The organism is Roseibium sp. ROS1 (assembly GCF_054658215.1).
Window position 1 is genome coordinate 459,483 of record NZ_BAAGIG010000003.1, and the last position, 55,194, is coordinate 514,676.

Annotated in this window: 57 protein-coding genes, 1 tRNA gene and 1 riboswitch (2 of these 59 running past the window's edge); of the genes, 33 read left to right on the plus strand and 25 right to left on the minus strand. The window is 59.2% G+C overall.

Annotated features, from left to right (window positions below; all coding sequences use genetic code 11):
* The 8 genes from ACYQ6M_RS18235 to ACYQ6M_RS18270 form a co-directional block, all read left to right on the plus strand.
* On the plus strand, positions 1-1,425 hold the 3' portion of the coding sequence (locus ACYQ6M_RS18235; protein ID WP_460074854.1) for an acyl-CoA dehydrogenase C-terminal domain-containing protein. It extends 372 nt beyond the left edge of the window; the window shows 1,425 of its 1,797 coding nt (coding positions 373-1,797); the start codon falls outside the window, past its left edge; it ends in the stop codon at positions 1,423-1,425.
* Positions 1,426-1,529: 104 nt separating this feature from the next.
* Positions 1,530-2,168: a glutathione S-transferase family protein gene (locus tag ACYQ6M_RS18240; RefSeq protein ID WP_023001779.1), complete on the plus strand. Its 639-nt coding sequence runs from the start codon at positions 1,530-1,532 to the stop codon at positions 2,166-2,168.
* Between the two features lie 27 nt (positions 2,169-2,195).
* Positions 2,196-3,404 (plus strand): acetyl-CoA C-acetyltransferase, encoded by a 1,209-nt coding sequence (locus tag ACYQ6M_RS18245; protein WP_023001780.1) that lies wholly within the window; start codon positions 2,196-2,198, stop codon positions 3,402-3,404.
* A gap of 2 nt (positions 3,405-3,406) precedes the next feature.
* Positions 3,407-3,790, plus strand: a complete 384-nt coding sequence (locus tag ACYQ6M_RS18250; protein ID WP_460074857.1) for a cupin domain-containing protein — start codon at positions 3,407-3,409, stop codon at positions 3,788-3,790.
* Positions 3,791-3,808: 18 nt separating this feature from the next.
* Positions 3,809-6,019, plus strand: coding sequence for a 3-hydroxyacyl-CoA dehydrogenase NAD-binding domain-containing protein (locus tag ACYQ6M_RS18255; RefSeq protein WP_460074859.1), 2,211 nt, complete (start codon positions 3,809-3,811; stop codon positions 6,017-6,019).
* Between the two features lie 149 nt (positions 6,020-6,168).
* On the plus strand, positions 6,169-7,290 hold the full coding sequence (locus tag ACYQ6M_RS18260) for an AraC family transcriptional regulator (RefSeq protein WP_460074861.1): 1,122 nt from the start codon (positions 6,169-6,171) through the stop codon (positions 7,288-7,290).
* Between the two features lie 561 nt (positions 7,291-7,851).
* Complete coding sequence (locus ACYQ6M_RS18265) at positions 7,852-8,127, plus strand: DUF6460 domain-containing protein (protein WP_031269649.1); 276 nt, start codon at positions 7,852-7,854, stop codon at positions 8,125-8,127.
* Positions 8,128-8,250: 123 nt separating this feature from the next.
* Positions 8,251-9,297, plus strand: a complete 1,047-nt coding sequence (locus ACYQ6M_RS18270) for a hypothetical protein (RefSeq protein ID WP_460074863.1) — start codon at positions 8,251-8,253, stop codon at positions 9,295-9,297.
* Between the two features lie 11 nt (positions 9,298-9,308).
* Here the strand turns inward: ACYQ6M_RS18270 and ACYQ6M_RS18275 are convergent, their stop codons facing one another.
* Positions 9,309-10,256 (minus strand): histone deacetylase family protein, encoded by a 948-nt coding sequence (locus ACYQ6M_RS18275; protein ID WP_460074865.1) that lies wholly within the window; start codon positions 10,254-10,256, stop codon positions 9,309-9,311.
* Positions 10,257-10,438: 182 nt separating this feature from the next.
* Between ACYQ6M_RS18275 and ACYQ6M_RS18280 the strand changes: the two genes are divergently transcribed.
* Positions 10,439-11,791 (plus strand): MATE family efflux transporter, encoded by a 1,353-nt coding sequence (locus ACYQ6M_RS18280; RefSeq protein ID WP_460074867.1) that lies wholly within the window; start codon positions 10,439-10,441, stop codon positions 11,789-11,791.
* Between the two features lie 12 nt (positions 11,792-11,803).
* Here ACYQ6M_RS18280 and ACYQ6M_RS18285 read toward each other — a convergent pair whose 3' ends face one another.
* On the minus strand, positions 11,804-12,898 hold the full coding sequence (locus ACYQ6M_RS18285; RefSeq protein ID WP_460074869.1) for a quinone-dependent dihydroorotate dehydrogenase: 1,095 nt from the start codon (positions 12,896-12,898) through the stop codon (positions 11,804-11,806).
* The gene (locus tag ACYQ6M_RS18290) at positions 12,895-13,239 is read right to left on the minus strand and encodes a DUF952 domain-containing protein (protein ID WP_460074871.1); all 345 of its coding nucleotides are present in this window, start codon (positions 13,237-13,239) and stop codon (positions 12,895-12,897) included. The genes ACYQ6M_RS18285 and ACYQ6M_RS18290 overlap by 4 nt, the downstream gene beginning before the upstream one ends.
* Positions 13,240-13,391: 152 nt before the next feature.
* On the opposite strand from ACYQ6M_RS18290, the gene ACYQ6M_RS18295 reads away from it, so the two are divergent.
* The 4 genes from ACYQ6M_RS18295 to ACYQ6M_RS18310 all read left to right on the plus strand — a co-directional run bounded on the left by ACYQ6M_RS18295 (position 13,392) and on the right by ACYQ6M_RS18310 (position 18,216).
* Positions 13,392-14,075, plus strand: coding sequence for a S24 family peptidase (locus ACYQ6M_RS18295; protein ID WP_168691208.1), 684 nt, complete (start codon positions 13,392-13,394; stop codon positions 14,073-14,075).
* Positions 14,076-14,093: 18 nt separating this feature from the next.
* On the plus strand, positions 14,094-15,035 hold the full coding sequence (locus ACYQ6M_RS18300) for a thermonuclease family protein (protein ID WP_460074873.1): 942 nt from the start codon (positions 14,094-14,096) through the stop codon (positions 15,033-15,035).
* Positions 15,036-15,208: 173 nt separating this feature from the next.
* On the plus strand, positions 15,209-17,185 hold the full coding sequence (locus ACYQ6M_RS18305) for a methyl-accepting chemotaxis protein (protein WP_460074875.1): 1,977 nt from the start codon (positions 15,209-15,211) through the stop codon (positions 17,183-17,185).
* 227 nt (positions 17,186-17,412) lie between these two features.
* The gene (locus tag ACYQ6M_RS18310) at positions 17,413-18,216 is read left to right on the plus strand and encodes a pyrroline-5-carboxylate reductase family protein (protein WP_460074877.1); all 804 of its coding nucleotides are present in this window, start codon (positions 17,413-17,415) and stop codon (positions 18,214-18,216) included.
* Positions 18,217-18,297: 81 nt separating this feature from the next.
* Here ACYQ6M_RS18310 and ACYQ6M_RS18315 read toward each other — a convergent pair whose 3' ends face one another.
* On the minus strand, positions 18,298-19,956 hold the full coding sequence (locus tag ACYQ6M_RS18315) for a lysine--tRNA ligase (protein WP_075281420.1): 1,659 nt from the start codon (positions 19,954-19,956) through the stop codon (positions 18,298-18,300).
* A 322-nt stretch (positions 19,957-20,278) separates the two neighbouring features.
* On the opposite strand from ACYQ6M_RS18315, the gene ACYQ6M_RS18320 reads away from it, so the two are divergent.
* From ACYQ6M_RS18320 to ACYQ6M_RS18330, 3 genes are all read left to right on the plus strand, one after another.
* Positions 20,279-20,692, plus strand: coding sequence for a tellurite resistance TerB family protein (locus tag ACYQ6M_RS18320; protein ID WP_023001795.1), 414 nt, complete (start codon positions 20,279-20,281; stop codon positions 20,690-20,692).
* 18 nt (positions 20,693-20,710) lie between these two features.
* A complete protein-coding gene (locus ACYQ6M_RS18325) occupies positions 20,711-21,811 on the plus strand; it encodes an alpha/beta hydrolase family protein (RefSeq protein ID WP_460074879.1) in 1,101 nt (366 codons plus the stop codon).
* A gap of 109 nt (positions 21,812-21,920) precedes the next feature.
* Positions 21,921-22,325 carry a hypothetical protein gene (locus tag ACYQ6M_RS18330; RefSeq protein ID WP_023001797.1) on the plus strand — a complete coding sequence of 135 codons (405 nt, stop codon included), beginning with the start codon at positions 21,921-21,923 and terminating at the stop codon, positions 22,323-22,325.
* Positions 22,326-22,338: 13 nt separating this feature from the next.
* On the opposite strand, the gene apaG is transcribed toward ACYQ6M_RS18330, so the two are convergent.
* Positions 22,339-22,740, minus strand: a complete 402-nt coding sequence (gene apaG / locus ACYQ6M_RS18335) for a Co2+/Mg2+ efflux protein ApaG (protein ID WP_023001798.1) — start codon at positions 22,738-22,740, stop codon at positions 22,339-22,341.
* Between the two features lie 210 nt (positions 22,741-22,950).
* On the opposite strand from apaG, the gene ACYQ6M_RS18340 reads away from it, so the two are divergent.
* Positions 22,951-23,568: a CDP-alcohol phosphatidyltransferase family protein gene (locus ACYQ6M_RS18340; RefSeq protein WP_168691214.1), complete on the plus strand. Its 618-nt coding sequence runs from the start codon at positions 22,951-22,953 to the stop codon at positions 23,566-23,568.
* On the opposite strand, the gene ACYQ6M_RS18345 is transcribed toward ACYQ6M_RS18340, so the two are convergent.
* A complete protein-coding gene (locus tag ACYQ6M_RS18345; RefSeq protein ID WP_168691215.1) occupies positions 23,565-24,764 on the minus strand; it encodes an O-succinylhomoserine sulfhydrylase in 1,200 nt (399 codons plus the stop codon). The genes ACYQ6M_RS18340 and ACYQ6M_RS18345 overlap by 4 nt on opposite strands.
* 45 nt (positions 24,765-24,809) lie before the next feature.
* Positions 24,810-24,889: riboswitch (SAM riboswitch) on the minus strand.
* A gap of 138 nt (positions 24,890-25,027) precedes the next feature.
* On the opposite strand from ACYQ6M_RS18345, the gene ACYQ6M_RS18350 reads away from it, so the two are divergent.
* Positions 25,028-26,164, plus strand: coding sequence for a 2'-deoxycytidine 5'-triphosphate deaminase (locus ACYQ6M_RS18350; protein ID WP_051990224.1), 1,137 nt, complete (start codon positions 25,028-25,030; stop codon positions 26,162-26,164).
* Between the two features lie 6 nt (positions 26,165-26,170).
* Positions 26,171-26,719, plus strand: coding sequence for a YigZ family protein (locus ACYQ6M_RS18355; protein ID WP_460074883.1), 549 nt, complete (start codon positions 26,171-26,173; stop codon positions 26,717-26,719).
* Positions 26,720-26,950: 231 nt separating this feature from the next.
* On the opposite strand, the gene ACYQ6M_RS18360 is transcribed toward ACYQ6M_RS18355, so the two are convergent.
* Positions 26,951-27,751, minus strand: coding sequence for an ion transporter (locus ACYQ6M_RS18360; RefSeq protein ID WP_075281461.1), 801 nt, complete (start codon positions 27,749-27,751; stop codon positions 26,951-26,953).
* Positions 27,752-27,920: 169 nt separating this feature from the next.
* Here ACYQ6M_RS18360 and ACYQ6M_RS18365 point away from each other — a divergent pair.
* Positions 27,921-27,994, plus strand: a tRNA-Gly gene (locus ACYQ6M_RS18365).
* 40 nt (positions 27,995-28,034) lie between these two features.
* On the opposite strand, the gene ACYQ6M_RS18370 is transcribed toward ACYQ6M_RS18365, so the two are convergent.
* The gene (locus ACYQ6M_RS18370) at positions 28,035-28,241 is read right to left on the minus strand and encodes a DUF1127 domain-containing protein (protein ID WP_023001804.1); all 207 of its coding nucleotides are present in this window, start codon (positions 28,239-28,241) and stop codon (positions 28,035-28,037) included.
* A gap of 151 nt (positions 28,242-28,392) precedes the next feature.
* Between ACYQ6M_RS18370 and ACYQ6M_RS18375 the strand changes: the two genes are divergently transcribed.
* Both ACYQ6M_RS18375 and ACYQ6M_RS18380 read left to right on the plus strand, forming a co-directional pair.
* Positions 28,393-28,842, plus strand: a complete 450-nt coding sequence (locus ACYQ6M_RS18375) for an Lrp/AsnC family transcriptional regulator (protein WP_031269661.1) — start codon at positions 28,393-28,395, stop codon at positions 28,840-28,842.
* 180 nt (positions 28,843-29,022) lie between these two features.
* Entirely contained in the window at positions 29,023-29,904 is an 882-nt protein-coding gene (locus ACYQ6M_RS18380; RefSeq protein WP_208984441.1) for a transporter substrate-binding domain-containing protein, read from the plus strand.
* A 31-nt stretch (positions 29,905-29,935) separates the two neighbouring features.
* Here ACYQ6M_RS18380 and ACYQ6M_RS18385 read toward each other — a convergent pair whose 3' ends face one another.
* Complete coding sequence (locus tag ACYQ6M_RS18385) at positions 29,936-30,781, minus strand: sterol desaturase family protein (protein WP_460074886.1); 846 nt, start codon at positions 30,779-30,781, stop codon at positions 29,936-29,938.
* 115 nt (positions 30,782-30,896) lie between these two features.
* On the opposite strand from ACYQ6M_RS18385, the gene ACYQ6M_RS18390 reads away from it, so the two are divergent.
* On the plus strand, positions 30,897-31,544 hold the full coding sequence (locus ACYQ6M_RS18390; protein ID WP_228869516.1) for an alpha/beta family hydrolase: 648 nt from the start codon (positions 30,897-30,899) through the stop codon (positions 31,542-31,544).
* A 116-nt stretch (positions 31,545-31,660) separates the two neighbouring features.
* Here the strand turns inward: ACYQ6M_RS18390 and ACYQ6M_RS18395 are convergent, their stop codons facing one another.
* Genes ACYQ6M_RS18395 through ACYQ6M_RS18405 form a run of 3 tightly spaced genes read right to left on the minus strand, consistent with a single transcriptional unit; the run spans position 31,661 to position 34,783 of the window.
* Positions 31,661-32,647 (minus strand): Hsp33 family molecular chaperone, encoded by a 987-nt coding sequence (locus ACYQ6M_RS18395; protein WP_460074889.1) that lies wholly within the window; start codon positions 32,645-32,647, stop codon positions 31,661-31,663.
* A gap of 10 nt (positions 32,648-32,657) precedes the next feature.
* Positions 32,658-33,587 (minus strand): ornithine carbamoyltransferase, encoded by a 930-nt coding sequence (argF, locus tag ACYQ6M_RS18400; RefSeq protein ID WP_023001810.1) that lies wholly within the window; start codon positions 33,585-33,587, stop codon positions 32,658-32,660.
* Positions 33,587-34,783, minus strand: a complete 1,197-nt coding sequence (locus ACYQ6M_RS18405; protein WP_460074891.1) for an acetylornithine transaminase — start codon at positions 34,781-34,783, stop codon at positions 33,587-33,589. Before ACYQ6M_RS18405 ends, argF begins: the two co-directional genes overlap by 1 nt.
* Positions 34,784-35,223: 440 nt before the next feature.
* On the opposite strand from ACYQ6M_RS18405, the gene ACYQ6M_RS18410 reads away from it, so the two are divergent.
* Positions 35,224-35,760, plus strand: coding sequence for a GcrA family cell cycle regulator (locus ACYQ6M_RS18410; RefSeq protein ID WP_023001812.1), 537 nt, complete (start codon positions 35,224-35,226; stop codon positions 35,758-35,760).
* A 326-nt stretch (positions 35,761-36,086) separates the two neighbouring features.
* On the opposite strand, the gene phoB is transcribed toward ACYQ6M_RS18410, so the two are convergent.
* The 9 genes from phoB to ACYQ6M_RS18455 all read right to left on the minus strand — a co-directional run bounded on the left by phoB (position 36,087) and on the right by ACYQ6M_RS18455 (position 45,927).
* Positions 36,087-36,788 (minus strand): phosphate regulon transcriptional regulator PhoB, encoded by a 702-nt coding sequence (phoB, locus tag ACYQ6M_RS18415; RefSeq protein WP_023001813.1) that lies wholly within the window; start codon positions 36,786-36,788, stop codon positions 36,087-36,089.
* Positions 36,789-36,868: 80 nt separating this feature from the next.
* A complete protein-coding gene (gene phoU / locus ACYQ6M_RS18420) occupies positions 36,869-37,564 on the minus strand; it encodes a phosphate signaling complex protein PhoU (RefSeq protein WP_023001814.1) in 696 nt (231 codons plus the stop codon).
* Positions 37,565-37,595: 31 nt separating this feature from the next.
* Positions 37,596-38,357, minus strand: a complete 762-nt coding sequence (gene pstB / locus ACYQ6M_RS18425; protein ID WP_228869519.1) for a phosphate ABC transporter ATP-binding protein PstB — start codon at positions 38,355-38,357, stop codon at positions 37,596-37,598.
* Positions 38,358-38,404: 47 nt separating this feature from the next.
* On the minus strand, positions 38,405-39,757 hold the full coding sequence (gene pstA, locus ACYQ6M_RS18430) for a phosphate ABC transporter permease PstA (protein ID WP_023001816.1): 1,353 nt from the start codon (positions 39,755-39,757) through the stop codon (positions 38,405-38,407).
* On the minus strand, positions 39,757-41,226 hold the full coding sequence (gene pstC / locus ACYQ6M_RS18435; protein ID WP_023001817.1) for a phosphate ABC transporter permease subunit PstC: 1,470 nt from the start codon (positions 41,224-41,226) through the stop codon (positions 39,757-39,759). Before pstC ends, pstA begins: the two co-directional genes overlap by 1 nt.
* A gap of 65 nt (positions 41,227-41,291) precedes the next feature.
* On the minus strand, positions 41,292-42,332 hold the full coding sequence (locus ACYQ6M_RS18440) for a substrate-binding domain-containing protein (RefSeq protein WP_023001818.1): 1,041 nt from the start codon (positions 42,330-42,332) through the stop codon (positions 41,292-41,294).
* 354 nt (positions 42,333-42,686) lie between these two features.
* Positions 42,687-43,679, minus strand: a complete 993-nt coding sequence (locus tag ACYQ6M_RS18445) for a substrate-binding domain-containing protein (protein ID WP_075281431.1) — start codon at positions 43,677-43,679, stop codon at positions 42,687-42,689.
* A gap of 162 nt (positions 43,680-43,841) precedes the next feature.
* Positions 43,842-45,197 carry an ATP-binding protein gene (locus ACYQ6M_RS18450; protein WP_460074895.1) on the minus strand — a complete coding sequence of 452 codons (1,356 nt, stop codon included), beginning with the start codon at positions 45,195-45,197 and terminating at the stop codon, positions 43,842-43,844.
* Positions 45,198-45,441: 244 nt separating this feature from the next.
* Positions 45,442-45,927: an SRPBCC family protein gene (locus ACYQ6M_RS18455; RefSeq protein ID WP_075281433.1), complete on the minus strand. Its 486-nt coding sequence runs from the start codon at positions 45,925-45,927 to the stop codon at positions 45,442-45,444.
* 170 nt (positions 45,928-46,097) lie between these two features.
* On the opposite strand from ACYQ6M_RS18455, the gene ACYQ6M_RS18460 reads away from it, so the two are divergent.
* Positions 46,098-47,000, plus strand: a complete 903-nt coding sequence (locus tag ACYQ6M_RS18460; protein WP_460074897.1) for an MBL fold metallo-hydrolase — start codon at positions 46,098-46,100, stop codon at positions 46,998-47,000.
* Between the two features lie 12 nt (positions 47,001-47,012).
* Here the strand turns inward: ACYQ6M_RS18460 and ACYQ6M_RS18465 are convergent, their stop codons facing one another.
* Positions 47,013-48,011, minus strand: coding sequence for a DUF1499 domain-containing protein (locus ACYQ6M_RS18465; protein ID WP_023001823.1), 999 nt, complete (start codon positions 48,009-48,011; stop codon positions 47,013-47,015).
* A gap of 189 nt (positions 48,012-48,200) precedes the next feature.
* On the opposite strand from ACYQ6M_RS18465, the gene ACYQ6M_RS18470 reads away from it, so the two are divergent.
* The 3 genes from ACYQ6M_RS18470 (at position 48,201) to ACYQ6M_RS18480 (ending at position 50,320) form a co-directional block, all read left to right on the plus strand.
* Complete coding sequence (locus ACYQ6M_RS18470) at positions 48,201-48,638, plus strand: hypothetical protein (protein WP_460074899.1); 438 nt, start codon at positions 48,201-48,203, stop codon at positions 48,636-48,638.
* A 287-nt stretch (positions 48,639-48,925) separates the two neighbouring features.
* The gene (locus ACYQ6M_RS18475) at positions 48,926-49,069 is read left to right on the plus strand and encodes a hypothetical protein (RefSeq protein WP_023001827.1); all 144 of its coding nucleotides are present in this window, start codon (positions 48,926-48,928) and stop codon (positions 49,067-49,069) included.
* 276 nt (positions 49,070-49,345) lie between these two features.
* Complete coding sequence (locus tag ACYQ6M_RS18480) at positions 49,346-50,320, plus strand: magnesium transporter CorA family protein (protein ID WP_055658081.1); 975 nt, start codon at positions 49,346-49,348, stop codon at positions 50,318-50,320.
* A gap of 42 nt (positions 50,321-50,362) precedes the next feature.
* Here ACYQ6M_RS18480 and pdxH read toward each other — a convergent pair whose 3' ends face one another.
* Complete coding sequence (gene pdxH / locus ACYQ6M_RS18485) at positions 50,363-50,998, minus strand: pyridoxamine 5'-phosphate oxidase (protein WP_075281437.1); 636 nt, start codon at positions 50,996-50,998, stop codon at positions 50,363-50,365.
* Between the two features lie 134 nt (positions 50,999-51,132).
* On the opposite strand from pdxH, the gene ACYQ6M_RS18490 reads away from it, so the two are divergent.
* The 5 genes from ACYQ6M_RS18490 (at position 51,133) to ACYQ6M_RS18510 (ending at position 54,451) form a co-directional block, all read left to right on the plus strand.
* Positions 51,133-51,546, plus strand: coding sequence for an RT0821/Lpp0805 family surface protein (locus tag ACYQ6M_RS18490; protein WP_289807173.1), 414 nt, complete (start codon positions 51,133-51,135; stop codon positions 51,544-51,546).
* Positions 51,547-51,743: 197 nt separating this feature from the next.
* Positions 51,744-52,721, plus strand: coding sequence for a DnaJ C-terminal domain-containing protein (locus tag ACYQ6M_RS18495; protein WP_023001831.1), 978 nt, complete (start codon positions 51,744-51,746; stop codon positions 52,719-52,721).
* A gap of 173 nt (positions 52,722-52,894) precedes the next feature.
* On the plus strand, positions 52,895-53,425 hold the full coding sequence (locus ACYQ6M_RS18500) for a MarR family winged helix-turn-helix transcriptional regulator (protein WP_055658073.1): 531 nt from the start codon (positions 52,895-52,897) through the stop codon (positions 53,423-53,425).
* Positions 53,422-53,742 carry an antibiotic biosynthesis monooxygenase family protein gene (locus tag ACYQ6M_RS18505; RefSeq protein ID WP_075281439.1) on the plus strand — a complete coding sequence of 107 codons (321 nt, stop codon included), beginning with the start codon at positions 53,422-53,424 and terminating at the stop codon, positions 53,740-53,742. Before ACYQ6M_RS18500 ends, ACYQ6M_RS18505 begins: the two co-directional genes overlap by 4 nt.
* Positions 53,723-54,451 carry a GNAT family N-acetyltransferase gene (locus ACYQ6M_RS18510; protein ID WP_460074903.1) on the plus strand — a complete coding sequence of 243 codons (729 nt, stop codon included), beginning with the start codon at positions 53,723-53,725 and terminating at the stop codon, positions 54,449-54,451. The genes ACYQ6M_RS18505 and ACYQ6M_RS18510 overlap by 20 nt, the downstream gene beginning before the upstream one ends.
* Here ACYQ6M_RS18510 and ACYQ6M_RS18515 read toward each other — a convergent pair.
* Positions 54,433-54,978, minus strand: coding sequence for a ClbS/DfsB family four-helix bundle protein (locus tag ACYQ6M_RS18515; protein ID WP_460074905.1), 546 nt, complete (start codon positions 54,976-54,978; stop codon positions 54,433-54,435). The genes ACYQ6M_RS18510 and ACYQ6M_RS18515 overlap by 19 nt on opposite strands.
* Before the next feature lie 69 nt (positions 54,979-55,047).
* On the minus strand, positions 55,048-55,194 hold the final stretch of the coding sequence (locus ACYQ6M_RS18520; protein ID WP_460074907.1) for an N-acetyltransferase family protein. The gene runs 486 nt beyond the window's last position; only the last 147 of its 633 coding nucleotides appear in the window; its start codon lies off the right edge, out of view; the stop codon is at positions 55,048-55,050.

Genomic DNA, 55,194 nt, shown 5'->3' on the forward strand with positions numbered 1-55,194 from the left:
TCCATGTACCCGGGCCTGACTGCAGGGGCCGTTGCGGCCCTGACGATCCACGGCACGGATAATCAGAAGCAGACATACCTTCCCAACATGATCGCCGGAACCTGGACCGGCACCATGAACCTGACCGAACCGCACTGCGGAACGGATCTAGGCCTCATTCGCACCAAGGCGGTGCCGCAAGCCGACGGTTCCTACAAGATTACCGGTACCAAGATCTTTATCTCAGCCGGTCAGCACGACATGGCGGAAAACATCATCCACCTGGTGCTGGCCCGCATCGAGGGCGCCCCGGAAGGCACCAAGGGCATTTCGCTGTTTGTCGTGCCCCGCAACGCGATCGGCGACGATGGCTCGGTGGGAGACAACAATGGCGTTTCCTGCGGCTCGATCGAGCACAAGATGGGCATTCACGGCAACGCCACCTGCGTGATGAACTACGACGATGCCACCGGCTGGCTGGTCGGCGAAGAGAACAAGGGCCTGCGCGCCATGTTCACCATGATGAACGAGGCCCGCCTCGGCGTTGCGGTTCAGGGGCTCTCCCAGTCGGAGGTCGCCTATCAGAATGCCGTCATCTACGCCAAGGATCGCATCCAGGGCCGCGCCCTCACCGGACCGAAAAACCCGGACAAGCCCGCCGACCCGATCATCGTGCATCCGGACGTACGCCGCACCCTGATGCAAATCCGCTCGTTCAACGAAGCGGCCCGTGCTCTCGTCATCTGGACCGCGCTTCATGGCGATGTCTCGCACAGGTCCGACGACGAAAAGTCCAAGCAGTTCTCCGACGACATGATGGGGCTGATGACACCTGTGCTCAAAGGCGTTCTGACCGACACCGGATTTGCAAATGCGGTCAATGCCCAGCAGCTTTACGGTGGCCATGGCTACATCAGCGAGTGGGGCATGGAGCAGTTCGTTCGCGATGCCCGTATTGCCATGATCTACGAAGGTGCCAACGGCATCCAGGCACTGGACCTCGTCGGCCGCAAGCTGCCCGCGAACGGCGGTCGGGCTGTCATGAGCTTCTTCAACGAGGTCAATACATTCCTGAAGGAGAACAAGGACAACGAAGCCCTTGCCGCCTTCACCGGGCCATTGAAGAAAGGCATGGACGATCTTCAGGCCGCGACCATGTGGTTCATGAACAACGCCATGAAGAATCCGGACAACGCCGGCGCCGGCTCCGTCGACTACATGCATCTCTTCGGGCTTGTTGCCCTTGGCTACATGTGGGCGAAGATCGCAAAGGCCATTCAGGAAAAGGTCGCGGAAGGCGCAGGCGAAAAGGCCGAATGGCTGGAAACCAAGCTGACCTTCGGGCGTTTCTTCATGGAACGCACCTTGCCGGAAACGGGCGCGCATCTTGCCCGAATCTCGTCCGGGTCCGAAACCATGATGTCGGTTGCCGCGGACGCTTTTTAAAGCGTCCGGGGGCCAGCTCGCTGATGGCGGAAATTTGAGCCCGCAAATCGAAACCGGCGGCTATAGTCGCGTTCCAATTTGATTTGCGAGGGGAATTTCAAGTTATGGCTGAATACGTTCTTCACTGCATGGCCCAGTCGGGACACTCCTACAAGGTGGCCCTGATGCTGGAGCTGTGCGGCGCCGACTGGAAGCCGGAGTGGGTCGACTTCTTCAACGGGGCCACCCGAACCGAAGAATTCCGGGACACGCTGAACGAGATGGGTGAAGTACCGGTGCTTGTGCATGGTGACGACATCCTGACCCAGTCCGCCGTCATCATGGACGACCTGTCCGAGAAGTTCGGCGCCTTTGGCTGGGAAAACGATGAAGAGCGGCGGGAAATCCTGCGCTGGACGATTTTCGACAACCAGAAGGTTTCCGGCTTGCTCGGTCCGTTGCGCTTCCTGCGCACACTGATGAAGACCGGCGAGACGGACGTGGTCAAATGGCTCGACGGGCGGTCGAAATCCGCCCTTGCCATCCTGGACAAGCATTTCGCGAAGAATGACTTCGCCATCGGCAAGAAGCCGACAAGCGCGGATTTCTCGCTGTGCAGCTACCTCTTTTACGAAGGTGAGCTCGGGATCGATCTCGAGGCTTATCCGAATGTCACCAAGTGGCTGGGGCGGATCAAGGCTCTGCCCGGCTGGAAACATCCTTACGACCTCATGCCCGGCCATCCCTTGCCGGATAAGACCTGAGGCCAATCCGATCTAGAGGAGGATCTGATGCCCGAAGCCTATATCTACGACCACGTGCGCACGCCGCGCGGACGCGGCAAGAAGGACGGTTCGCTGCACGAAGTGCCCGCCGTCCGGCTTGCAGCCACCGCGCTGGAAGCGATCCGCGACCGGAACGGTCTCGACACGACCCGGGTGGACGACGTCGTCCTGGGCTGTGTCGACCCGGTCGGGGAAGCCGGAGGCGACATTGCCCGTGCGGCGGTGTTTGCGGCCGGTTACGACAAGTCGGTTCCGGGCATGCAGATCAATCGCTTCTGCGCCTCCGGTCTCGACGCGGTCAACATGGCTTCGGCCCAGGTCATGGCAGGCCAGCACAAGCTGGTAATCGCCGGCGGCGTGGAAAGCATGAGCCGTGTCGGCCTTGGCGCTTCCGGCGGTGCCTGGCCGATCGAGCCGCAGGTGGCCATCCCCTCCTATTTCATGCCCCAGGGCGTCTCGGCTGATCTGATTGCCACCAAATACGGTTTTTCGCGCGATGACTGCGATGCATATGCGGTGGAAAGCCAGAAGCGCGCCGGCAAGTCCTGGGAAGATGGCCGGTTCTCCGGATCCGTCGTGCCGGTGAAGGACGTCAACGGCATCACCATTCTTGACCGGGACGAGCACATGCGGCCGGAAACCGACATGCAGTCGCTCGCCTCGCTCAACCCCTCCTTCGAAATGATGGGCAACATGGGCGGTTTCGATGCGGTCGGCATCCAGGCGCATCCGGAAATCGAAAAGATCACCCATGTGCACCACGCCGGTAACTCCTCCGGCATTGTCGATGGAGCTGCCGCCGTTCTGATCGGTTCCAGCACCGCAGGCCGTTCCTCCGGCCTGAAGCCGCGTGCCCGCATCAAGGCTTTCGCCAATATCGGTTCCGAACCGGCCCTGATGTTGACCGGCCCGGTGGATGTTACCGAAAAGCTACTGAAAAACGCCAAGATGGACATCAAGGACATTGATCTCATCGAGATCAACGAAGCCTTTGCCTCCGTCGTCCTGCGTTACCAGCAAGCCTTCGATCTTGATCCGGCAACGGTCAACGTCAACGGCGGTGCGATTGCCATGGGCCATCCTCTCGGAGCCACCGGCGCCATGATCCTTGGCACCGTGCTCGACGAACTGGAACGCCGCGATCTCAACACCGCCCTCGTCACGCTGTGTATCGGCGCGGGCATGGGAACAGCGACCATCATCGAGCGGGTCTGATCATGATCAGCAACATCGACAGGGAATTCGCCCAGATCACTGACTACTGGTCGCCGCGTGTGGTGGCCGACGTCAACGACCAGAGCGTCAAGCTTGCGAAGCTGAAAGGCGAGTTCGCCTGGCACGACCACCAGGACGAGGACGAGCTCTTCTTCATCATCAAGGGCAGCCTCACCATCCGCTACCGCGACCGGGACGATGTCGTCCTGAACGCCGGCGACATGCACGTCGTGCCCAAGGGCGTCGAGCACAATCCGCTCGCAGAAGACGAATGCTGGGTGATGCTGTTCGAACCCGCAGAGACCAAACACACCGGCGACGTTGTCGTCGACGGCACGAAGACGGCTGCGCAACAGCGCGCCCATCTGCAGTCGACCGGCGCCTGACCCGAGGAGGACCATCAAATGAGCTACAAGAATTTCACCGTTGAAACCGATGAGGACGGTTTTGCCCTGATCACCTGGGACATGCCGGAAAAATCGATGAACGTCATCGATCTGTCGGTCATGGACGAGCTGGATGCGATTGTCGACCAGGTGGCAAGTGACAACGCCATCAAGGGGGCCGTGATCACGTCCGGCAAGTCCGCCTTTTCCGGTGGTGCCGACCTGACCATGCTGGAAGGGCTTCTGAAGGACTTCCACATCAAGCGCGGTAACGACGCGGAAGCTGCGGCCAAGGCTCTGTTCGAAGGATCGCGCAAGCTTTCTCAGGTCTACCGCAAGCTGGAAACCTGCGGCAAACCCTTCGTCGCCGCCGTTGCCGGCACCTGCATGGGCGGCGGTACCGAGCTGGCACTGGCCTGTCATGGCCGCGTCGTTGACGAAGGCCTGAAGATGGGTCTGCCGGAAGTCAAGGTAGGCCTCTTTCCGGGCGCCGGTGGCACCCAGCGTGTCATGCGCATGACGGACGGACAGCAGGGCATGCAGTTCCTGCTCCAGGGCCGCACCCTGCGGGCACCCCAGGCCAAACAGATGAAACTGGTGGATGAAGTCGCCCCGACCAAGAAACTGGTCGCCGCCGCCAAGAAGATGCTGAAGGCAGGCCTCGACCCGGTCAAGGACTGGGACAAGAAGGGTTACAAGCTGCCAAACGGCAAGGTCTATTCCCCTGCCGGTTTCCAGTTCTGGCCGGCCGCCAATGCGATCTACCGCCGCGAGACCTATGACAACTATCCGGGTGCCCGCTACCTGCTGCGCTCCGTCGTCGAAGGTCTGCAGCTGCCGATGGATCTCGCGCTTCAGGTGGAAAGCCGCTACTTCGCCAAGGTGCTGCAGGCCCCGGAAGCCGCCAACATGATCCGCTCGCTGTTCGTCTCCATGCAGGAGCTGAACAAGCTGGCCCGCCGCCCGGTGGATCAGCGTCCAAACAAGATCCGCAAGATCGGCATTCTCGGCGCAGGCTTCATGGGTGCAGGCATTGCCTATGTCACGGCACAGGCGGGCATCGACGTCGTGCTGATCGACCGCGACCAGGAAGCTGCCGACAAGGGCAAGGCTCATTCAGAAGAGCTGATCACCAAGGCGATCAAGCGTGGCCGGGCGAGCGAGGAGCAGAAGGAAAAGCTGCTGTCGAAGATCACCGCCACCGTCGATTATGAAGCCCTGGCAGATTGCGATCTGGTGATCGAAGCCGTCTTCGAAGATCGTGAGATCAAGAAGACGGTGACGGAGCGCGCCGAGGCGGTGATGAAGTCTCGTGCCATCTATGCTTCCAACACCTCGACCCTGCCGATCACCTCGCTGGCGCAGGCGTCCAAGCGACCAAAGAACTTCATCGGCATTCACTTCTTCTCGCCTGTCGACAAGATGATGCTGGTGGAAGTGATCCTCGGCAAACGCACCTCCGACCGCGCACTTGCCATGGCGCTCGACTATATCAAGGCCATCAAGAAGACCCCGATCGTCGTCAATGACAGCCGCGGCTTCTATACCTCGCGTGTCGTCATGACCTATATTCGCGAAGGTCTGATGATGCTTGCGGACGGCGTTCCGGCGGCCATGATCGAGAATGCGGGCAAGATGGCCGGCATGCCGGTCGGACCGCTGTCGCTTGGCGATGAAGTGGCGCTGGATCTTGCCTGGAAGATTGTTTCCGCCACCCGCAAGGACCTCGGCGTCAAATATGTCGAAGGCCCGCTCGACAACATCCTGGAAGAGATGGTGGTGAAGCAGGAGCGTTTCGGCCGCAAGAACGGCAAGGGCTTTTACGACTACAAGGGCAAGGACAAGAGCCTGTGGCCCGGCATTCCGGAAGTCACCGGTCAGCCGAAACCCGCAGAGAGCTTCAACATCGAAGAACTCAAGCAGCGTCTCCTGGTGATGCAGGCGCTCGAAACCGCCCGCATCTTCGAGGAAAAGTGCCTGACGGACGTGCGTGAAGCCGATGTCGGCTCCATCCTTGGCTTCGGCTTCGCGCCCTATACCGGCGGTACGCTCAGCTATATCGACATGATGGGCACGCCGACTTTTGTCGACTTGTGCAAGAAGTTCACCCGCAAGTGGGGACCGCGCTTCAAGCCGAACAAGCTGCTGAAGGACATGGCCAAGGAAAACGAGACGTTCTACGGCAAATTCCCGCCGAAAGCCGAAGCGAAGGTCAAGGACGCAGCCTGATCGACAACCGATGCCGCTTCCGAACGGGAGCGGCATCGCCCTATCGCATTCGCCAGCAATTGTTAGCATTTTACGACAAAACTTGATCCGGCGTGACTTGTCATGCACAGTTCTGCTTGGAATTAAGCATGGGCAGGCTGGAGATACGAATGCCGCTAGATGGCGAATGGGCGCGCTCGGATGTCTTCCGCGTTCTGCGCGACATCTGTTCGAACGCCAATCTGGACTGGCCTCAAATGGCCAGGGACTATGAATTCGATCTCGCCAGCCTGGACGACCCGCAAGGTACCGTGCCGATAGCCGCCTGGCATGCCGTTTTTGAACATATCGCCGATGTCCTGGGCGATGACGCCGTCATGTTCGATCTGTTCAACACGATCGACATCGGCTGCTTTTCAATCTTCGACTATCTGTTTGCCTGCGCTCCGTCACTTCGGGAGGCCTGTCAGGCCTGGGCGAAGTTCAGTCCGATCAGAACCAATGCCTATCGGGTGATTTTCGAGGAAGACGAGACCGGCGGCTTCGTGGAATGGCCTATCCTTGAAGGACGCGGTGAATGGCGACAGAACGTGTTCGGACGCATCGGCTGGGCGACCCAGCAGATTGAACATGCACTCGACATGAAAGCGCCGCCAATCCTTATCGAGCTCGCGACCTCACAACCAAATTGCACGTCCAATTTTCAGAAGAAATATCAGGGCCGGATCAAGTTCGGCGCGACCCGCAACAGGATTTCGTTTCCGAAAACGTTGCTCTCCCGCCCGCTCCGGCGCCACGACGCCCACCTTTACGAGATCATCCTGACGTCTGCGAATTCGGAACTGGAAAGGTTCGGCCAGTTTGAATCTCCGCTGTCGCGCATTGCCAATGAAGTTTCCGCCAGTCTGTCGACCGGGACATGCACCCTGCCGCTCATTTCAGCGAAACTTGGCATGTCGCAGAGGGCGGTGCAGAGGCTTCTGGAAAAGGAAGGCACCAGCTTCCGTCAGCTAAGCGAGGAAGTACGACGTTCCGCAGCCGAACGATATCTTCTGGGAACGGACCTTCCCATGAAGGAGATCGCCTATCTCCTCGGCTTTTCGGAACTGAGCACCTTTTCGCGCGCCGTGAAGACATGGTTTGGCGTCTCCCCCAAGAAGGTTCGGGATGCCCCCCGCTCCAGATCTCCTGCTGCTGCTAATTCCACGACGGGGCGCAAGCAACCGATGCAGCGCTCCAGGGTCACGGTGGCGACACCCTCCGCTGTTCGGCAATCCGCTGCCACAAAATGATTTCGTCTCCAGCCTCTGACAGGGCTTGGTCACCGCGAAGCTGTGATGGCTTGAGAATTGCGGCACGGCGGTTACGGGCTTGTCACCACCGTGCCAGAGATCATTCTTGTTGCCGGCGGTTCCGTCGAGAACACTCGACTGAACCCGCCAATACCGCTTTCGGCTGCTCTTTCATTTGCATGAAGAACAGGACGGGTCGATGGCGGCTGGCCCATCCTGCAGTGTGCGCGCCTTTTTTGCCGGTTCAGCACTTGTGCCGGTCCGGCGGCTGTCTTTCACCGCAGGTAGAGGAAGGCAGACCGTCGCGGTTGTGGGTGGCCGCAAACAATCTAGATGCACATTCCTGAAAGTTTAATACGCCAGCAGGGCCGCTGCGTCTTTGGCAGGAAGCGAACAGAACTTTACGAATTACGACACCAAACTTAATTAATAAGAAATTTTACAAACGGCCTTCGCACGAACTGGAGTTGCCGCCGTGCTTGCCAGGCCTCATTGTAATCGACACCGAATATTCCTAACTTCTGGCCAGGAATGGTAAGCAACGTCATGCAGGAGACACATATGTCCGACACCGGCCTGAGCCGTTTTCTGGGAGGTTCACCAGCCCAGGTGCTTTTGCGGCTTGTGTTCCTGTCCTTCGTTGTCGGCATTATCCTGTCCGCGCTGAACCTCGACCCGCTCGACCTGATCACCATGTCGATCGATTTTGTCGAACGCCTGTGGAACATGGGTTTCAACGCCCTTGGACGCCTGGGCAAGTATCTGGTTATCGGTGCAATGGTGGTTGTCCCGATCTGGCTGGTTACTCGCATTCTGGCCATGGGTCGAAACCGCTAGTCCCGGCAGAGGACTGCGTTTGTCACTTAAGGCAAGCACGCAACCCTTGCGGGAAATTAACCCTTTCTTAATCATAATTAACTGAAACTGGCGGAACCTCCCCGAGCCTTAAGGGGCCCTTGCATGTCCGCCATCGCAACATCGAAATTTGCCACCTCCTACCAGGCCTACGCCCGCGCGGGTTCTGGTGCGGGCAATCGCTCAGGTTCGCTTGCTGCCGCACAAACGCTCACCACGTTTCTGGGGGCCAACGGTTCGGCCGACGACGAGGACAAGGCAAAATCCCTCTTCGAAACCTACAAGGATTCTGTTGAGCTCAGCGACGGCCTCGCCCGCTCGGTAGAGAACAACAAGGATGCGATGCGCAGGCAAAAGATCGAGATGGTCCAGAAGCGCATCGAACGGCTCAAGGAAATGCTGCGGTTCGCAACGCCGGAGCAGGCCAAGCGTCTGCTCAAGGAGCTGAAACAGATCTCCAAGGAGTTCAAGTCCGCCTCCCAGGACCTCAAGTCGGCAGGTCAGGGCTTGAGCGGTGGAGGCGTCGGCACGGGTGTTCTTTCAGGTGCTTCAAACATCGCCGCCACAGCAGATATCATAACCGGTGCCGGGACGCAGGTTAATGCAACCTCCGCATTGGTCGAGACTGTGTCTGCGGCAGCGAGCAGTCCCGAGACACAAATTCCGGTATCCGGATCTGAAACGAGTGCTGCGACTTCGGGACCGGAGAGCCAGGCGACGGGTCAGGCTCAGACCGGAGTGGAGCAGGATGGTTCTTCCGCAGGCGCACAGGAACCGGACAGCTGGCGGGAAGACCTGAAAGCGGCTGTCCTGACCTACACAGAACAGCAACAGGAAACGAACAAGGCACTCGCCGCAAGCCGCAGGTCCGGGCTGCAGGGCGACAAGGAAGCCCTCGCCAAGATGGCTGAGGACATCAAATCTCTTGCCCAACAGATAGAACGCCTGCTCAAGCGCGATGAGCGCGACACAAAAAAAGATCTGAAAGACGTCCGTGCCGATCTCAAGGACGGCGTCAAGGCACTGAGGGCCTCAAATTTCAGCGCGCAGTCAGACCCAGCTTCCACCGCGAACCCTGCGGGTACGGACGGGGTTTCGACCGCAACCGGTTCGACATCGGTCTCCCTGCAGGTGTCCGATATCCTGGTGTGAACCGGCTGGCTTTAGCCGGCCACCTGTTCATTGGCGGCGACCATAGTGAAATCTTCAGCCATAACGGCCTTGGCTGTTCGATGCAGTGTCACATGGCGATCGGCCAATTCGTCGATATCCGTCGAATAGCCTCCACCCAGAACACCCGCCAGCGGCACGTCCGCCTTTCGCACCGTTTCGATGACATAGCGGTCACGCCTGCAAAGACCGTCGCGTGAAAGCGACAGTCTTCCGAGACGATCACCGGCATAGGGATCGACGCCGGCATTGAAGAAAACGATGTCCCAGGGCCCCTGGCGCAGCAGGTCAGGCAGAACCTCTTCCAGAACAGCAAGATAGACTTCGTCACTCGTCCCATCTGCAAGACCTATATCGAGATGGGAAGGGACCTTGCGCACGGGGTAGTTCTTTTCCGAATGAAGCGAGAAAGTGAAGATATCCGGGTCGCCCTGAAAGATGTCCGCGGTGCCGTCTCCCTGATGCACGTCCAGGTCGACCACCAGCGCCTTGCGGATGGCGCCGTCCGCCTGCAACACCTTGATGGCAACTGCGACGTCGTTGAAGACGCAGAACCCGGCTCCGTGTGCTCGCCGGGCATGATGACTGCCGCCGGCGGTGTTGCAGGCAATGCCGTGTTCCAGCGCCAGATATCCCGTCAACACAGTCCCGCCCGTTGCACAGCGCGCCCGCAGGGCGATGTCCTCGCGCATCGGAAAACCGATTTCCCGCGCCACCTTTTCCGGCACCCGGGCATTGAAGACCTGATCCACATAGGCAGGATCATGCGCGAGTGCGACCCACTCGAAGGGAGCGGGACGAGGCCTGAAAAAGGCGCTGTCGCCGAGAAGCCCTTCCTGCCGTATCAACTCGGCGACGGCACGGAACTTGTCCATCGGAAACCGGTGATTGGCGGGAAGGTCGGCGCAGTAGGCCGGATGGTGAACGATAGGCAGGGTCATCTGTGCGCAATATAAGGCGCGCCGGCGCCACGGGCACCCCTTTGAACGACACCGCAGATCCGAATTTTACGGCTCAGTGCAAATTCGGCAGCCATGTCCGTGAATACCCGGTATGTGCCGAAATGAATTGACGTGCCGAGGCAAGGCAGACATGAAGGTCTTCCTCTCGAAGCGAGCCATCGATGTCCCAACTTTCAGCAACCGGCGAGCGGCCGAAACTGGCGTTTGCGGTTACCCACCGCACTGTTCTTGCCATCGCCATTCCGATGACGCTCGCCTATCTGTCGACGCCCCTGCTCGGCATCGTCGACATGGCCGTGATCGGCCGCCTTGGCGACCCGGCTCTGCTTGGCGGGATTGCCATAGGCGGGATCATCTTCGACCTGGTGTTCACGACCTTCAACTTCTTGAGGTCCGGGACGACAGGCCTGACAGCCCAGGCTTTCGGTGCCCAGAACGAAGAAGAAGTCAGGGCAACACTGCTGCGCGCCTTCGTGATTGCGGCCATCGGCGGTCTCCTGGTCATCCTCTTGCAAGCACCCTTGCGGGAAATCGGGCTCTGGTTCCTGGGAGGCAGTGCGGATGTGCAGGCCGCAACGAGCCGCTACTTTGACATCCGCGTCTACAGTGCCCCTTTTCTCCTTGCCAACTATGCCATGCTCGGTTGGTTCATCGGCCTCGGGCGCGCAGGAACAGGGCTGGTGCTTCAGCTCGTTCTGAACGGGCTCAACATCGGCCTCAGTGTCTGGTTCGTCATCGGTTTCGGCTGGAGCGTGGAAGGTGTCGCGCTGGCAACTGTCCTGAGTGAAATCGCGGCAACGGCACTGGGTGTCTGCCTGGTCGTCTTCACCACCGGCAAGACGTCCTGGCCGGTTTTTCAGGTGATTTTCGACCGCCGCCTGCTGGTGCGGATGATGGCCGTCAACAGGGACATCATGATCCGCTCCTTCACCCTTCTCTTCGCCTTCGCGTTTTTCACGGCGCGTTCGGCAGACCAGGGTGACACCGTATTGGCCGCAAACGCTTTGCTTGAGAAGTTCATCATGCTGGCTGCATTCTTTCTGGATGGCCTGGCAACTGCGGCGGAACAGCTTGCGGGCCGCGCGGTCGGGGCAAGATACCGGCCCGCCTTCGACCGCGCATTGAAACTGACAGCACTGTGGAGCTTCGCCCTGGCGGGGATCCTGTCGACGCTGTTCTGGTTTTTCGGGCAGTACATGATCGATTTCATGACGACGGCAGAAGATGTCCGTCAGGTAACGTCGACCTATCTTGTGTGGGCGATACTGACCCCAGTCTTCGGCGTGCTGGCATTCCAGATGGACGGGGTCTTTATCGGCGCTACGTGGTCATCGACCATGCGCAACATGATGCTGTTGTCGCTCGTCGTTTACCTGGCTGCCTATTACCTTCTGTTTCCTATCCTGGGGAACCACGGTCTTTGGCTCGCCTTCCTGCTGTTCTTCGGAACGCGTGGCCTGACATTGCTGGCCGCCTGCAGAAAGCGGGCAGCCGAGACGTTCGGCAAAACATAAGAACAGCTGTATCTAAGCCGTTTCCGATGCCCAGGCATCGACATTGGCATCCCGCGCGTCGCGCAGCGATGCAATCCCGTGCTGGTCCAGTTTTGCAGAAAGGCCGCTCAGGATCTCGTCAATCAGCCCCGCACCCTTGAACACAAGGGCAGAATAGAGCTGCAACAGGTCTGCCCCCGCCGTGATCTTGGTCCAGGCGGTTTCCGCACTGTCGATACCGCCGACACCGATGATCGGCAGGTCCGGTCCGGCCAGTTTACGTGCGCGCGCCAGCATGATGGTCGATTTCCGGAACAGGGGCTTGCCCGACAAGCCTCCGGTTTCCTGTGCCGGCCCCTTGCCGCTCAGGCCGTCTCGTCCGATCGTCGTGTTGGAGACGATCAGGCCGTCGACGCTCTTGGCGAGCACTTCCTCGACAATATCCTGCAGGTCCTCATCAGCAACGTCCGGCGCGATCTTCAAGAGCACAGGAACCTTGCGCCCAAACGTCTGCGTGCACTCGTCCCGCGCCGTGATCACGGCGGTCAGCAGATCGGCAAGTGCGGACCGGGCCTGCAAGTCGCGCAGTCCCGGTGTGTTGGGTGAAGAAATGTTGACGGTGAAATAAGACGCCATATCGGCGAATGCGGTGATACCGGCGACGTAGTCGGCAATCCGGTCGGTTGCTTCCTTGTTGGCGCCAACATTGATGCCGACGATTCCTGTCAACCGCCGGCGGGCTTCAAGCCGCTGGCGCAAGGCTGCGTGGCCTTCGTTGTTGAATCCATAGCGGTTGATCACGCCTTCGTCTGCGGGCAAGCGGAACACCCTCGGCCGCGGATTGCCGGGCTGCGGCTTCGGGGTGACCGACCCTGCCTCGGTATATCCGAACCCCAACTTCAGCAGCGCATCGGGCACTTCGCCGTTCTTGTCGAACCCTGCAGCCATTCCGAGCGGATTGGGAAAGGTCAGATCCCAGAGCTTCACTGCAAGGCGCGGGTCAGACACTTTCCGGCGCGGCGGCAACAGACCGGATTTCAAAGCCACAACAGTCGCACGGTGCGCAGTCTCGGCGTCCAGGCACTGCAGGCCTCTCAGTGCAACGTTTTCAAGGAAAGGCGGTATCATTGATCCAGCTCCGGAAAGTCATGTAACCCGTCCGGTGAAAGCGGCAGTTCCTTCACCCAGAGTGCGACCTTCGGGTCCAGCGAGCCATAGACATGGGGAAACAGGGCCCCGCCCCGGGAAGTTTCCCATTTCAACAAGTCGCCAAACCCATCAGCATCAAAGGCGGCCAGCAACAGATGCTGCTGGCCTGCGAAATGCTTTGCAGCGGTTTCCCGGACCTGATCCTCGGCGGAAAAATGAATGAAGCCGTCCTGAAGGTCCACCGGCGCGCCCTTGAAAACGCCTTGGTCGGTTGCCTCCTGCCACATGGATTTCGGGACGATCTTGAAAATCAGGGTCATCTGTCTGCCTTGCCTCTTGCCGGGGATGGCATGGCAGGCAAAGGCCCGGCGCATGCTCAGCCGGTCGGGACACTACTCATCCGAACCGTAGCGAACAAGCCGCACAAGTGGCTCCAGCCTGTTTCTTTTGAATTTTGGTCGGGAAAACCCATATGAGCGAAAGGTATTTATTCCTGTCGCGCCAATACGGAGAAACGGCAGCCGTGCTCTCACATGAAAAGGTCTGGGCGGCCATTGATGCCCTCGCCTCGCAGAACGGGCTTTCGCCGTCCGGCCTGGCTCGGCGTGCCGGACTGGATCCGACCGCTTTCAACCCGTCGAAACGCGTTGCGGGCGACGGACGCCCACGGTGGCCATCGACAGAGTCGCTTGCCAAGGTGCTGGCCGCAACCGGCGAAGCCTTGAACACGTTTGCCGCCAGGGTCGAAACCCCGGGCGGGCCAACCGACGCTGCGCCAGCTTTGGTGCCCCTTGCAGGGTTTGATGCTGCCTCGGACCGAAATGCCTTCGACAGTGCCGGCCGGCCAGCCGGCGCGACGTGGCAAAGTCTCAGCTTTCCCCAAATCGGCGCTGCGTTTGCGCTGCAGGTCAGCACCGAAGACTTCCATCCCCTTTACAGGAACGGCGATATCGTCGTGGTTGCTCCCGGCGCGCCCCTTCGCACCGGTGACAGGCTTGCCATCAAGCTCAACAGTGGCCGGTTGTCGCTTTACACGTTGCAGGAGACAGGCGACGAAGACCTGGCGGTTTGCACAATCGGGGACAATTCACAGTCAGTGCGCTTTCAGCACTCGGCAATCGAGTGGACTGCCCGTATTATCTGGGCGAGCCAATAACCTGCGAGCACACATTTGATGAAGCTTCGGCCTCTCATAACGCCAGCAATCGTGCTGACCACCGCAGGTGGTCTGCTCGCCTGGCTGCTCCTGGCAGACCCGCCGTCCGTACAGGACGAGCCGGTAGCGGCAGGCAGCATCACCAGCGCCGCCGAAGAAACAAGCGAGCCGGCAAAGACGCCCGAGCCCGCACCGCAATCGTCCCCTCCCCAAGCTCAGACGCAGAAACCGGCACAGACACCAAGTGAACCCGTCGTCGTCGCCACTGCGCCGTTGCCGAACGACATTCGCAACGTTTCGCCGGAGGGGGTATCGGCACCGCAGGTACAGGGTGACCTCAAACGTATCGAACCTTCCAAACGCTACCTGGAACTGAAGGATCCGCCGATTGAACCGGTTCCGGACGGCCCACTGGAGCTGATGCGCGTGCAGGTTCTTGACGGCGGACGCATCAAGTCGGACCGGTTGACAGTAACGCTTGCCCATATCGTTCCGCTGAAATCGGACGAAACCTGTGTTTCCCGTCTCGGTGGCACCTGGCCCTGCGGTGCCAGGGCGCGCACTTTCCTGAGAGGACTGGTGCGGCAGTTGAAGGTGGTATGCGAAAAGATCGAGGAGACCGGACCGCAACAGATTCTGGCAACCTGCACCCGCGGATCGATGGACCTCAGCAAGCGTCTTGTCCGCTATGGCTGGGCGGATCCGGCGCCGGACGCACCTGCCGATTTCATGGAACTTGCCGAAAAGGCCAGAGACAGAAAAGTCGGCAAGTGGCAATCGGAATGGCTGAACGAGTTGCCGACGAGCGAACTGGAAACAGAAGTGCCGTCTGCCTTGCCAGGCCTTGAGGAACTTGCCCCGGAAATCGTCGAATGGAGCCTGAGGACCGAACCGGAACAGCCGGGGGACGGTCAACTGGCAATCGAGGATTATCCGCAAGTAGACCGCCCCCTGCGCTAAAGCTGAATTCACGGACTGCTTGTCGGCACATTATGCATGTCCCTGGTGCGCTCATACCTTTGGCGAATAGGGTAAATACATAGATTTTCGGGTACCTACGATTAGAACTATATTTACGCCCATAAGGGAAAGTGGCTCAAACATTATCAGTCCGTGACGAGGACCAAAGAAATATGAGCACACCTGCCCCCAAGAACACTGTCGAAACTGACAATATCGCAAAATATATCAAGTTCATGTCCAGTTCCGGAAGCAATACAGCTTCTGCGCAGACGGCTTGGAACACCCTTCAAAAACACCTTCCGGCCATTCTGGATCGCTTCTACGTAGAGCTCCTTTCGCAAGAAGAGCTGCGCCAGAAAATGGGAACGCATGAGAAGAACACCGTTCCTCTCAAAAACGCGCAAACCAAACACTGGGAATACATCTTCAATCACGACCCGGACCTGGAGTTCATCGGACAGGCTGCGCGTATCGGTCAGGCTCACGTAAAGATCGGGCTGAAGGCCGAATGGCTGATGTCCGCGTTTGGACGGCTGTTGAACGAAATCCTTCCCGTCATCGTCAAGAAGCACCGGTTCTCGCAAAAGGCCATGGTTTCCGAGATGCAGGCTGTGGTGACACGGTTCTTTCTGGACATGATCCTTGCACAACGCGCGTTCGAAACGGAACAGCGCCGCATTGAAGACGCTGAAATGCGCGATACGATCGGGCTGGAAAACCTGCGCACGACCGCAAACACCATCAGCGAGCTGAATGAAATTGTGATGTCGATGGCGTTGTTGTCGCGCAATACCCAGGAAGCCAACGCGAACGGCCAGTCGATTTCCGCCGCGGCGGACCAGCTTGTCGCCTCCATCGGCCAGATTTCCGAAAACAGCGAAGGCGCGGCCAACGAAGCCGTTCAAACAAACAACGCCGCCAAGGATGGCCTGGACAAGATGTCGGCCGTGTCGAGTGCTATCGGCGATATTTCCTCAACGTCCCGGCAAACTGCAAAAAGCCTTTCAGACCTCAGCGAAGCTGCATCGCAGATCGGCGAATTCCTGTCGGTCATTCAATCCATCGCCGACCAGACCAATCTTCTGGCACTGAATGCTACCATTGAGGCCGCCCGCGCAGGAGAAGCCGGCAAAGGCTTTGCAGTTGTTGCTTCGGAAGTCAAAACCCTCGCCTCGCAGACCGGCAAGGCGACGGAAGACATCGCACAGCGGATCGAAGCACTGACCGCAGGCATGGAAACGATCCAGACAGCCATCCAGAGCTCCGAAGGTGCCATCCAGAATGGCGAGGATGCCATCTCGGCTGCCAATGAACTCATGCAATCCATCGACGGGATGGTTGGCAATGTTTCCGAACGGGTCACCCAGATTACGGATATCCTTCATCAGCAGAAAGAAGCCAGCCACGAAATCGCTCGCAACGTCGCCAATGTCGCTGAATCGAACCGGAATACGGATCAGCAGCTTGGCGCCATGCAGCGTGTTCTGAAACAGAGCAACGACAGTTTCAGCGGCTCGGCCAAAAACTTCTTCGACGCCAATTCCGACAAGTCGCTGCTGGAGATGGCAAAGATTGATCATGTCCTGTTCAAGAAGCGTGTCGTCGACACGGTGACCGGACACGACGATTGGGCATCCTCCGGCATGCCGGACCATCATCACTGCCGGCTTGGCAAGTGGTATGACGCCATCAAGAACGAGAAAATCAAGGCACACCCTGTCTTCCGCAACCTGGTCACTCCGCACAAGGCAGTTCATGATGCAGGCCACAGAGCCCTGCATGCCGCCGAGCAAGGCAATTCCACGGAAGCCTTCGCTGCTCTCGTCGATCTGGACAAGGCCAGCAAGGAAGTCCTGAAAGGCCTGACGGAACTTGCCGTTGCCATGGAAACCGACCTGAAAGACGCAGAACCTCGCAAGTCGCCCAGACAGGACGTCGGCAAGAAAGCTGAAGTGCTGCTGGACGGCACCATCCAGACCGTGGAGCTTGAAAACGTGTCCGTAACGGGTGTCGGCCTGAAGGGCGTAAAAGATGCAAAGGCGGGCAAGACCGTTTGCATCCGTTGCGACGGAAAGGAACGGCTTGGCCATATCATCTGGGTGGACGACACCAGGGCGGGCGTCCAGTTCTTCGACGAAGACAAATAAACTTCGCGGGAAACGCCTGCTGACACCCTTGATAAGGTGCCCGCTTGGGCACCTTATCCAGCTTTATCGCCATGCACGTTTGAATGAACGGCTGCTACAGCCATTCACACCACTGGACGCAGGCAGACTTGCTGACAAACCTCTGCTCAATTGCGATCCGTCGGTTTCTTATTTTTCCTGATTGGTATTAGGCTCCGGCCTTCGGAAGTCCCGGATCTGGAGTATTCATGACTGAAGAAATCAAGGTCGGCATCATCGGTGGAACCGGGCAACTCGGCAGCGCCATCGCAACGGCTTGGCTGGAAAGCGGCTGTGTCAAACCTCGTCAGCTCTGGATATCCAATCGATCCGGAACCGCCGCAGGCTTCGAAAGCTGGCCGGAGATCACCTTCACCGCATCCAATCAGCTTCTGGCTGGCGCCTGTGATGTCATCCTTCTGTCGGTTCCGCCAGCGCTTGTCGAAACGGTCAGCATTTCGGCGCCCGGAAAACTGGTGCTCTCGGTCATGGCGGGTGTCTCACGTGAGAGGCTCAAAACCCTCACAGGCTCGGAAAAGGTCGTTCGTGCCATGTCGAGCCCAGCGGCAGGCAAGCAGCTGGCCTACTCCCCCTGGTGTGCGGCTTCGCCGCTTTCGCAGGAAGACAGGGACCTCGTCCAGTCGCTGTTGTCAGCCTGCGGCCCGAGTGATGAAGTCCAGGATGAACAGCAGATCGAGGTCTTCACCGCCATAACCGGTCCGGTACCGGGATTTGCGGCCTTCTTCGCCGACTGCATTGTTGACTATGCAAGTTCAAACGGTGTCGACAGGCATATTGCCGAACGCGCCGCAAAACAGCTGATCCTGTCGGCTGGGGAAATCATGGCCGGTGACACCAGATCTCCGGCGGAACATGTTCAGGAGATGGTCGACTATGCAGGAACGACTGCCGCCGGTCTCGTCAAGCTGAAGGAACTGGGTGTTTCGGATCTGATCAGTGAAGGGCTGGACGCCAGTACGGAGCGCGTCAGAACGATTGCCGGCAAAGACTGATACCGCGTTTCTTCCGCCGGAGAGCACAGCTGATAACAAAAAAGCGGCGCTGGTGCGCCGCTTTTTCCTGAAGTCTGATAATCAGGCTGTCAGTTCGCCAGCAAGTGCCTTGCGGATCATCTCACGCGTTTCGGCAATGCCGTAAAGAGCAACGAAAGACCCGAAGCGCGGTCCCTTTTCCTGCCCGAGCAGAAGCTGGTAAAGCGCAGAGAACCAGACGACGGACACGCCAGGACCACCATCGGGACCCTTTTTGGACGGGTCCTGATAACGCTCGATGGACCGGGCGACGTCCAGCACCGCATCCTGGATGGCACCGCCATCCGCACCGGCCGGCAGGGCGGCCAGCGTTTCGTCCAGTTTTTCCAGTGCAGTGCGCTCGACATCGTCCGGCACCTTGAACGACTTGGTCGGTTTGACGAAATCGTCGAAGTAGCGGATCGCATAGCCGACAAGCGCATCCAGTTCCGGATGGGTCGACGCCGTCACGCCCGGAGCGTAGCGGGAGATGAATGCCCACAGCACGTCCTTGTTTTCCGCGTTGGAGGCGGACACAAGGTTCAGCAGCATGGCGAAGGGCACCGGCATGTCGATCTTCGGAATGTTGCCCGAATGGATGTGCCAGACCGGGTTCTGAAGCTTCTGCTCGACCGGCATCTGCTCGTACTTCTGGACGAAGGTATAATATTCGTCGACCGCCTTCGGAATGACGTCGAAATAGAGCTTCTTGGCCGTCTTCGGCTTCTGGAAATTGTAGAGCGCAAGGCTCTCCGGTGCAGCGTAGGTCAACCACTCGTCAATGGTCAGACCGTTGCCCTTGGACTTGGAGATCTTCTCGCCCTTTTCGTCCAGGAACAGTTCGTAGACGAAGTGTTCCGGAGCGGTCCCGCCCAGGATGTTGCAGATCTTGTCGTAGATCGGCGCATTGGTCATATGATCCTTGCCGAACATCTCGAAATCGACGTCAAGCGCAGCCCAACGCATGCCGAAGTCGGGCTTCCACTGCAGCTTCACCTTGCCGCCGGTGACCGGCAGCGTGATGTCCTCGCCCGTCTCGTCCGCAAAGGTGATGGTGCCGTCCTTCGAATTGACGTCTTTCATGGGCACATAGAGCACGCGGCCGGACGTCGGCGAGATCGGCAGGAAGGGCGAATAGGTCGCCTGACGTTCCGCGCCGAGCGTCGGCAGCATCACGTCCATGATCTTCTGGTACTTCTCGGTCGCCCGGATCAGCACGTCATCGAACTTGCCGGCCTTGTAGTATTCGGTCGCACTGGCGAATTCATAATCGAAACCGAAGGTATCCAGGAACCGGCGCAGCATGGCGTTGTTGTGCTCGGCAAAGCTTTCATAGTCGCCGCCGAAGGGGTTCGGCACCGCCGTCAGAGGCATCTGCAGATATGGCTCAAGCGCTGCGCGGTCCGGCACGTTTTCCGGGATCTTGCGCATGCCGTCCATGTCGTCGGAGAAGCACAGCAACCGCGTCGGGATCTTGTCTTCGGTCAGCAGCCGAAACGCCGTGCGCACCATGGTGGTGCGCAGAACTTCGCCGAAGGTGCCGATGTGCGGCAGGCCGGACGGGCCATAGCCCGTTTCGAACAGAACCGGTTTGTCCGTTCCCCGTTTCTCGATCCGTTTGACCAGTTTTCGCGCTTCTTCGAACGGCCACGCTTTCGATTTCGTGGCCGCCTCGACAAACTCTTGCGAAAGGTCAAGCGGAGGCAGGGATTGATCGGTCATTTTTCAAGTCGTTCTGTTCATGAGAATGGATGGAATGCAACCCGGTCGGTTTTTTGGCTTTTCGGCCGGTTGCTGCGGCGCGACACTAGATCAACGCGCCTCTATGTGCAATCACATGAACACAGCTAAGTTGACCGAAATCTCGGGCTTTGCGCACTCTTTCCGCCCGCGGACATATCGTGCCGGAAAAAAGCGGATAACTCCGGTCAATCGATTGTCTCATACCGGTGACTTGAAGCTTGTCTTCCAACCCGTTACATCGGGCGCACGATCAAGAAGAAATTTTCCGTCTTTTGGCGCTACGGGAGAATGAATAGTGTCTATGAACGAGCCGATCAGCGTACAGGAAGCCCTTATCTACGTGATGGTTATCGTCTCGGCGTCGGACAACCAGATGACCGACAACGAACTGGCCACCATCGGCGACATGATCAAGATGCTGCCCGTTTTCAATGGCTATGACGGCAACCGGATCATCCCCGCAGCCCAGCGCTGCGGCGACATCCTGCAGGAAGACAACGGCTTGCAGCTGGTGCTGGAGCTGGTTGGCGACGTCCTGCCGGCAAAGCTTTACGACACCGCATATGCGCTTGGGGTTGAAGTCGCGGCTGCCGATCTCCACGTCGAGAAGGAAGAATTGCGCATCCTTCAGCTTCTGCGCGACCGCTTCAAACTCGACAAACTGACCGTTGCCGCAATCGAGCGCGGTGCGATTGCCCGTCACCGGACCATCTGATCCTCTCGGAGCAGGTATTTGAAAGCAACGAAGGCCCTCGCCTGGGCCGGGGCGGTATCGATAGCCGTCCTGGCAGGTGTTTTCCTGATCTTCCAGGGCCTTCAGGATTTCGATCTTTCTGAATACGAAAGCCGGCCGATTGCCTTTTCCTTCGACGGACATTCCGTCGCCGGAACGTTGCATCTGCCCCACCTGCAAGATCCTGGGCACGCAAACCCGCCTCTGGTCCTGATCGTTCACGGGGACGGGCCAGCGGACCGCTATTCCGGCGGTGGGTACATGCCTCTCATCAGCCGTCTTCTGGACAGCGGTCTTGCCGTCTATTCCTGGGACAAGCCTGGCGTCGGCGAAAGCCAGGGCAACTGGCTTTCCTTTTCCATGGATGAGCGAGCCCGCCTCGCGGCAACGGCCCTTGCGGCCGCCAAAGAACAGCCCGAATTGAAGACGTCTCCAGCCGGATTTCTCGGCTTTTCGCAGGCGGGGTGGGTTTTGCCCATTCTGGCGGAAGAGCCAGCACAGGGCGATTTCTTCGTGATTGTCGGCGGAGCTGTCAACTGGTTGCGGCAGGCTGGGTATTATACCCGGCGCAGGCTGGAGCTTGCAGGTGCAGACAGCAAGGCGATCGACAAGACACTCGCGCAGGACGCAAAAGACGGACAAAAGTTTCTAGACCGGGATTTTTCCTATCAGGACTATCTCGACAGCGGCATGGACAGGGTTCCGATGCCGGAAGATCGCTTCACCTTCGCGCGCCGGAATGCGGCTTCCGACTCCACCACCTCCCTTGCCCGTATTTCCTCGCCCGTTCTGACACTGCACGGCACAGAGGACCTCAATGTCGATCCTCATTTCAATTCCGGCATCTATCGAAAGATGCTGACGGACAACAATCCCGCCAACCGCTTCGTGATCGTCCCGGAAGCAACCCATGCGCTGTTGCGGGCGGAAGCCTTCAACTACCAGCTCGAAGGGCAAATGCCTTCCTGGTCGAAGGCCTTGTTCATGGTCCTGGGGCGCCGTGCCTACGCACCGGGCGCACTGGACACCATAACAATCTGGATCAAGGAACAGGCCTCAACAGCAAACAGCCTTTCAACTTCACCAGATCGATCAAATTGAACCCTTTTTGTTTTCGGTCCTTCAATCCGCCGCACCTTATCACCGGTGCGGGGACAGCACGCTTGTGGGCTGCCGGGACCTGTAGGTCCTTCAGTGCGGAGACAGGGACATGAGCAATCAGGCAATCGGAGAGCGGACAAGTGTGCGCTATCCACTGAGGCGACGCCGCCAGAGGCTGCGCGTACAGCGCCCCATGCCTTATGCTGTCCGGTACGTGCAGGTTCGCACCGCTCCAAAGCAGGCGAACTGGGGCACGCGAATGATGATTGCCTTTGCAGGCTTCGTCTGCGGCCTTGCAGCCGACGCGCTGGTGATGTTTGCCGAAGACCATTTCCATCTGGCAAAGAACCGGGATCCGGATCTTTTCGCATGGGTGCTCGGCACCGGCTTTGCCGGCCATATCCTCTATCTGATCTTCGGAATACTAGCGGTCACGTTGCTGACGGCCTTCAACCGCCGCAAGTGGATCTTGTGGCTGCTGATCGGCTTTGTCGGCGGACTGCTGAGTATCTGATCGGCTGATAGCCTCAATTCAGGCTGTGGATCGCATCCGGCAGATCGAGTGAAAACGCCGGAATGACGACGTCGAACATGGAGCCGTCCGGACGTTCCATCGAGTAGGACCCGGCCATGATGCCGCTGTCGGTCGAAAGCGGGCAGTGCGACGAATACTCATAGGTCTCGCCAGGCTCTATCACCGGCTGTTCGCCGACCACGCCCTCGCCGCTGACTTCTTCCTGGCGCCCTCTGGCATCGGTTATCTGCCAGTAACGCGTCTTCAGCTGCACCGGTTCGCTGCCACCGTTGTGGATCTCGACCATATACGCCCAGATATACTCGCTCTCTTCCGGACGCGATTCATCGTCCAGATAAAACGGCTCGACGGAGACTTCGATCCCTTGGGTGATGGCGGTGTAACTGCCAGACACGGCTTTTCCTTAATTTCAGAACTGCGAACCTTGAAATAGACCGGTCCCAAGCGACTTCCACGGGTGGTGCCCGCTCGTTCAGGAGGGGCTTATAGGGCGAATGACGCAAGCGTGAAAGAGGGTTGTGACATATGAGGCCGGAATTGCTTGAGATTTGAGGCCGGATTTTGCAAGAACACCATCTGTCAGACCCAAAACAGTGATCTCTTCATGTTCGATGCCCACCTGCGCCCGCTGATCGATCCGCCGTTGAACCGGCTGGGCCTGATCCTTGCCGGCACGGGGCTTACCGCCAACAGCGTGACGCTGGCGGGCTTTGCTGCCGGTATGGGGGCAGCCATCGCTATCGCAACTGGTCATACCCTGATCGGCTTGTTCCTGATCGCGGTCAACCGATTTGCAGACGGTCTCGATGGCGCGTTGGCCCGGGCAACGGCCAAGACGGATCTCGGCGGCTACCTCGACATCACACTGGATTTCTTCTTCTACAGCGCAATCCCTCTGGCCTTTGCCATACAGGACCCGGCCCGCAACGCTTTGCCGGCGGTGGCACTTCTTGCCAGCTTCTACGCCAACGGCTCGGCCTTTCTGGCCTTTGCCATCATGGCGGAGAAGAACAAGCTGACCACCGACGCTCAGGGCTCCAAATCGCTCTATTACATAGGCGGGCTGGCCGAAGGTACCGAGACCATCGCGCTATTCCTGCTGATGGCCCTGGTTCCCGCCTGGTTTCCTGCGCTTGCCTACGGTTTTGCCGCGATATGCGTCGTGTCCGCCGGCGCCCGGGTGCTCATTGGCGTGAAGGCGCTGCGGCAGACAGGCCGTTAGATCGCCTGGAGCGCCTTCTCGATATCTTCCAGCAGATCCTGCGGATCCTCCAGACCGATTGAAAGCCGCAGGATACCATCGGTGATACCGAGTTCCGCGCGCGCTTCCTCGCCAATCGACTGGTGCGTGGTCGTCGCCGGATGGGTGATCAGGCTCTTGGCGTCGCCCAGGTTGTTGGAGATCTTGACGATTTCCAGCGCGTTTGTGAAACGGAACGCGGCTTCCTTGCCGCCCTCGATTTCCATCGCCAACATGGTGGATCCGCCGCTCATCTGGCGTTTGGCAACATCGGCCTGCGGGTGGTCGTCCCGGCCCGGATAGATCAGCCGCGCGACCCTGGACTGGCTTGCCAGATAGTCGGCAATCCTGCCCGCCGTTTCCGTCTGGCGCGCAACGCGCAGCGGCAGCGTTTCCAGGCCCTTCAACAGGACCCAGGCACTGAACGGGCTCATGTGCGGACCGGTATGCTTGATGAAAGGCATGACCTCGTCGTTGATCCATTCCTCGTCCGACAGGATCACACCACCGAGGCACCGGCCCTGGCCATCGATGTGCTTGGTGGCCGAATAGACGACCACATCGGCACCGAGCTGAAACGGCGACTGATACAGCGGGGTCGCAAACACGTTGTCGACGATCAGACGGGCACCGGCTTCCTTGGCGATCTGTGCCACGGCCTCGATGTCGATGACTTCCAGCGTCGGGTTGGTCGGGCTTTCCAGGAACAGGGCCTTGGTGTTCGGCCGAACAGCCGCCTTCCACTGCTCGATGTCCGTTCCGTCTACCAGCGTGCTTTCAACGCCGAAACGCGGCAACAGTGTTTCGCAAATATAGCGGCAGGAGCCGAACAGGGCCTTGGCGGCAATCACGTGATCGCCTGCCCTTACCGCTGCCATCAGCGCCAGATTGACGGCCGCCATGCCGCTGGCGGTTGCCCGCGCGGCCTCGGCCCCTTCCAGTGCCTTGATACGGTCCTCGAACATGGTAACGGTCGGGTTGGCATAGCGCGAATAGACATAACCCGGGTCCTCGCCATTGAACCTGGCCTCGGCAGCTTCGGCACCGCTGTAGGTGAAGCCCTGGGTCAGGTAGATGGTCTCCGAGGTCTCACCAAACGGTGACCGCATGGTGCCGCCATGAACCAGAGTGGTTGCAGGGCGCCAGTTCTTGTTTCCGGTCTTGGTGGTCTCAGTCATGTCTTTCATTCGCTCCAAACGCAAAAAACCCCAGCCTCAAGACCGGGGTTCTCACCTCCGGCCTTTTTAGCAACTTGTTTAACGTGGCTGCAAGCCGGCCGGCCCAAATCACCACGAAGTGAGCCTGTCCTACGGGAAAAGCGGGCACAGGTCAATTGTCTTGCGCACGATCCCTTCAAAAGCCCCGTTCTGCCAGAATGCCTGTTGGCGCGGGCGGCCCGATCCTTTAATGACCATAGACCAGCATAATGCGGAACATCTTCATGAACGTCACAGCGGGTCAGGTCTTGAACGGAAGCGCACTTCTCACAGCAAACGGCATTTTGCCGGAACGGGTAATCCAGGCCATGTTCGCCGCCGGAGAGATTTCAGCGGACGCGCCGCCTGTCACCGGTCAGATACAGCCTGCCAGCCTCGACCTGCGTCTGGGCAAGGAAGCCTACCGGGTGCGTGCCAGCTTCCTGCCGGGCCCCGACATCCAGGTAGCAGCTCGGCTTGAGCAGATGAAACTGCACACGGTCGACCTGAGCGAAGGTGCCGTCCTTGAAACAGGCTGCGTCTATATCGTGCCGCTGCAGGAAAGCCTCGCCCTGGCTCCCGATATTTCGGCAACTGCCAACCCGAAAAGCTCGACCGGCCGCCTGGACGTCTTCACCCGCGTCATCACAGACAACGGCCTTGCCTTCGACACCATTCCGGCCGGCTACACCGGTCCGCTTTATGCCGAAATCTCGCCGCTGACCTTTCCGATCCTCGTGCGGTCCGGGTCCCGCCTCAGCCAGATCCGCTTCCGGCGCGGTCAATCGCTCATTCCCGATGCGGAGCTGGAAGAGGTGCACAAGGCCCACACGCTGATGAGCGGTGGCAACGAGCGCATCGGCAACGGTGTGCAGCTTTCCATCGATCTGGAAGGGACCGGACCCAACAGCCTGATCGGATATCGCGCCAAGCAACACTCCGGACTGATCGATGTCGATGTCGTCGGCGCGCAGGACGTCCTGGATTTCTGGGAACCTATCTATCGCCGCCAACGGGCGGAACTTATCCTCGATCCGGATGCATTCTATATTCTGGTCAGCCAGGAAGCTGTGCATGTGCCGCCGGACTATGCGGCCGAAATGGTGCCGTTCGATCCACTCGTCGGCGAATTCCGCGTCCATTATGCAGGCTTCTTCGATCCCGGTTTTGGCCACGCCAGTGCCGGTGGTGTCGGCTCGCGCGCGGTTCTTGAAGTCCGCTCACATGATGTCCCGTTCATCGTGGAACACGGCCAGACCATCGGGCGTCTGGTCTATGAACACATGGCGGAGCGCCCGGCGACACTCTACGGTGAAGGCATCGGCTCCAACTATCAGGGCCAGGCACTCAAGCTGTCCAAGCACTTCAAGGCACCCGCCTGACCGCCGATGGCCCTGAAAACCGTCACCCGTGAGTTTGAAGGATTTCTGGAAGACCGGAAGTCCCGCTTTCTGGCGCATCTGGTGCCGGTGGACATGTTCGACCAGCGGATGGAAGAGCTGCGCAAGGAGCACAAAAAGGCCAATCACATCGTCACGGCGCACCGGAGACTTCTGGAAGACGACCGGATTGAGGAGAGCGGCAAGGACGACGGTGAACCGGCTGGCACCTCCGGCATGCCGACATTGCGCGTGCTGCAAGGCGCCGAACTGATCAACTGCGCTGTTCTGATCGTGCGTTATTTCGGCGGTACGAAACTCGGCGGTGGGGGCCTCGCCCGGGCCTATTCCGGCGCAGCGCAGGATGCGATCTACAACGCCGACCTGGTACCGTTTCAAAAGATACTGTCGAAAACAGTTCGCGCAGATTTTGCGTCCGGATCGGAACTGGAACGGCGGGTCGAGACCCTCGGCCTCACCGTCATGGCGCGCGACTACACCGAAGACGGAGTGACGCTGACCGTCGAAGGGCCGGAAGAGGTTCTGGCTGAACTTTAGGGAGCGTCGACGTCCCGTCACTCCTTCCAAGCACTAGGGCCGGCCCCTCCCCCAGTCGTCATTGCCGAACTTGATCCGGCAATCCATACCTGGATCTCAGTCACAAAGAGACAATTGGCTCAGGAAACGGAGCGTCCTGGTTCCCACGGTTCAGCCATGGGACGACGCCTCAGATCGTGAGTAGCTCTTGGTGCATCCGCTGACGCCACTGTTTCAGTCCGCCGCGCCGCCTTACGTCCGCGTCTTGCCGGCTTCCGCCTTCAGCTCTTTCAGTTCTGCTCGAAGCGCCCTGACCTCTTCCAGGATCAGACCTGTGTCGTCGTGGATGGCCTGGCGGTTGGCGTCGGCTTCAGCCTCGTGTTCCTCCTGCATGGCGGAGACGATGATACCGATAAAGAGGTTCAGCACCGTGAAGGCCGTGCACAGGATGAAGGGGACAAAGAACAGCCAGGAATAGGGATAGACATCCATGACCGGACGCACGATGCCCATGGACCAGCTTTCCAGGGTCATGACCTGGAACAGCGTGTAGAGCGATGCGCCGAGATTGCCGAACCATTCCGGAAAGGCTTCTCCATAGAGCTTGGTTGCCATGACGGCGAAGACGTAAAAGACCAGCGCCATCAACACGACGATGGAGCCCATGCCCGGCAGGGCGGCCACCAGCCCGCCGATAACACGGCGCAGGGACGGTACGACGGAAATAAGGCGCAGAGCCCTCAGGATTCGCAGCGACCGCAGAACGGACAGGTTGCCTGTTGCCGGCATCAGCGAGATTGCAACGATGCTGAAGTCGAAGAGGCTCCAGGGGTCCTTGAAGAACTTCAGGCCATGGGCATAGAGCCGCAAAGCCAGTTCAACGACGAATATGCCCAGGATCACCTGATCGACCAGCCTGAGGAAACTGCCTACCTCTGCCATGACAGCAGAACTGGTCTCCAGACCGAGCGTCACCGCATTCAAAACGATAACGCCAATGATGCAGACTTCCCAGTTGCGTGAGGTGACCAGCGCCCTGACCTGATTTCGCATATATATGACCCGGTTTGATGTCTTTTCGTGCGTACCGCACTGCCCGGGCCGGAACATGGCGATTTCAGCGTCGCAGCGCAAGATCGCAGCGCTTTGGAAAAGCATCTCCCCATCAGACAAGCGTGCTTGACAGGTCGGGCAAGTCGGCGCAGAAAGCTCATCAGGTTCGGCGGGTGTAGCTCAATGGTAGAGCAGAAGCTTCCCAAGCTTAAGACGGGGGTTCGATTCCCCTCACCCGCTCCAAACAACCAATCCAATTCCCGAATTTCCCAGTGGCTTTTCTTCAGCGCAGCGTTTCGCCGACCTGTGGGGTTTTCCGGACATCAGCGCGGCTGAGGCCAACATCCTTCAAGAGATAGTCGGGCAGATCCGCCAGGTGGGCCATGTCGCGCCGACGGCGCAGGCACTTCAGCGCAAAATGCAAGACGGCAGCACCGAGACCGGCTCTACGGACGCGTGCCAGGTGCAGGGGTACAAGGTGATCGGTCATCTGTTTTGCTCCTTTCCGACGGGACAGGAGCAAGTTTAGAAAAAGCCTCTACGGACAGTGCGCAAAATTCTCAGTTTTGAGCGATAAATTCGCAAAAATTCCGATTTTGAGATAAACTACCGCACAATTACGCCAAACAGGACTTTTCATCATGGATCTGGACGATTTCGATCATCAGCTGCTGCATCTCCTCAGTCTCGATGCCCGGCAAACCGGCAAGGAACTTTCCGAGAAGGTTGGCCTGTCTTCTGCCGCCTGCCTGCGCAGGGTGCAACGCCTGAGAGAAGTCGGGGCGATCGAGCGGGAAGTGGCCATCGTGTCACCGGAGGCAACTGGCGCCTCCGTTACCTTGCTCGTGATGCTGATGCTGTCGCGTGGACAGCCGGAACGCATGGCGAAGTTGCGACAGAAGTTGCTGAAGCTTCGGGAAGTGAAAAAGATCTACCACGTCACGGGTCCGGCCGATCTGGTACTCACCGTGCAGTGCTCTTCCATGGAAGCCTATGCAACTTTCACCGAGGCGCATTTCTATGAAGACGACATCAAGGGCTTCGATACGATCGTCGTCCTGCGCTCATACGATCCGGAACCGGAGACCTGACTGCACTCCGCGGAATTCAGCCGACGCTGTGCGTATCAGAGTACACGTGTTTGTTTTCGGAATGCCTCATGACATCTTCGACGGAGCGGGCTGACAAGCGCTGCCGGTTCGCGATATTCTGTCTGTTCGATTCCCGGCGCGTATTGCCGACCATGACTTGATACGGAACGAGACGTCCGCGTGCCAGCTTCACTGCCACTTCTCAAGACTATCTGCCGCGTCGCAGCCGGGCTGCTGACGCTTGGCACTTTGGCGCTTGGTACTTTGGCGCTCGGCGTCCTGTCGGTTTCAGCCCAGGAAGCTTCGGTCCGCGTTCCCAATTTCTGGGATCCGAAAGCCGTCCACGACCGGCCAAATGCCATTCCGGACAAGATCCAGTTTCTGGCAACCGACGGATATCCACCCTTCGTGTTCCGTGACCAGCATGGCCGTCTTACCGGCTTCAATGTCGATCTCGCACGGGCTCTCTGCCAGGAGCTTGGAAGTTCCTGCGCCCTGCGCATCAAGGACTTCGAGGTTCTTCTGCCTGCACTGGACGAAGAAGAAGGTGACGCGATCATCTCCGGCCTGTCGCGCAGCCTCCCCTCCACGCGCCGCCTCAACTTCACCGAGGACTATCTGAAGCTGCCGGCGCGGTTTGTGGTTCGGGCGTATAACGCGTCCGATTTCAACGAGCAGGCGCTCACTGGCAAGCGGATAGCCGTTGAAGCCGGGTCCCGCTACGAGGCGTTTGCCAAGCGCTTCTTTCCCGATGCCGAGATCATCAGTCTGGAAACCGCAGAGGCGACACGCGAGGCGGTCAAGGGCGGTTCGGCCGATGCTCTGTTCGGCGACGGCCTGAACCTGTCCTTCTGGCTGCCGAGCGAAGCTGCAGATGGCTGCTGTGCCTTTGCCGGCGGCCCGTGGCTGGAGCCGGGCTATTTTGATGAAGGCATGGCCATTGCGACCCGCCAGGACGATCCGGAACGGGCTGCGGCCCTTACATATGCCTTGCGCCAGCTTCACCAGAAGGGCATCTACCGCGAGCTTTACCTGCGCTATTTTCCCATGAGCTTCTTCTGACCTTTCCCGCCATTCCCGACAAAGAACCAGGTCAGCTTTTGCCTTTCGCGTCCTCGACACGCGCCTCCTTCCGGCGGTCCGGATTTTTCAGGAACGGGATCGCCAGGCTGAAGGGAAACGAATGCGCACGCGGCGTGAGCGCGGCACCGAGCCCGATTTCCATTGTCTCCTGTCCCTGCTCGGGATCTTCCACGTAGGTTCCGAACAGACGGTCCCAGACTGAAAGATAGAACCCGTAGTTGGAATCCGTCTCGTGCGGCAGCACCGAGTGATGAATGCGGTGCATGTCTGGAGTCACGATCAGAAACCGCAAGGGGCGGTCCAGCCAAAGCGGCAAGCGGACATTGGCGTGGCTGAAAACCGCAGAGCCGTTGAGAACGATCTCGAAGATCAGCACGGCTTCAACAGGACCGCCGAGGGCGATGATGACCAGCCCCTTCCAGAGGAAGGACAGCAGAATTTCGATCGGGTGGAACCTGAGCGCGGTTGTTGCGTCCACCTCACTATCTGCGTGGTGCATGCGGTGAATGCGCCAGAACAGCGGAACCTTGTGTGACACCAGGTGCTGAAACCACACCGCAAGATCGAGCACGACGAAGGTGATCAGACCGGCCACAACACCCGACCAGCCGAGCAATGCAAAGAGGCCCCAACCCTTTTCCTGTGCCAGCATTGCAAGGCCGACGCCGCCGATGGGGAAGATCAGCCGCACCAGAAGGGCATCGAGCAGAACAATGCCCCAGTTGGTCGGCCAGCGCTTCAAGCGGCTGCTCATCAGGCGCCGCCGTGGCAAGCCCGCCTCCAACAGCGCCATTATCAGAAAGATGCCGCCGAAACAGGCCATGCGAACCTGGTTGATGTCGATCTGGTCAAACATGGGGTCTTTTGAAACGTCCTGACTAATGCTGCTTGCCACGGTCCCGATCGCACGATAGGGCGATACGACAATACTCCTGATATCATTCCTTGCCGCTGCGACAGATCACATCATCATGACCGACTTTCTCTGGAACCGCCCCGAAACGCCACCTGTGGCAACACTGCTGCTGGCCCATGGCGCTGGCGCAGCCATGGACTCAACCTTCATGAACAAGCTCGCGGCAGCCCTCGCGAGCCAAGGCATTGCGGCCGCACGTTTTGAATTTGCCTATATGGCCGGCCGCCGGACGGGAGGCCCGAAAAAGCCGCCGCCCCGGGCCGACAAGCTGATTGCCGAGTTCCAGACCGCCCTGCAATCTGTCCTCAGCCAGAGCGACAGCCCTCTGCTGATCGGCGGCAAATCGATGGGTGGTAGGGTCGCCGCGATGCTGGCAGGCGGCGGCTCGCTGCCCGGGCGCGCCAAGGGCGTTGCCTGTTTCGGCTACCCTTTCCACCCGACCGGCAAGGCCGATGCCGAGTGGCGGCTCCAGCCGCTGCAGGACGCCAAACGGCCGGTTCTGGTTCTCCAGGGCGACAGGGATCCGTTCGGCTCGAAGGCGGAACTCGATGAAGTGACCTTGCCAGCTCATGTCAGCCTTACTTATCTGGAAGACGGCAACCACGACTTCGGACCGCGCGGCAAGTCGCCGGCGACACTCGACGGCAACATCAAGCTGGCAGCCGAAGCAGTCAGGGCATTCGTGGATCGGCTCACGGGTTAGGGCCCACTACGTACCCGGACAAGCGCAGCGCAAGTCCAGGGCTTACGCGCAAGGCAGCAAGGAAAAAGCCCGGACCGTTTCCGATCCGGGCTTTTTGAATTTCACGACAGTCCGGCTTACTGGCCGGGCTTGCCGTCGAATTCGTAGCTGGTGCTGCAGAACTCGCAGGTGACGATGATCTTGCCGTCGACAGTCATGTGGTCGACATCGTCGTCGCTGAACCCGGCGAGAACATTCTCGATCTTCTCGCGAGAACAGCTGCACTTGTCGACCAGAGGCTGCGGTTCGAAAAGGCGGACGCCGCGTTCGTGAAACAGCCGGAAGAGCAGCATTTCCACGCTGACTTCCGGATCAGTCAGTTCGACATCCTTGACCGTCTCGACCAGTACCTTGGCTTCCACCCAGGCATCATCCTCGTCAATCTCGTGCGGGCTCGTGCCTTCTGGGGCATTGCCCGGATCAATGTCAGCCTGGCGCATGCGTTCCGGCGCTTCGGGCAAGAACTGGATCAGGATCCCGCCGGCGGTCCAGGTTTTCACGTGCCCCTCGCCTTCCTGGCGGGTGAACAGTTCACCGACACCAAGACGAACTTCTGTCGGGATCTGCTCGGATCGCTCGAAGTACCGGCGTGCGACTTCTTCCAGCGACACACCATCCAGCTCCACCAGTCCCTGGTAGCGCTGCATGTGCATTCCCTGGTCGATGGTCATCGCCAGATGTCCGTGCCCGAGAAGGGCCTCCTGCGTTGCCTTGCCATCAGCCATCAGCGCTGCGACTTCAGCAGCATCCAAGGTTGCGCAGGCGCGGATTGCGTCGGGTGACTTGAAGTCGACGACCAGCATGGACACCGGCCCCTTCGTCTGCGTCTGCAGCGTGAAGCGGCCGTCGAATTTCAGCGACGTGCCCAAGAGGCTGGTCAGAACGATCGCTTCCGCCAGCAGGCGCGAGACCGGTTCCGGATAGGCATGCCGGTCAAGAATTTTTTCCAGGACAGGACCAAGCGCGACCGCACGGCCGCGCACGTCGAGCCCTTCCACGGCAAAGGGCCGGACAGCGTCCAGCCCTGCAGGCGTAATGCCCAGTTCATCAAGATTAAGTGCCACTTGGCTTGCCTTATGCTGCGCCGAAGCACCAGGCCAGAATGCCCTTTTGGGCATGGAGCCGGTTTTCGGCTTCGTCAAACACAACGGAGTTGGGACCGTCCATGACGTCCGAGGTGACTTCCTCACCCCGGTGGGCCGGCAGGCAATGCATGAACAGGGCGTCCTGGTTTGCCTCAGCCATCAGGCGTTTATTGACCTGATAGGCGCTGAGGAGGTTGTGACGCGATTCCGCATCGTCATCACCCATGGACACCCAGCAGTCGGTCACGACACAGTCGGTCCCCTTGACTGCCTCATATGGGTCCGTCGTGACCTGAATGGAACCACCCTTGGCACGAGCAGTTTCAATCAGGTCCATCGGCGGCGCCAGTTCGCCCGGCGTCGCGATGCGCAATTCGAAATCGAAGCGCGGCGCGGCATGAATCCAGGAAGCCAGCACGTTGTTGCTGTCACCGGTCCAGGCAACGCTCTTGCCCTTGATCGAACCGCGATGCTCTTCAAAGGTCAACAGATCCGCCATGATCTGACAGGGATGCGAGAGCTTGGTCAGGCCGTTGATCACCGGCACTGTCGCATTTTCTGCAAGTTCACGCAGGTCGTTGTGATCGAGGATGCGGATCATGATCGCGTCGACGAAACGCGACAGAACCTGCGCCGTATCGGCGATTGTCTCTCCGCGGCCGAGCTGCATTTCCGCACCGGTCAGCATCAAGGTCTCGCCGCCAAGCTCGCGCATGCCGACATCGAAGGAAATGCGCGTACGGGTCGATGGTTGTTCGAAGATCATGGCCAGCACTTTGCCGGCCAGAGGGCCCTGGCCGCGATGCACACCGTTGCGGCTCGACTTGATCTTCCGGCTGGTGTCCAGGATGGCGCGCAGTTCGTCGCCTTCGAAGTCCGTCAGATCCAGAAAGTTCCGGTAGGTTCCGTTTGCGGTCATCAGGCCGCTCCTTCCGCCAATTTCGCTTCCATGGCGACAGCAGCCTGTTCCAGGCGCTCGACAGCAATGGAAATTTCCTCTTCGCTCATGGTCAGCGGCGGCATGATGCGCACCACGTTATCGCCGGCAGGAACTGCCAGCAGACCGGCTTCACGGGCTGCAAGCACATAATCTGCCACCGGCACCACGCATTTCAGACCGAGCATCAGGCCGTTGCCGCGCACTTCGGCCAGAACGTCCGGATGGCCGTCCACCAGTCCGGCCAGCTTCTGCTTGAAGCTGAGCCCCTTCTGACGGACACCTTCCAGGAACCCGTCTTCCAGAACGACATCCAGAACGGCATTGCCGACTGCCATGGCCAGCGGATTGCCGCCAAAGGTGGTGCCGTGGGTCCCGGGGGACAGCGCCGCTGCCGTTTCTGCCGTTGCAAGACATGCGCCCATCGGGAACCCGCCGCCGATACCCTTGGCGATTGCCATCAGGTCCGGTTCCACGCCCGTCCACTGGTGAGCGAACAGCTTGCCGGTCCGTCCGACACCGGTCTGGATCTCGTCGAAGATCAGCAGAATGCCGTTGTCATCACAGATCTTGCGCAGCGCACGCAGGAAATCGGTCGGAATTTCGCGGATACCGCCCTCGCCCTGCACGGGCTCGATCGCGATTGCGGCCGTTTGCGGACCGATGGCATCTTTCAGCGCATCCAGGTCTCCTGCCGGCACCTGATCGAAACCGGGAGCCTTCGGGCCGAAGCCCTCAAGATATTTCGCCTGGCCGCCAGCCGCGATGGTCGCGATGGTCCGGCCATGGAAAGCGCCTTCGAAGGTCACGATGTGGAACCGCTCGGGGTTGCCGTTGTCATAATGATAACGGCGCGCGCATTTGATGGCAGCTTCCATCGCTTCCGCGCCGGAATTCACGAACAGCACCTTGTCGGCAAAGGTTTCCGCGCACAGGCGCTGCGCCAGCCGTTCGCCATCCGGGATCTGGTGCAGGTTGGAGGTATGCCACAGCTTGGCTGCCTGATCCTGCAACGCCTTGACCAAATGCGGATGGGCATGACCGAGTGCGTTGACCGCGATGCCGGAACCGCAATCGAGGAATCGTCGGCCATCGGTGGTAACCAGCCAGACGCCTTCCCCATGATCGAAAGACAGGTTCGATCTTGCGTAATTTCCGAATAGTGCAGTCGCGGACATAACCTCGTTTGTCTCCTTTAAACGCCCCTGCTGTCCCTGCGTCGCCCCGACGCCGGGCCGTCACCTTGAAAAGATGCCGAAGGGCCAAAACGCAACGTGCCGCCCCGATGAGGCGGCACGCAGCGGCTTTCTTATACACTGCCGGTACCATGCACTGTCAATGGAAATGGCGCACAAGACATTTCATGTGCCGCAGAGGGCGGATTTCATAAAATTCTCAATGACCTCGCCATAATTGGGGAAAAGTCGTTTCATCCCCAACTGGTTTGGGTCGAGTGGTTGCCTGACAAATTAACGTTATTGTAACCTCTCAGCAATCAGACACGAGATCTCGTGAGGCAAATCACCAAGAGGCACTAGATCTGCCAGCATTAAGCGTGCTTGCGCATGCTTAACACGGGGTTAATGGCCGCAGGACGGTCAAACTAAAGGGTGCGGCAATGAGTTGGACAAACGAACGAGTTGAGCTTCTCAAAAAGCTTTGGGGCGACGGCTTGAGCGCAAGCCAGATCGCAGGCGAACTGGGTGGTGTTACCCGTAACGCCGTGATCGGCAAGGTGCACCGCCTTGGCCTGTCCGGCCGCGCCAAGTCCACCTCTTCAAGCGCCAAGCCGCGCCGGCCGCGCACCGCAGCTCCTGCAACGGGTGCAGCGCCGAAGAAACCGACGACGTCACATCCGCAGTCGATCGGCGCGACGGCCCTTAAAGCAGACATCTCGCCTGCACCAGTGGTGGCCGCCAAGCCGCGCGTAGAGCCGATTGCAGAGCTCGTTCCGATCTCGCAGCGCGCAACCATCCTGACGCTGACCGAGCGGACCTGCAAATGGCCGATTGGCGACCCGGCGACCGACGACTTCTACTTCTGCGGCCGCCAGTCCGATGCCGGCGTCCCCTACTGCGCTCATCACTGCAAGATCGCGTATCAGCCGGTCGCCGACCGCCGCCGCGATCGCAAGACGATGGCTCAGGCAGGCTGATAGCCTCGCACCTAACCAATTCATGAGAAAGCCCGCCATCTGGCGGGCTTTTTTTTGTTTGGGCCTTCCATTGACCAGATGCCCGACCCCGACCAGTGACCTCCCACGGCTTGTTCTTGGCACCGATCCATGTCGTTTCCGTTCCATCAAATCAAACCTTGTTTGACCGCTCCGCCACGACAGGGACCGCAGGATCAGCCCCGACACCGACACATCTGATGGGGTGGTCGCAGAAGAGAACCTTGTTCCGCGAAAGGCACATAACCGCTGAGAAACAAAAAGCCCGCTTGAAAGCGGGCTCCTTAATTCCATTCTGCAAGTTGCGCTCAGGCAGTGGCAGAGGTGAACTGGTCATTGAAGGCGTATCCGGCACCACGGACGGTACGGATAGGATCCTTCGCCTTGCCCTTGTTCAGAGCCTTGCGCAAGCGACCGACGTGAACATCGACAGTGCGTTCGTCCACGTAGACATCGTGACCCCAGACCCCATCCAGCAGTTGTTCGCGGGAGAAGACACGGCCAGGCGATGTCATCAGGAATTCCAGCAGGCGGAATTCCGTCGGCCCCAGGTGTATTTCCTTGGTGTTGCGGCGAACGCGGTGCGTTTCGCGATCCAGTTCGATATCGCCGGATCGCAACATGCTGGACACCACTTCCGGACTTGCCCGGCGCAGGATGGCGCGCACGCGGGCCATCAATTCCGGTACCGAGAAGGGCTTGACCACGTAGTCGTCGGCACCGGTCGACAGGCCGCGGATGCGCTCTGCTTCCTCACCGCGTGCCGTCAGCATGATGACCGGCAGGCGCTCGGTGTCTTCGCGCGCCCGCAGGCGGCGGCACAGTTCAATTCCGGACAGGCCCGGCAGCATCCAGTCGAGCAGCAACAGATCCGGCAGGCTTTCCCGCAGGCGGATTTCCGCCTCGTCACCCCGGACACAGGACTCGACCGAGTACCCTTCCGCTTCCAAATTGTATCTCAATAGAAGGCTGAGCGGTTCTTCGTCTTCAACGATGAGCACCTTCGGCATACATCTCGCTCCAATTACCGCAACCGGCGCCGAAGCGCCGGCCGTTAAGATCTTCTGCAAATCCGACGATTACCGGCGGGTCAGACCGCGCCTGTTTCGTCGACCTTTGCCCGGTCTTCCGGCAAACGCTCGCCAGTGACCATGTAGTAGACGTTCTCGGCGATGTTCGTCGCGTGATCGCCGATGCGCTCGATGTTCTTTGCGCAGAACAAGAGATGGACGCACTGGGTAATGACCCGCGGGTCTTCCATCATGTAGGTCAGGAGCTCGCGGAAGATCGATGTGTAGATCGCGTCGACTTCGGCGTCAGCTTCCTGAACCCGGCGGGCGGCTTCCGCATCCTTGCGGGCGTAGGCATCCAGCACCTGCTTGAGCTGCGAAAGAGCGAGTTCCGTCATGTGCTCCACACCGATCGCGAGCTTCTTGGACTGCAAGTCGCTGTCGATGGCGATGACGCGCTTGGCAACGTTCTTGGCAAGATCGCCAACACGCTCCAAGTCATTGGCAATGCGCGTTGCGGCAGTGATTTCACGCAGGTCCTGCCCCATCGGCTGGCGGCGGACGATCAGCTCGATCAGCTTCACTTCAAGTTCGTTGTAAAGGCTGTCCAGACGGACATCGCCCTTGATCGTCGCCTTGGCAAGCTCCAGATCCTGCGACACCAGCGCGGACACCGCATCGGCGAAAGCCTTTTCGGCAATACCACCCATTTCGGCAACCTTGCCGGCCATGGCCGTCAGTTCGTCATCGTAAGCCGAGACTGTATGTTCAGACATCCTGTGTCCCCTTCAGAAACCTAAAAAATGCTTAGCCGAAGCGGCCCGTAATATAGTCCTGCGTACGCTTGTCCTTCGGATTGGTAAAGATGTCCTCCGTCAGACCTTCTTCAACCAAAATACCCAGGTGGAAGAACGCGGTACGCTGAGACACACGGGCAGCCTGCTGCATCGAGTGGGTCACGATCACGATGGTGAAGTTTTCCCGCAGTTCGTCGATCAGCTCTTCCACCTTCGCGGTCGCGATGGGGTCGAGCGCCGAGCACGGTTCGTCCATCAGGATCACTTCCGGGCTGACGGCAATCGCACGGGCAATGCACAGACGCTGCTGCTGACCGCCCGACATGCCGGTGCCCGGCTCGTCCAGACGGTTCTTGACTTCTTCCCAAAGCCCGGCCTTCTGCAGGCTGGAGGCAACGATTTCATCAAGCTCGGACTTGTTGCGGGCCAGACCATGGATCCGCGGACCGTACGCAATGTTGTCGTAGATCGACTTGGGAAACGGGTTCGGCTTCTGGAAAACCATGCCAACCTTGGCGCGCAGCTGTACGGGATCGACCTTGGGATCGTAGATGTCCTCACCGTCGATCTTGATCGACCCTTCCACACGGCAGATATCGATGGTGTCGTTCATGCGGTTGATCGTCCGCAGGAACGTCGACTTGCCACATCCGGAGGGACCGATGAAGGCAGTCACGGACCGCGGCTGGATCTCGATGTCCACGTCCTTGATGGCGTGGGTATCGCCATAATAGACCTGCACCTTGTTCGCGGAAATTTTGCTGTCGGTCATGGTTTTCGCCTGTTCAAAATTCGGCATCTCGTTCATCGGAGCAATCCTTACCAGCGGCGTTCAAACCTGCGGCGCAGGATGATAGCGATAATGTTCATGGTCATGAGGAAGACCAGCAGCACGATGATCCCGCCCCAAGCGCGTTCATAGAAGGCCGGGTCAGCACGTTTCGCCCACTCGTAGATCTGGGCCGGCATGGCCGAGTTCGGAGAGAAGAAACCGGCAGCCACACCGTCCGGGAAATTGGAGGCGATGAAACCGACCATCCCGATCAGGAGCAGCGGAGCGGTTTCCCCAAGCGCCTGTGCCAGACCGATGATCGTGCCGGTCAGAATGCCCGGCATGGCCAGCGGCAGGACATGGTGGAAGATCGACTGCATCTTGGAGGCGCCAATGCCAAGGGCCGCATCGCGGATGCTCGGCGGAACGGCCTTCAAGGAGGCGCGGGTGGAGATGATGATCGTCGGAAGTGTCATCAGCGTCAGCACCAGGCCACCGACCAGCGGTGCGGATTGCGGCAGATGCATGAACTGGATGAACACCGCCAGACCGAGAATACCGAACACGATGGACGGAACGGCGGCCAGGTTGGAGATATTCACCTCGATCAGATCTGTGAACTTGTTCTGCGGAGCGAACTCTTCCAGGTAGATGGAAGCGGCCACGCCGATCGGCAGCGACAGGAACAGCACCACCAGCATCATGAACAGCGACCCGATCATGGACGCCCCGATGCCGGCCTGCTCCGGACGGCTGTCGGAAGCATCGGTTCCGGTGATGAAGGCCCAGTTGAAGCGCTTCTCCAGAATGCCGGCGGACTGCATCTGGTCAGCCAGATCCAGGTGTGCGGCATCCAGGTTCTTGTCTTCGGCAAGATCCTCGCGCTTGACGCGGCCCTTCAGGTAGCCGTCGACACGGGATGAGGCGATCAGCTCGAAGGTTACCGTCGTGCCGATCTTGTCCGGGTTGGCAAGTGCATAGTCACGAACCGTTGCGGCAGCCCCTGAGGAGAACAGCTTCTGCAGGTCCTTTGCCGACATGTCGGTGGTGATGTTGAGACCGGCAAGTTCCTTGGCAAAGGCGTCGTCAATGATGGCCCGGTACTTGGAGGTCTTGACCACCGACTTTTCCGCTTCGGCAATCTGCTCCTGATTGAGCGGGACATCCACCTTCAGGAACGTCTGGCTGAAGGCGCCAAGGCCGTTGGAAAGGATTGCCCACAACAGCGCAACGAGGAAGAACAGGCCGATGCCGATGGCAATGATGCCGTAGAGCTTGAAGCGCGCTTCAGCGGCGTTGCGCTTTCTGGTCAGCGGATCGAGTTCGAGGATCGACGTGGTCTTGTGCGGGGTCGGAGCACTGGTCTTGCCCGACGGTGGCGTAAGGGTCGTGTCGGTCATTAGTCGTACTGCTCCCGATATTTGCGCACGATGTAGAGCGCGACGATGTTGAGCCCCAGGGTCACGACGAACAGGGTCATGCCGAGTGCGAAGGCGACAAGGGCTTCCGGGGAGGCAAAGTCGGCGTCGCCGGTGAGCTGGCTGACGATCTTCGCGGTTACGGTGGTCATCGCTTCGAGCGGGTTCATGCTGAGCCGGGCCGCAGCGCCGGCCCCCAGCACAACGATCATGGTTTCACCGATGGCGCGAGAGGCCGCCAGCAGGATAGCCCCGACGATCCCCGGCAGGGCCGCCGGCAGAATGACCTGCTTCACGGTTTCCGAATGGGTGGCACCAAGTCCGAGCGATCCGTCACGCATGGCCTGCGGCACAGCGTTGATGATGTCGTCGGAAAGCGAGCTCACGAAAGGGATCAGCATGATGCCCATGACAGCGCCCGCGGTGAACACCGAGGAAGCACCGGACATCCAGCTTACGCCAAGCGCACCGCCGGAGCCGAAGACGTTCATCAGAAGCGGGCCGACTGTGAGCAGCGCGAAGAGACCGTAAACGATGGTTGGAATACCGGCCAGGATCTCAAGCAGCGGCTTGGCGACGGCGCGTACGTGCGGCGTTGCATACTCAGACAGGTAGATGGCAGCGAACAGACCGATCGGTACGGCAACGGCAAGTGCGATCAGGGAGATATACATGGTCGCCCAGATCAGCGGCACGATCCCCAGCTCCGATCCACCGCCGAAGCTCGGCGCCCAGGTCAGGCCGAAGAAGAAATCAGCAGCCGGATAGAGCCGGAAGAACTCGACCGTGTTGAAGATCAGCGACAGCACGATGCCGACAGTTGTCAGGATGGCGATCGAGGCTGCTGCAATCAGGATATAGCGGACGACCGTTTCCACGACGTTGCGGGCACGGAAATCCTTGTTGGTGCGCAGAACACCGACAGCGAAACCGATCAGGCCGACCGCCAGAACGCCGATTGTCCGCAACAGCAGGCCTGTACCCGAGATGCTGCGGTATGTCTGCGCGGCCCGCAACGTTTCGGCGGTCACTTCTGAACCGAGCGCGACACCTATCTCGCCGAGACGGCTGCGCACGTCGGTCAGATCGGTGCGGATGGAAGACGCCATGTCGGCCGACATGGCGCCCTGAGAAACGGCAAGGTCGAGACCCTCGGCAACACGTACGACGTCGCTCATGACGAGGTCGAGCGAACTTGCGGCAATGGTCTCTTCGGAAATCTTGGAGGAAACCTGACTGTCAAGAATGATGGGCTGGAAGATCAGCCACGCAATGAGCAGCAGGAGGGCAGGAACCAGTATCGAAACAACGACGTTCCAGCCGTAATAACCAGGCAGGGAATGGAGCTCACGCACATCCCCTCCGGCAGAACTTAAGGCTTTTCCGCGGCCGACTATGTATCCGGCGACAGCCAGAACCAGCAGCGCAATAAGAATGTATGGAAGTGACATAGGGCGACCCAACCGGCAAAGAAGAAAGAAAGGGCGGCCGAAGCCGCCCTTCCGGAAAGATGTGCTTAGTTGCCCATCGTTTCTTCGGCTTCGATAGAAGCCTGCGTAGCTGCAAGCTCCGGATCGGAAACCAGGCCATACTGAGCCAGCGGGCCGTCCGGGCCAGCGATTTCGTCAGAAACGAAGAACTGAGCGTATTCTTTCAGGCCCGGGATAACGCCGATGTGTGCCTTCTTGATGTAGAAGAACAGCGGACGGGAAACCGGGTACTCACCCTTGGCGATGGTTTCGGTGGACGGAGCGATACCGGCCATCGTTGCCACTTTGAGTTTGTCGGTGTTGTTCTCGTAGAACGCCAGGCCAAAAACGCCAACGCCGTTCGGGTTGGAGTCGATGCGAGCCAGGGTCTCGGTGTAGTCGCCGTCGATGTCGACCGACTTGCCGTCCGTGCGAACTGCGATGCAGGCGTCTTCAGCGTCGTCTTCGGACATGCCGCCGTCGATCATGGCTTTCAGAGCGCCGGATTCTTCACAGCCAACAGCCAGAACTTTTTCTTCAAACACTTCACGGGTGCCGTGCTTGGTGCCCGGGATGAAAGCAGCGATTTCCGCGTCCGGCAGGGAAGCGTCAACTTCGGACCACTTGGTGTACGGGTTGTCGACGATCTGACCGTCCTTCAGGACTTTCGGGGACAGAGCGTTGAACCACTGAACCTGGGTGAATTCGTTGAAAGCCGGGCCGTCTTTCTGGGAAGCGAAGACGATGCCATCGTAGCCGATGCGGACTTCGATGATGTCTTTCACGCCAGCTTCGGCACAAGCCTTGATTTCCTTCTCGCGGATAGCGCGGGAAGCGTTTGCGATATCGATGGTGTTTTCGCCAACGCCGGTGCAGAACTTCTTCAGACCAGCAGAGGAGCCACCGGATTCAACGACCGGTGTCGGGAAATCGGTGTTTTCGCCGAATGCTTCAGCAACGATGGAAGCATAAGGAAGAACCGTGGAGGAACCAGCAATCTGCACCTGGTCGCGAGCCTGAGCCGAACCAACGAATGCAGTGGAAGCAACGGCAAGAGCAGTTGCGCTAACGAGGGTCGTAAATTTCACTTGACCACTCCCTTTGAATGTCAAGGTTTCTAGATGATCACCGCGCTTGGATGTGCACGAGCGATGCGGGGAACCTAGGCTCCACGGATGAGAGTTCTATGACAGTTCCTTTTCAGTTTTGTGACAATTTAAGATGCTGAAATTACTCAAGAAAACCTGTTCCTTGACGGTTTTATGTCGCAAAGGGTCACAAAAACCCGTCTCGAGGTGCACATGGTGCAGCTCTCACTTGCCTCGGCAAAGCTGACAGGCATCCCTTTTATCCATCTGGCGAGCGTTATGCCTGATCAGGGAGGCTTTCAGGCACCTGCCGCAGCGGCCGAACGGGGTTTTGCATTGCCCGGCTCGGCTCGATCAGAGTTGCAAGGCCGGCAACGCCATTGCGTCGGTCGCCTCTTGCCTGCGTTTTTCGGCAGACAGGGGAATCAGTCCCTTGCTCGCCAGATACCCATCGTCGCCCCAGGCCTCTTCGCTGGTGAAGGCAGCCACATACTCCTCCATGCCAGGAATAAGGCCGACGTGTTCCTTCTTGATGTAGAAAAACAGCGGGCGGGACACCGGGTATTCCCCTGAGGCAATCTTTTCGAACGTCGGCTCGACCCCGTTGACGCCGACGCTCTGGATCTTGTCCCGGTTCTGCATCAGGAAGGAATAGCCGAAGATGCCGACCGTCACGGGATTGGCCTCCAGAGCACCGACGATCAGGTCGTCGTTCTCGCCCGCTTCGACAAAGCTGCCGTCCCGGCGAATGCGCGTGCAACCGTCCTTTTCCAGATCCTTGACCGTCTTGCAGCCTTCTTCCATGACAAGTTCCTCGAACGCGTCACGGGTGCCGGAGGTCGGAGGCGGTCCAAGCACCTCGATTTCCTCATTCGGCAAGTCCGCATCAATGTCAGACCAGGCGAGGTTGCCGTTGTCGACAAGCTGTCCGTCCTTCGGAAGTTTCTCGGCCAGCGCCTCGAAAATCTGCTCCACGGTCAGGGTGAATTTCGGGCCATTGCGCGAATTGGCCAGCACGATGCCGTCATAACCGATTTCCACTTCGACCGGCGTGACGCCGTTTGCGAGACAGGTGTCCAGTTCCGAAGGCTTCATGCGCCTGGATGCATTGGTGATGTCCGGCGTGTGTTCACCAACGCCCTTGCAGAACAGGTTGAAACCGGCGCCTGAGCCCGTGGATTCGACAATCGGGAACTTTACGCCGTTGCTGCCGACTGCTTCTGCGACCGCGGTCGCAAACGGAAATACCGTTGACGAGCCGACGATAAGCAACCGGTCACGCGCTTCGGCGGTCAGGGATGCCAAACAAAAAACGCCACACAACACAGCGCGGGCTGAAAAATACATCGGCACGTTAAAACTCCTGGACAAAAATGCTGGCGCGACCCGGCAAGACAGGCCTTCCTTTAGGTGGATCGCCTGACCGGTCACAAAAGACTTTTCCGATCTTGCAGTGGCAAGTCTCTAGCAGACTCGCGTCTCAGGAATACGACAGTCGCCAATCCGGCATCAGGCGGAGATCTTCTCTGGCAGACCTTCAACGTTCTCCATGGCAGGCAAACTGACCTTGAACGTCGCCCCCTGCCCCGGCTCGCTCTCCACCTCCAGCCGGCCCCTGTGGCGTGTCAGGATGTGCTTCACGATGGCAAGCCCGAGGCCCGTCCCCTTCATTGCCCGGCTCGATTCGACATCGACCCGGTAGAACCTCTCTGTCAGGCGCGGCAGATGCTCACGCGGGATGCCCTCGCCGTAGTCGCGTACCGAAAGTTGCCAGGTCAGTGCATCCTGCGGCGCCTGCGGTCTTTCAAGACCGACGTCGACGAACTTGCCGTCATGGCCGTATTTCAGCGCGTTCTCGATCAGGTTTTCCGTTACCTGGATGAGCTCGTCCCTGTCGCCCCTGATCCGCACGGGAGTGTCCGGAAGCTGAAGCCGGATCTCGACGCCCATGTCGGAGGCCAGTGGAGACAGCGCATCGGTCGTATGCCGGACGATTTCTGACAGATCGACAGCATTTGCGGGACGGACGTGCGCCTTCAGCTCGATCCGCGACAGCGACAGGATATCATCGATCAACCGGCGCATACGCCCCGCCTGATCCAGCATGATCGACAGAAACCTGTCTCTCGCCTCCGGATCGTTGCGCGCAGGTCCTTGCAGGGTCTCGATAAATCCGGTGAGCGAGGCCAGAGGCGTGCGCAGTTCATGGCTGGCATTGGCGACGAAATCCGTGCGCATGCGTTCAAGCCGGCGATTTTCTGTCAGGTCCTGAATGACCACCAGAATGAAGTCCGGCAAGCTCGGCATCTTTTCCTGGCCTGCGCTTCCGGGCATGTAGATCGGCGAGATATGAGCTTCGTACCAGGTTTCTGTCGGCACCTTCTCGATCCAGCTGATCTTCTCGGCTTCACCCGTTGTGCAGACACGGTCGAACGCTTCCAGCAGCGAAGGAGCCCGGAGCGAGAAGGACAGAGGATCCCCCGGTTTCACGCCTTCATAAATCGACAGCGCCTGCTTGTTGACATAGCGGGTAATGCCCCGCCCGTCGGCAACGAAGCAGGGTGTCGGCAACGCATCAACAGTGACCTTCATGCCCGTACCCGGCCACATCCTGCGGATTTCCCGCTGGGCATTCAGCTTCACCCTGCGGCTCGAAGACTTGCGCGGCACGAAACAGGCCACGACAACAATTGCCGCCATGGCGAGCAGCGCCGTCGTCAACGGCACTTCATGGACGATGACCGCGCCTGCGGCAGCAGCAAACGCGAACAGCAGAATCCAGCGGGCCTCGCCAAGTCGGGTCAGCGGCGATGCGGCCTGCCGGTCTTCAGCAGGTTCTTCGATTGGCGAAGGCGGTTGGGTCATGGACGGTCGAGCGAATTCGTTTCAGCAGTTAGGTGTCCCGAGTGCAGACACTATTTCGACGTCTCAGTAAATGTGCAAGGCCGGAATAGGGAGATCGGGGCAGCATCGGACCACTCCCCTAACACGGAAAGCATGTCAGCCAAGCGACAATCAAATACCCCCCTGAAAATGGGCTCCGACCCACCAACGCTGTTCGCGTCAGGTGAACCGAAACTTCCGAACCGGCGCGAAATACCCGCACCAATCACCGATTTTGAGGCAAGGGATGTCTGGCGGCGGATTTCAGGTTGTCCAGAATACGCGGCCAGCCATCAGGCTGGCGCATGCGTTCCAGATATTCCGCTCCCGCTTCGCCATGTCTCAGAAACTCACTGTGAACGATTTCAAGGCGCGTGCTGTCCCCTGCCTCGCGGAAGTTCACCATGACACGACTTGCCGTCGCAGGATCCGCAACTTCCTCGCCATCCCGGGTGACCTGCCAGGCCAGACGAATGTAAAGCGGCGGTTCCAGTGAGAGGACGGTTCCCCAGACCCTGTGCTGGCCTTCACTGTCGATCTCATAACAGCTACCGCCCGCATAGGGATCGATACCCGCCTGAACCTTGCCCTCGCCCGCATCCTTGAAAGGCGATGTCCACCACAGATCAAGCCGGTCGACAAACAGTGAAAACGCCTGGCTCCGCGGCAGATTCAACATGCCTTCAACCCGGCACTCGGTGTCATGTGTCATGATTTTCCGTCAAATTCGTTCTTTCCAACCCCAAACGCACTGTTTCACATTTGGACCCGGCTTGGCAAAGTACCGCTTCCCTAGCCGATTCAAACGTCAGATACATGACGTACAGACCGAGGCAGAACCTGCCGAAACTGTCGCCCCTGGCGGAACCAACTGGAGACATCATGAAGCACGATCGCACGTTCGATCCGCAATATGGAACTGCCGTCGAGCTGATGCCGGGCGTGCGCCGGCTCACGGTAAACAACCCGGGGCCTTTCACCTTTCATGGCACCAACAGCTATCTGCTGGGGACCAATCGGCTGATCTGCGTTGACCCCGGGCCTGCCCTGGAAGGCCAGGTCGACACCATCTTGAAGGCTGCACAAGGCGCAGTCATCGAGGCGATCCTGATCACCCACACGCATGTGGATCATTCGCCGGGCGCACGGCTCTTGAAAGAAAGAACCGGTGCCGAGATCATCGGGTGCGGGCCGCACCGGCCGGCACGAGCGCTTCTTGAAAACGAGGTCAATCCAATCGACGCCAGCGGCGACAAGGACTACGTGCCCGACAGGTTGCTGGAAGACGGCGAGATGTTCGAGGCCGCAGGCATTTCGCTTGAAGCCGTCGCCACCCCCGGCCACACGTCCAACCATCTGTGTTTTGCCCTTGCCGGGGAACCGGTTCTGCTGTCCGCCGATCACGTCATGGGCTGGTCGACATCGGTCGTCGCCCCACCCGACGGCAGCATGCGGGACTACATGGCCTCGATCGACAAACTGCTGGCCCGTTCCGAATCCGTCTATCTGCCCGGACACGGCGGTATTGTTCGCAATGCCATCGACTACGTCCGCGACCTGAAGCGGCACAGGCTCGACCGGGAAGCCTCGATCCTTCACGAACTGGCAAAAGGCGAAAGATCGATTCCGGAAATCGTATCGGTGCTCTATGCAGCGGTTGATCCGGCGCTGCACCCGGCAGCAGGTCTGTCCGTATTCGCGCACCTGGAGGACCTCGCGGACAGAGGCCGCGTCGAGGCCAGTCCGGAGCTGTCTCTTGCCGCCCGCTATCGCCTCACCGGCTGAGCCTGCAAGCGATCAGCCTTCCAGATCGACCGCATCCAGACCTTCGGCAACCGGCGCATCCTCGTCCTCGAAATACGGTTTGAAGCTCGGCAACGGAATGGTTTCGCGTAAGTCTTCAACCGGTTCGGCCGGCAGGTCTTCTTCCAGCTCTGTCTCGTCGACCGAAAGCCGCGCCAGATCGCCGTATGTTTCCAGAAGCACACGGTCGATCTCGCTGAAGACAAGACGGATGCGGTCCGCATTGTCGGTCAGGTCCTTCAGCGGTGTGCGCGAACGCGAACGAACGTCAAGCAGGGCCCCCACCGAATCCGGCCGGACGCGCAGTACGATATCGTGTTTCAATCCCAGGATCTGCGAAGTGCCCTCGGCCTGCAGATAGGTCGGTGCATCGAGGAGATCGGGCGGCAATTCATCAACGACCTGCCAGTTCAGACCTTCAAGCGCCTTGACACTCGCCGCATGCAGTTGAGCGGTAGAAATGCGGTATCGGCGCGGAACGATATCGGGGTAAAGACGGTCTTCCGCCGAATTGGCCATAGCAGTCATGCCCGGCGCGGCACCCGTATAAGCGGCAACGGCCGGCCAGACGTCTTCAACAAGCGCGGTGTTCAGCCAGTCGAGAAAAGGCTGTTCGCTTGAAGCCACATTCGTTTCAAGTTCGGGTGGATCGGTTCGGTTGGTGGCCAGGTCGCTCGCTCCCGCGTGCATGACCAGCATTCCGACCACAAGCACAGGCGTCGCAAGCGCCAGCAGCCCCAGGAACAAACCTGTGAGCGCCGCCGGCACGCCGGGTCCGCCATAGGTCCAGATCCGGTGGAAGCCGAACAGGGCAAGCAGGATGGCGGCGAGCGCAATCGTAGCCGCTGCAATCAGAGACAGGACAAACACATCCGCGTCGATCAGGCCGAACCGCTTTGCCAGAAAGGCAATTGCCGCGAGCGCCAGCGCCACGGAGCCGGTCGTGCGACTGGCCGGTGCCGAAGCTGTTTTATAGACGGCGTAGCGCTTCATGAGATCCTATCTCGCCTGGCTTGCCGCATCTGCGCGGCAAGGTGTCCACCTGATTGTTTCTTCGTTTACAGCCAATTTGTCAAAAATGAACTTCACTTCGACAGCGAACACATCATACATTCCTTCTGGGCAAACGATAAACGTGCAAGCAAGACACGCCGGAAATACAGTTGCAAATCGGGGTAAGGCATGACCGGATTGCGGTCCCGTCATACGGCGAGCGAACAGGAACACCGCGCTGCCGGTGACGGAAAACAAAAGGCGTTTTCACCTTTTGGCTTGTTTCGGCCAGGCTCTGCCAATATCTGCCTGTGCCACCTGCTGGTTCTGACGATACTCCTGTCGCCCATCGCCCTGGCATTTGCGATCCTCTATGCCGAACCGGGCGGACGCTGGCTGCAAGCCCACTACCATTACCTGCGGACAACCATTGCCCTCTTGGTCATAGGCCTCGGCACAGGAGGCCTGATGATCCTTCTGGGAGCTTCGCTCTCTTCTGCATTGATGCTGGCCGGACTGGGCCTTTGTGCCACGACGGTACTGCTCAGCTACGCGCGGTCGCTGCTAGGATTCTGTAGTGCCTTGCGGGGCTCTCCACTACGGAATCACAGAAGCTATTTCATATGAATGGGCAGTCATATACTTGCCCGAATGACTGGCAGGCCTAATTCGTAAATAAATCCTTACCGTATTACTTCAAACCCGGCCGGGATTCGTTACATCTTGTTATTGTTTTTGACTGGCCGATTTCCGCCAATAAGCGCATGCTTTTTCACATCCATTGCGAAAACCGGCTGAAAGGCGTGTTTTCTGCCTTCCGTTTGCCGCAATTGGATACGACATGCACACCGCCCGCGAGCCATGAAAACTTTAACCCAGAGAGCGGGCACTGGAAAAGACAACGGACGAGACAAATGTCTGAGCAATCTGCCCGCCCTGCCCCGAAGCAAAGCGCCGATGCGAAACTGGTGAACCTCTACAAGCCCGTCGGCATCGCAGCCCTCAATGCAGCTGCCCTTTGCAAGAATTCGGGCACGGTGGCCAAAAAGAAGAACTGAGCCGCTGCGCCATAGCGTCCGAAGACGCGGCAAGCCGCTGCTGACGGCCAGCTTGCCATGTTGTTTCGAGACGCTGTTTGACGGCCGGCGTGACCGGTCCAGGATAGCGTTCGGACATACAATCGGTGACGATTGAATGTCCGCCATCCTGAAGCGGCCAAGCCCTGTCGGGGTGCCGCAAAATCACTTTATTCAGACGGTTGCCGTCTTCCGATCTGTTGGGCAAACTGCCGCCGAACAGGGCACACTCCGTGTCCTTCGGCGGAGATTGCCTGCATGATCATTGCCTACTGCCCGACCGTCAAAGGTCTGGAGCGTCTTGAGCTTGCCTCCGGCGCCCCCCTTCCGACCACGTCTGTATGGATCGACCTGATCGCCCCGACGCAGGAAGAGCAAAAGGCAGCAGAAAAGCTGATGGGCGCGGAAATCCCGACACGGGACGAGATCGCCTCCATCGAAACCTCCGAACGCCTTTACCTGGAGCCCGGCGCCGTGGTGATGACCGCGCAGCTTCCGATCGCCACGCAGATGATCGACCCGGCGCTTTCGTCTGTCACATTTGTCGTCAATGCCAAGCGGCTGGTGACTGTGCGCTATGGCGAACCGAAATCCATCGCCCTTCTGTCGCGCAAGGTTCAGGCCGATTCGACTATCGCCCACAAGGGGCCGGCTGTTCTCTTCACGATGCTCGACATCATCGTCGACCGGTGTGCCGATGAAATGGAAAGCGCGTCAGCGCGGTATGACAAGCTGGCAGTGCAGGTGTTCGGCGACGGTCTCAACATGCGCAAGACCGCAAGCTATCAGATCGCCATCAAGCAACTGGGGCAGATAGGACTGCATGTGTCCAAGATGCACGATGTCTGCACCAGCCTGTCGCGGATGATGCTTTACCTCAGCACACATGCCAAACGTCTGAACCTGAATGAGGAGCAGGAAGCCGACTGCAAGATGTTCGGCAGGGACATCCATTCCATCAAGGAACACGGCGACGCACTGGACAACAAGCTGTCCTTCCTGCTGGACGCAACGGTCGGCCTTGTCACGCTGGAGCAGAACCAGATCTCGAAGATCTTTACGGTCGTCAGCGTGATCTTCCTGCCACCGACCTTGATCGCATCGATCTACGGCATGAACTTTGCCAACATGCCCGAGCTGAACTGGCAGCTCGGGTTCCTGTTCTCGTTGGGCCTGATGGTGTCGTCAGTCGGGCTGACGTTCCTGTTCTTCCGCTGGAAACGCCTTCTATAACCGGTCCGGCATCTTGAAACTTTCAGCTTCATCGCAGACGCGTTACGGATACAGGCGCGCCTTGGACCATGGCTGATCCGCGCCAGTTCGGGTGAACTGCACGCGGTCATGAAGCCGGAACGGCCGGTCGTGCCAGAATTCGATGGAAACCGGCACCAGGCGCATGCCTGACCAGTGGTCGGGCCGCGGAATGTCGCCGATACCGAACTTGGCGGTATATTTCGCCACTTCCTTTTCCAGCGCGAAACGGCTTTCCAGCGGCCGCGATTGCCTGGACGCCCAGGCACCGATCCGGCTGCCGCGCGGCCGGGAGCGGTAGTACTCGTCCGCTTCCTCGTTCGAAACCTGTTCGACAAGGCCACGAATGCGAACCTGCCGGCGCAAGGACTTCCAGTGGAAGCACATGGCAGCCTTGCCGGCGGAGAGCAGCTCCTGCCCCTTGGCGCTTTCGAAATTTGTGTAAAAAACAAAGCCGCGTTCGTCGAAGTCCTTCAGCAGAACCATCCGCACATTCGGCAGGCCGTCTGCGTCGACGGTCGACAGCGCCAGTGCGTTGGGATCGTTGGGCTCCGAAGCCCTGGCGTCCTCAAGCCATTCTGCAAAAAGCTCAAATGGCTTCACTACCTCTGTAAAGTCACCTTTTGTTAACTCTTCAGGGGGATCTTTAAGGTCTGTCATCGGTAACCTGTCGAAGGAAACGACAGCCTTTAAAGCGGCTCGAAAAGCCGGACCGGGGGGCTGCCTGAAAAATGTATCGTATGCGTTCATATACTGCCGGGCACATAAAGATCCAACCCTTAGCCGCACTTTGCATGGCCGTTGCAACCGCACTTGGCGGCTGTAGCCAGTTGTCCGTTCCGGTGGGCAGCAACAACATCGATTCCCCGACAGTCCTGACCGGCTCCATTCCGTCCGCATCCGACGTCGCCTATGCCGATATCAACGAGGACGACCGGTCTGTGATCGCGCAGAACCTCGACACTATCAGCCAGGACCTTGCCGCCGGAAAGCCGACGCAGGCCTTGTCGCTGACTTGGCTCAACGCGATCAGCGGCAATTCCGGCACATTGTCGAACATCAATGCCTCCACCTACAGCGAGACAGGCTGTCTCGGCTTTCAGACGACGGCAAATACCATCGTCGGCATCAAGCTGTACTCCGGCACGGCCTGCCGGGACATCACGCAAAAATTCGCGGTCACCAGCCTGACTGTCGCCGAAGCTTGAACCCCGTCAAAAAACCGCTAAAACCGGAAGGTCCTCAAGACGAATTCGGGGTCTGGAATTTTTTCCTATCCATCCCGATATAGAGGACAAGTCCGGTCAAGCATGACCTGCTAAACTTGCACGCTTGTGTTCGGCTCGCCGAACGGAGCAGTGCGCGGGGCAGCCTGCCGGAAAATCTTAGGAACCTGGTGAGACGAATGCGTGATCCCTATAGCGTTCTCGGGGTGGCAAAATCTGCCAGCGAGAGCGAAATCAAGAAGGCCTTTCGGAAGCTGGCCAAAAAATACCATCCGGATCAGAACAAGGATGATCCGACGGCCGCACAGCGTTTTTCCGAAGCAAATCAGGCCTATGAAATTGTCGGCGACAAGGAAAAACGTGCCAAGTTCGACCGCGGAGAAATCGATGCGGAGGGCAAGCAGCGCTATCAGGCGCATGGTTTTGACGGCTTTTCCGGATATGAAGACTTCGGCGGTGCACGCACCCAGAAGACATCTGGTGGCGGCGGCAGTTTCGACGATATTCTGAACGACATTTTCGGCAGCTTCGGCGGTGGCCGTGCACGCGCCGGCGCAGGTGCAGGCGCTGGACCCGGTGCAGGTTTCGGCGGCGGCGCCCGCGCGAAGGCGCCGCCCAAGACAAAAGGCGCCAACGCGGAAATCGTCGCCCGCGCCTCGCTGGAAGACATCGTCAACTCCGGCAAGACCCAGGTAACGCTTCCAAGCGGCAAGACGGTGAATGTTACCCTGCCCAAGGGGGTGGTCGAAGGCGAAAAGATCCGGCTCAAGGGCCAGGGGCACCCCGGGGAAAACGGCGGTCCTGCAGGCGACGCCCTGGTCGAGATCCGTTTCAAGCCTCACAAGCTTTTCGAAGTGAAGGGATCCGACCTCCACCTCGACCTGCCTCTGACACTTTATGAAGCTGTTCTGGGCGCAAAGGTGCGTACGCCGACCCTGTCCGGTGCTGTCAACCTGACCATTCCGGCCAACGCCTCCAGCGGCAAATCCATGCGGCTGAAGGGCAAAGGCCTGCCGACCAAGACCGGTGGTCATGGCGACCTTCTGGTCAAGCTGCAGATCGTAATGCCGCCGCACGGCGACGACGAGTTGGACACGCTGATGCGGGCCTGGAAGGAAATCACTCCGTACCGTGCACGCGGACCGGAATTCGACTAGGCGGCCCCCTCGTCAACTGTTGACCGTCACCTCGCCCCGCCAGTGCCACTGGTGGGGCGACGTTTTTCGATCTTCCACATCTCCGCCTCAGGTCAGTCTCCAATTTCTCAACAACTAGATCTTGTGAATTTACATAACTAGTTATATATCAAGTTATGTAAATGGAGTGACCCATGAGCGAAGATGTCGTCCGCGCGCTTGGCTATGCCACCCTGGGCAGCCGGCTGAAACGGATCGGGGAAATGCTGCAGGCACAAACGCAGATCGTAGCGGCCGAGCTTGCCGACACCAGTCTGCCTACGCCGCACAACCCTGTTCTTGCCGCACTCGACCGGCAAGGCCCGCTGAGTATCGGCGATCTGGCGAAGACCCTTGGCCAGAGCCAACCGGGCGTTACCAGAACGATCAACAAGATGAAGTCGGATGGACTGGTTGAATCCGTTCCCTCGCAACAGGACCGTCGCGTGACGACAATCGGCCTGACCGACAAGGGAGTAGCCCTCGTCGCCCATCTGAAAGAAACGCTCTGGCCCGCGATCACACTGGCCGTTGCCGATGCCTGCAACAGTCTGGAAGGTCCTTTGCTTGACCAGCTTGCAGGTCTGGAGGATGCCCTTTGCACGAGGCCGCTTTCCGTCCGCTGCAAGGACAGGCCCTTGCAGGACTGGAACTCTCTGCAAACGCCCCCGGAGATTGAACGATGATCAAGCGCATCTGGCACGGCTGGACGGATCCCGGCATGGCCGACACCTATGCCCATGTTCTCACGACACAGGTCATTCCGGGCATCGAGGCGAAAGCCATTCCCGGCTATCTCGGCATTGAGGTGCTTCGTAGGAACCTGGAAACCGAGGTGGAGTTCATCACCATCATGAGTTTCCGCTCGCTTGACGACATCATCGCGTTTCAAGGCCCGGATTACGAGCGCTGTTATGTGCCCGATGCCGCCCGGGACGTGTTGAAGCGATGGGATCTGATTTCACAACACTATGAGCTCGAAGATGCACGCAGTTATGAATGAACCGAGCCGGGACAGCCTTCTGAAGCGGGTTGTCTGGTCAGCCCTGACTTCCCGGCATGCGCAATTCAGCCAGGGAGGCGACCTTGCCCGCCGTTTCGATCCGGCCATCTCCCCCTTTGCGGCAGCGGCGAACAACTCGCCCGAAGCTCTGGCCGCGCTGGCGGAGCTGATTCAACCGGGTGACGACCGGGCGTTCATACTGCAGGCGGATGACATCGCCCTGCCTCATGAACTTGAGGCAGAGATCACCGCGCTGGGTGTCCTCATGGTGGAAGTTTCCCCGTCAGAAGGCCCATCCCGATCGACTTCAATCGTGCAGCTGGACGAAACCGATGTCCCGGAGATGGTCGAGCTTGCAGCGCTTACAAAACCGGGTCCGTTCACCGCGCGCACGCCGGAGCTGGGCACTTTCTTCGGCATCAGGCTGGACGGCCGTCTGGCTGCAATGGCGGGTAGCAGGATCAACCTCGACGGCTATACGGAAGTCAGCGGGATCTGCACTCATCCCGATTTCCGAGGCAGAGGCCTGGCATCCGAGCTCTCTCTTCATGTGACTGAAGTCATCAGGAACCGCGGCGACACTCCGTTCCTTCACGCCTATGCGGACAATCACGGAGCAATTGCCCTCTACCGCAAGCTGGGTTTTGAGATATGGCGGGAGGTCAACGTAGCCGTTGTCAGACGCAAGGCTCAGATCGACCCGGACTGATCCCTCACATCGAAATTGCGCCGGTCTCTTTCCTCCTGAAACTGAGAAAGACGTTGGCGAAGATATTTCGAAGCCGACCGGTAATGGCTTGGACCGGCGGCTTCCGCCCAGCGTCCCGTCGTCCACTTGTTGTTGGAGCCTTTCATCGGTTCGCCGTAGAGTTCGTCATTCTCCAGACTTTCCACGAGGGCGAGCAGTTCGGCATGGTTTCCCTCCAGAAGGGATCGCACCGATCGCCAGGAAAGACCGGATTGCTTTTGCCGCAAGTCGGCATTGTATCTGGGTGTCTCGTTCCACTTGTAGCCTTTGGCCGGAAACCAGACCGGTCTGCCGGCCTGGCCGTCCCGGTACCAGCCCAGAAACAGGTCTATCCAGTGGGCCCGGTGACCGACGATATCCTTTGGCGATATGCCGTCCGCATCCTTTTCAAGGCGCAGCATCGCGGGCAGGTCATCGAGGAGCGTTTGCAGCTTTGAAAACTCGCTCTCGCTTGCGGCGAGCAATTCCGTTTTCGTGGTTGCAGGCATTCCGCTCTCCCGTGACCACAACATTCAGTGCAAACTATGCGGAGCTAAGGCCTTGTTGGCCCGTGGCGACTACAGGCTTCGCCCGCACCAGATAGTGCCATGAGATCCGCTGTTGCTGACTGTCAGAACCGGATGGAACTCCCGTGCTGTCCAGAAAGCGAGCCCGGCTTCGTTGGCAGCGCTTACCCCGGCATGAACAGCCGATACACCCTTCAG

Bases quoted from the DNA above. Each gene is read 5' to 3' on its own strand.
- ACYQ6M_RS18240 (WP_023001779.1), top strand. From the start codon at position 1,530: ATGGCTGAATACGTTCTTCACTGCATGGCCCAGTCGGGACACTCCTAC.
- ACYQ6M_RS18245 (WP_023001780.1), top strand. From the start codon at position 2,196: ATGCCCGAAGCCTATATCTACGACCACGTGCGCACGCCGCGCGGACGC.
- ACYQ6M_RS18250 (WP_460074857.1), top strand. From the start codon at position 3,407: ATGATCAGCAACATCGACAGGGAATTCGCCCAGATCACTGACTACTGG.
- ACYQ6M_RS18255 (WP_460074859.1), top strand. From the start codon at position 3,809: ATGAGCTACAAGAATTTCACCGTTGAAACCGATGAGGACGGTTTTGCC.
- ACYQ6M_RS18260 (WP_460074861.1), top strand. From the start codon at position 6,169: ATGCCGCTAGATGGCGAATGGGCGCGCTCGGATGTCTTCCGCGTTCTG.
- ACYQ6M_RS18265 (WP_031269649.1), top strand. From the start codon at position 7,852: ATGTCCGACACCGGCCTGAGCCGTTTTCTGGGAGGTTCACCAGCCCAG.
- ACYQ6M_RS18270 (WP_460074863.1), top strand. From the start codon at position 8,251: ATGTCCGCCATCGCAACATCGAAATTTGCCACCTCCTACCAGGCCTAC.
- ACYQ6M_RS18275 (WP_460074865.1), bottom strand. From the start codon at position 10,256: ATGACCCTGCCTATCGTTCACCATCCGGCCTACTGCGCCGACCTTCCC.
- ACYQ6M_RS18280 (WP_460074867.1), top strand. From the start codon at position 10,439: ATGTCCCAACTTTCAGCAACCGGCGAGCGGCCGAAACTGGCGTTTGCG.
- ACYQ6M_RS18285 (WP_460074869.1), bottom strand. From the start codon at position 12,898: ATGATACCGCCTTTCCTTGAAAACGTTGCACTGAGAGGCCTGCAGTGC.
- ACYQ6M_RS18290 (WP_460074871.1), bottom strand. From the start codon at position 13,239: ATGACCCTGATTTTCAAGATCGTCCCGAAATCCATGTGGCAGGAGGCA.
- ACYQ6M_RS18295 (WP_168691208.1), top strand. From the start codon at position 13,392: ATGAGCGAAAGGTATTTATTCCTGTCGCGCCAATACGGAGAAACGGCA.
- ACYQ6M_RS18300 (WP_460074873.1), top strand. From the start codon at position 14,094: ATGAAGCTTCGGCCTCTCATAACGCCAGCAATCGTGCTGACCACCGCA.
- ACYQ6M_RS18305 (WP_460074875.1), top strand. From the start codon at position 15,209: ATGAGCACACCTGCCCCCAAGAACACTGTCGAAACTGACAATATCGCA.
- ACYQ6M_RS18310 (WP_460074877.1), top strand. From the start codon at position 17,413: ATGACTGAAGAAATCAAGGTCGGCATCATCGGTGGAACCGGGCAACTC.
- ACYQ6M_RS18315 (WP_075281420.1), bottom strand. From the start codon at position 19,956: ATGACCGATCAATCCCTGCCTCCGCTTGACCTTTCGCAAGAGTTTGTC.
- ACYQ6M_RS18320 (WP_023001795.1), top strand. From the start codon at position 20,279: ATGAACGAGCCGATCAGCGTACAGGAAGCCCTTATCTACGTGATGGTT.
- ACYQ6M_RS18330 (WP_023001797.1), top strand. From the start codon at position 21,921: ATGAGCAATCAGGCAATCGGAGAGCGGACAAGTGTGCGCTATCCACTG.
- ACYQ6M_RS18340 (WP_168691214.1), top strand. From the start codon at position 22,951: ATGTTCGATGCCCACCTGCGCCCGCTGATCGATCCGCCGTTGAACCGG.
- ACYQ6M_RS18345 (WP_168691215.1), bottom strand. From the start codon at position 24,764: ATGACTGAGACCACCAAGACCGGAAACAAGAACTGGCGCCCTGCAACC.
- ACYQ6M_RS18350 (WP_051990224.1), top strand. From the start codon at position 25,028: ATGAACGTCACAGCGGGTCAGGTCTTGAACGGAAGCGCACTTCTCACA.
- ACYQ6M_RS18355 (WP_460074883.1), top strand. From the start codon at position 26,171: ATGGCCCTGAAAACCGTCACCCGTGAGTTTGAAGGATTTCTGGAAGAC.
- ACYQ6M_RS18360 (WP_075281461.1), bottom strand. From the start codon at position 27,751: ATGCGAAATCAGGTCAGGGCGCTGGTCACCTCACGCAACTGGGAAGTC.
- ACYQ6M_RS18370 (WP_023001804.1), bottom strand. From the start codon at position 28,241: ATGACCGATCACCTTGTACCCCTGCACCTGGCACGCGTCCGTAGAGCC.
- ACYQ6M_RS18375 (WP_031269661.1), top strand. From the start codon at position 28,393: ATGGATCTGGACGATTTCGATCATCAGCTGCTGCATCTCCTCAGTCTC.
- ACYQ6M_RS18385 (WP_460074886.1), bottom strand. From the start codon at position 30,781: ATGTTTGACCAGATCGACATCAACCAGGTTCGCATGGCCTGTTTCGGC.
- ACYQ6M_RS18390 (WP_228869516.1), top strand. From the start codon at position 30,897: ATGACCGACTTTCTCTGGAACCGCCCCGAAACGCCACCTGTGGCAACA.
- argF (WP_023001810.1), bottom strand. From the start codon at position 33,587: ATGACCGCAAACGGAACCTACCGGAACTTTCTGGATCTGACGGACTTC.
- ACYQ6M_RS18405 (WP_460074891.1), bottom strand. From the start codon at position 34,783: ATGTCCGCGACTGCACTATTCGGAAATTACGCAAGATCGAACCTGTCT.
- ACYQ6M_RS18410 (WP_023001812.1), top strand. From the start codon at position 35,224: ATGAGTTGGACAAACGAACGAGTTGAGCTTCTCAAAAAGCTTTGGGGC.
- phoB (WP_023001813.1), bottom strand. From the start codon at position 36,788: ATGCCGAAGGTGCTCATCGTTGAAGACGAAGAACCGCTCAGCCTTCTA.
- phoU (WP_023001814.1), bottom strand. From the start codon at position 37,564: ATGTCTGAACATACAGTCTCGGCTTACGATGACGAACTGACGGCCATG.
- pstB (WP_228869519.1), bottom strand. From the start codon at position 38,357: ATGACCGACAGCAAAATTTCCGCGAACAAGGTGCAGGTCTATTATGGC.
- pstA (WP_023001816.1), bottom strand. From the start codon at position 39,757: ATGACCGACACGACCCTTACGCCACCGTCGGGCAAGACCAGTGCTCCG.
- pstC (WP_023001817.1), bottom strand. From the start codon at position 41,226: ATGTCACTTCCATACATTCTTATTGCGCTGCTGGTTCTGGCTGTCGCC.
- ACYQ6M_RS18445 (WP_075281431.1), bottom strand. From the start codon at position 43,679: ATGTATTTTTCAGCCCGCGCTGTGTTGTGTGGCGTTTTTTGTTTGGCA.
- ACYQ6M_RS18450 (WP_460074895.1), bottom strand. From the start codon at position 45,197: ATGACCCAACCGCCTTCGCCAATCGAAGAACCTGCTGAAGACCGGCAG.
- ACYQ6M_RS18455 (WP_075281433.1), bottom strand. From the start codon at position 45,927: ATGACACATGACACCGAGTGCCGGGTTGAAGGCATGTTGAATCTGCCG.
- ACYQ6M_RS18460 (WP_460074897.1), top strand. From the start codon at position 46,098: ATGAAGCACGATCGCACGTTCGATCCGCAATATGGAACTGCCGTCGAG.
- ACYQ6M_RS18465 (WP_023001823.1), bottom strand. From the start codon at position 48,011: ATGAAGCGCTACGCCGTCTATAAAACAGCTTCGGCACCGGCCAGTCGC.
- ACYQ6M_RS18470 (WP_460074899.1), top strand. From the start codon at position 48,201: ATGACCGGATTGCGGTCCCGTCATACGGCGAGCGAACAGGAACACCGC.
- ACYQ6M_RS18475 (WP_023001827.1), top strand. From the start codon at position 48,926: ATGTCTGAGCAATCTGCCCGCCCTGCCCCGAAGCAAAGCGCCGATGCG.
- ACYQ6M_RS18480 (WP_055658081.1), top strand. From the start codon at position 49,346: ATGATCATTGCCTACTGCCCGACCGTCAAAGGTCTGGAGCGTCTTGAG.
- pdxH (WP_075281437.1), bottom strand. From the start codon at position 50,998: ATGACAGACCTTAAAGATCCCCCTGAAGAGTTAACAAAAGGTGACTTT.
- ACYQ6M_RS18490 (WP_289807173.1), top strand. From the start codon at position 51,133: ATGGCCGTTGCAACCGCACTTGGCGGCTGTAGCCAGTTGTCCGTTCCG.
- ACYQ6M_RS18495 (WP_023001831.1), top strand. From the start codon at position 51,744: ATGCGTGATCCCTATAGCGTTCTCGGGGTGGCAAAATCTGCCAGCGAG.
- ACYQ6M_RS18500 (WP_055658073.1), top strand. From the start codon at position 52,895: ATGAGCGAAGATGTCGTCCGCGCGCTTGGCTATGCCACCCTGGGCAGC.
- ACYQ6M_RS18505 (WP_075281439.1), top strand. From the start codon at position 53,422: ATGATCAAGCGCATCTGGCACGGCTGGACGGATCCCGGCATGGCCGAC.
- ACYQ6M_RS18510 (WP_460074903.1), top strand. From the start codon at position 53,723: ATGCACGCAGTTATGAATGAACCGAGCCGGGACAGCCTTCTGAAGCGG.
- ACYQ6M_RS18515 (WP_460074905.1), bottom strand. From the start codon at position 54,978: ATGCCTGCAACCACGAAAACGGAATTGCTCGCCGCAAGCGAGAGCGAG.